Annotated in this window: 44 protein-coding genes; 21 read left to right on the plus strand and 23 right to left on the minus strand. The window is 41.9% G+C overall.

Annotation, left to right across the window (positions count from 1 at the left end):
• Both I8748_RS03570 and I8748_RS03575 read right to left on the minus strand, forming a co-directional pair.
• On the minus strand, positions 1–979 hold a 979-nt coding region (locus I8748_RS03570), incomplete at its 3' end, for a class I SAM-dependent methyltransferase (RefSeq protein WP_198123294.1).
• A gap of 651 nt (positions 980–1,630) precedes the next feature.
• Entirely contained in the window at positions 1,631–2,482 is an 852-nt protein-coding gene (locus tag I8748_RS03575) for a PD-(D/E)XK nuclease family protein (protein WP_198123295.1), read from the minus strand.
• Between the two features lie 96 nt (positions 2,483–2,578).
• Between I8748_RS03575 and I8748_RS03580 the strand changes: the two genes are divergently transcribed.
• From I8748_RS03580 to I8748_RS03595, 4 genes are all read left to right on the plus strand, one after another.
• Entirely contained in the window at positions 2,579–4,018 is a 1,440-nt protein-coding gene (locus tag I8748_RS03580; protein ID WP_198123296.1) for a phosphoglucomutase/phosphomannomutase family protein, read from the plus strand.
• A 73-nt stretch (positions 4,019–4,091) separates the two neighbouring features.
• Positions 4,092–4,370 (plus strand): LapA family protein, encoded by a 279-nt coding sequence (locus I8748_RS03585; protein ID WP_198123297.1) that lies wholly within the window; start codon positions 4,092–4,094, stop codon positions 4,368–4,370.
• Between the two features lie 97 nt (positions 4,371–4,467).
• Positions 4,468–4,737, plus strand: a complete 270-nt coding sequence (locus tag I8748_RS03590; RefSeq protein ID WP_198123298.1) for a BrnT family toxin — start codon at positions 4,468–4,470, stop codon at positions 4,735–4,737.
• On the plus strand, positions 4,737–4,994 hold the full coding sequence (locus I8748_RS03595; RefSeq protein WP_198123299.1) for a BrnA antitoxin family protein: 258 nt from the start codon (positions 4,737–4,739) through the stop codon (positions 4,992–4,994). The genes I8748_RS03590 and I8748_RS03595 overlap by 1 nt, the downstream gene beginning before the upstream one ends.
• A 46-nt stretch (positions 4,995–5,040) precedes the next feature.
• On the opposite strand, the gene I8748_RS03600 is transcribed toward I8748_RS03595, so the two are convergent.
• On the minus strand, positions 5,041–5,283 hold the full coding sequence (locus tag I8748_RS03600) for a CopG family ribbon-helix-helix protein (protein WP_198123300.1): 243 nt from the start codon (positions 5,281–5,283) through the stop codon (positions 5,041–5,043).
• 170 nt (positions 5,284–5,453) lie between these two features.
• Between I8748_RS03600 and I8748_RS03605 the strand changes: the two genes are divergently transcribed.
• The 4 genes from I8748_RS03605 to I8748_RS03620 all read left to right on the plus strand — a co-directional run bounded on the left by I8748_RS03605 (position 5,454) and on the right by I8748_RS03620 (position 7,098).
• Entirely contained in the window at positions 5,454–6,119 is a 666-nt protein-coding gene (locus I8748_RS03605) for a hypothetical protein (protein WP_198123301.1), read from the plus strand.
• A 40-nt stretch (positions 6,120–6,159) separates the two neighbouring features.
• On the plus strand, positions 6,160–6,360 hold the full coding sequence (locus tag I8748_RS03610) for a type II toxin-antitoxin system HicB family antitoxin (protein ID WP_198123302.1): 201 nt from the start codon (positions 6,160–6,162) through the stop codon (positions 6,358–6,360).
• Positions 6,357–6,566, plus strand: coding sequence for a type II toxin-antitoxin system HicA family toxin (locus I8748_RS03615; RefSeq protein WP_198123303.1), 210 nt, complete (start codon positions 6,357–6,359; stop codon positions 6,564–6,566). Before I8748_RS03610 ends, I8748_RS03615 begins: the two co-directional genes overlap by 4 nt.
• A gap of 91 nt (positions 6,567–6,657) precedes the next feature.
• Positions 6,658–7,098, plus strand: coding sequence for a DUF29 domain-containing protein (locus I8748_RS03620; RefSeq protein WP_198123304.1), 441 nt, complete (start codon positions 6,658–6,660; stop codon positions 7,096–7,098).
• 43 nt (positions 7,099–7,141) lie between these two features.
• Here the strand turns inward: I8748_RS03620 and I8748_RS03625 are convergent, their stop codons facing one another.
• The 7 genes from I8748_RS03625 to I8748_RS03650 form a co-directional block, all read right to left on the minus strand.
• Positions 7,142–7,801: a hypothetical protein gene (locus I8748_RS03625; RefSeq protein ID WP_198123305.1), complete on the minus strand. Its 660-nt coding sequence runs from the start codon at positions 7,799–7,801 to the stop codon at positions 7,142–7,144.
• 419 nt (positions 7,802–8,220) lie between these two features.
• Positions 8,221–9,795 carry a photosynthetic/respiratory NAD(P)H-quinone oxidoreductase subunit D1 gene (gene ndhD1 / locus I8748_RS03630; protein WP_198123306.1) on the minus strand — a complete coding sequence of 525 codons (1,575 nt, stop codon included), beginning with the start codon at positions 9,793–9,795 and terminating at the stop codon, positions 8,221–8,223.
• A 692-nt stretch (positions 9,796–10,487) separates the two neighbouring features.
• Positions 10,488–10,637: a YgiT-type zinc finger protein gene (locus tag I8748_RS35980; protein WP_318781188.1), complete on the minus strand. Its 150-nt coding sequence runs from the start codon at positions 10,635–10,637 to the stop codon at positions 10,488–10,490.
• Between the two features lie 74 nt (positions 10,638–10,711).
• The gene (locus I8748_RS36215) at positions 10,712–10,909 is read right to left on the minus strand and encodes a DUF4258 domain-containing protein (RefSeq protein WP_404800266.1); all 198 of its coding nucleotides are present in this window, start codon (positions 10,907–10,909) and stop codon (positions 10,712–10,714) included.
• Between the two features lie 119 nt (positions 10,910–11,028).
• Positions 11,029–13,107, minus strand: a complete 2,079-nt coding sequence (locus I8748_RS03640; RefSeq protein ID WP_198123307.1) for an NAD(P)H-quinone oxidoreductase subunit 5 — start codon at positions 13,105–13,107, stop codon at positions 11,029–11,031.
• A gap of 301 nt (positions 13,108–13,408) precedes the next feature.
• Positions 13,409–13,795, minus strand: a complete 387-nt coding sequence (locus I8748_RS03645) for a thioredoxin family protein (RefSeq protein ID WP_198123308.1) — start codon at positions 13,793–13,795, stop codon at positions 13,409–13,411.
• Between the two features lie 403 nt (positions 13,796–14,198).
• Positions 14,199–14,921: an NnrU family protein gene (locus tag I8748_RS03650; protein WP_198123309.1), complete on the minus strand. Its 723-nt coding sequence runs from the start codon at positions 14,919–14,921 to the stop codon at positions 14,199–14,201.
• A 207-nt stretch (positions 14,922–15,128) separates the two neighbouring features.
• Between I8748_RS03650 and I8748_RS03655 the strand changes: the two genes are divergently transcribed.
• The 4 genes from I8748_RS03655 to I8748_RS03670 all read left to right on the plus strand — a co-directional run bounded on the left by I8748_RS03655 (position 15,129) and on the right by I8748_RS03670 (position 20,453).
• Positions 15,129–16,142, plus strand: coding sequence for a LysR family transcriptional regulator (locus I8748_RS03655; protein ID WP_198123310.1), 1,014 nt, complete (start codon positions 15,129–15,131; stop codon positions 16,140–16,142).
• Between the two features lie 393 nt (positions 16,143–16,535).
• Complete coding sequence (locus I8748_RS03660; protein WP_198123311.1) at positions 16,536–17,903, plus strand: serine/threonine-protein kinase; 1,368 nt, start codon at positions 16,536–16,538, stop codon at positions 17,901–17,903.
• Between the two features lie 27 nt (positions 17,904–17,930).
• Complete coding sequence (locus I8748_RS03665; RefSeq protein ID WP_198123312.1) at positions 17,931–18,980, plus strand: PstS family phosphate ABC transporter substrate-binding protein; 1,050 nt, start codon at positions 17,931–17,933, stop codon at positions 18,978–18,980.
• Positions 18,981–19,052: 72 nt separating this feature from the next.
• Positions 19,053–20,453, plus strand: a complete 1,401-nt coding sequence (locus I8748_RS03670; RefSeq protein ID WP_198123313.1) for an ABC transporter substrate-binding protein — start codon at positions 19,053–19,055, stop codon at positions 20,451–20,453.
• Positions 20,454–21,130: 677 nt separating this feature from the next.
• Here the strand turns inward: I8748_RS03670 and I8748_RS03675 are convergent.
• A complete protein-coding gene (locus I8748_RS03675) occupies positions 21,131–21,889 on the minus strand; it encodes a Crp/Fnr family transcriptional regulator (protein WP_096557872.1) in 759 nt (252 codons plus the stop codon).
• A gap of 215 nt (positions 21,890–22,104) precedes the next feature.
• Between I8748_RS03675 and I8748_RS03680 the strand changes: the two genes are divergently transcribed.
• On the plus strand, positions 22,105–23,064 hold the full coding sequence (locus tag I8748_RS03680) for a DALR anticodon-binding domain-containing protein (RefSeq protein ID WP_198123314.1): 960 nt from the start codon (positions 22,105–22,107) through the stop codon (positions 23,062–23,064).
• A gap of 443 nt (positions 23,065–23,507) precedes the next feature.
• Here the strand turns inward: I8748_RS03680 and I8748_RS03685 are convergent, their stop codons facing one another.
• From I8748_RS03685 to I8748_RS03700, 4 genes are all read right to left on the minus strand, one after another.
• Positions 23,508–24,383, minus strand: a complete 876-nt coding sequence (locus I8748_RS03685; RefSeq protein WP_198123315.1) for a Cof-type HAD-IIB family hydrolase — start codon at positions 24,381–24,383, stop codon at positions 23,508–23,510.
• Positions 24,384–24,444: 61 nt separating this feature from the next.
• A complete protein-coding gene (locus I8748_RS03690) occupies positions 24,445–25,209 on the minus strand; it encodes an energy-coupling factor ABC transporter ATP-binding protein (protein ID WP_198123316.1) in 765 nt (254 codons plus the stop codon).
• Positions 25,210–25,223: 14 nt separating this feature from the next.
• Complete coding sequence (locus I8748_RS03695; RefSeq protein WP_198123317.1) at positions 25,224–25,877, minus strand: energy-coupling factor transporter transmembrane component T family protein; 654 nt, start codon at positions 25,875–25,877, stop codon at positions 25,224–25,226.
• Positions 25,870–26,793: an energy-coupling factor ABC transporter permease gene (locus I8748_RS03700; RefSeq protein WP_198123318.1), complete on the minus strand. Its 924-nt coding sequence runs from the start codon at positions 26,791–26,793 to the stop codon at positions 25,870–25,872. Before I8748_RS03700 ends, I8748_RS03695 begins: the two co-directional genes overlap by 8 nt.
• 354 nt (positions 26,794–27,147) lie before the next feature.
• Between I8748_RS03700 and I8748_RS03705 the strand changes: the two genes are divergently transcribed.
• Entirely contained in the window at positions 27,148–27,813 is a 666-nt protein-coding gene (locus I8748_RS03705) for a VOC family protein (RefSeq protein ID WP_214662406.1), read from the plus strand.
• 290 nt (positions 27,814–28,103) lie between these two features.
• Here I8748_RS03705 and I8748_RS03710 read toward each other — a convergent pair whose 3' ends face one another.
• Both I8748_RS03710 and I8748_RS03715 read right to left on the minus strand, forming a co-directional pair.
• The gene (locus I8748_RS03710; protein WP_198123319.1) at positions 28,104–29,270 is read right to left on the minus strand and encodes a hypothetical protein; all 1,167 of its coding nucleotides are present in this window, start codon (positions 29,268–29,270) and stop codon (positions 28,104–28,106) included.
• A gap of 417 nt (positions 29,271–29,687) precedes the next feature.
• On the minus strand, positions 29,688–29,879 hold the full coding sequence (locus tag I8748_RS03715) for a CbtB domain-containing protein (RefSeq protein WP_198123320.1): 192 nt from the start codon (positions 29,877–29,879) through the stop codon (positions 29,688–29,690).
• 800 nt (positions 29,880–30,679) lie between these two features.
• On the opposite strand from I8748_RS03715, the gene I8748_RS03720 reads away from it, so the two are divergent.
• The 4 genes from I8748_RS03720 (at position 30,680) to I8748_RS36220 (ending at position 40,630) form a co-directional block, all read left to right on the plus strand.
• Positions 30,680–31,690, plus strand: a complete 1,011-nt coding sequence (locus tag I8748_RS03720) for a multicopper oxidase domain-containing protein (RefSeq protein ID WP_198123321.1) — start codon at positions 30,680–30,682, stop codon at positions 31,688–31,690.
• Positions 31,691–32,582: 892 nt separating this feature from the next.
• A complete protein-coding gene (locus I8748_RS03725) occupies positions 32,583–32,822 on the plus strand; it encodes a hypothetical protein (protein ID WP_198123322.1) in 240 nt (79 codons plus the stop codon).
• An 856-nt stretch (positions 32,823–33,678) separates the two neighbouring features.
• Positions 33,679–35,118 (plus strand): NHLP bacteriocin system secretion protein, encoded by a 1,440-nt coding sequence (locus I8748_RS03730; protein ID WP_198123323.1) that lies wholly within the window; start codon positions 33,679–33,681, stop codon positions 35,116–35,118.
• Between the two features lie 202 nt (positions 35,119–35,320).
• Entirely contained in the window at positions 35,321–40,630 is a 5,310-nt protein-coding gene (locus I8748_RS36220; protein WP_198123339.1) for an NHLP family bacteriocin export ABC transporter peptidase/permease/ATPase subunit, read from the plus strand.
• Between the two features lie 58 nt (positions 40,631–40,688).
• Here I8748_RS36220 and I8748_RS03740 read toward each other — a convergent pair whose 3' ends face one another.
• Positions 40,689–40,946, minus strand: a complete 258-nt coding sequence (locus tag I8748_RS03740; protein WP_198123324.1) for a hypothetical protein — start codon at positions 40,944–40,946, stop codon at positions 40,689–40,691.
• A 320-nt stretch (positions 40,947–41,266) separates the two neighbouring features.
• Here I8748_RS03740 and I8748_RS03745 point away from each other — a divergent pair, with 320 nt between their 5' ends.
• The 3 genes from I8748_RS03745 to I8748_RS03755 all read left to right on the plus strand — a co-directional run bounded on the left by I8748_RS03745 (position 41,267) and on the right by I8748_RS03755 (position 44,166).
• Complete coding sequence (locus tag I8748_RS03745) at positions 41,267–42,310, plus strand: ComEA family DNA-binding protein (RefSeq protein WP_198123325.1); 1,044 nt, start codon at positions 41,267–41,269, stop codon at positions 42,308–42,310.
• A 139-nt stretch (positions 42,311–42,449) separates the two neighbouring features.
• Entirely contained in the window at positions 42,450–42,884 is a 435-nt protein-coding gene (locus tag I8748_RS03750) for a ferritin-like domain-containing protein (RefSeq protein WP_198123326.1), read from the plus strand.
• 313 nt (positions 42,885–43,197) lie between these two features.
• A complete protein-coding gene (locus I8748_RS03755) occupies positions 43,198–44,166 on the plus strand; it encodes an FTR1 family iron permease (protein WP_198123327.1) in 969 nt (322 codons plus the stop codon).
• Between the two features lie 301 nt (positions 44,167–44,467).
• On the opposite strand, the gene I8748_RS03760 is transcribed toward I8748_RS03755, so the two are convergent.
• From I8748_RS03760 to I8748_RS03780, 5 genes are all read right to left on the minus strand, one after another.
• Positions 44,468–45,280 (minus strand): hypothetical protein, encoded by an 813-nt coding sequence (locus I8748_RS03760; RefSeq protein ID WP_198123328.1) that lies wholly within the window; start codon positions 45,278–45,280, stop codon positions 44,468–44,470.
• Positions 45,281–45,332: 52 nt separating this feature from the next.
• Positions 45,333–46,508 carry a baeRF7 domain-containing protein gene (locus tag I8748_RS03765; protein ID WP_198123329.1) on the minus strand — a complete coding sequence of 392 codons (1,176 nt, stop codon included), beginning with the start codon at positions 46,506–46,508 and terminating at the stop codon, positions 45,333–45,335.
• 352 nt (positions 46,509–46,860) lie between these two features.
• Entirely contained in the window at positions 46,861–47,526 is a 666-nt protein-coding gene (locus tag I8748_RS03770; protein ID WP_198123330.1) for a DUF1361 domain-containing protein, read from the minus strand.
• A gap of 480 nt (positions 47,527–48,006) precedes the next feature.
• On the minus strand, positions 48,007–49,170 hold the full coding sequence (locus I8748_RS03775) for a glycosyltransferase family 4 protein (protein ID WP_198123331.1): 1,164 nt from the start codon (positions 49,168–49,170) through the stop codon (positions 48,007–48,009).
• Between the two features lie 487 nt (positions 49,171–49,657).
• Positions 49,658–50,812 carry an NAD-dependent epimerase/dehydratase family protein gene (locus I8748_RS03780; RefSeq protein WP_198123332.1) on the minus strand — a complete coding sequence of 385 codons (1,155 nt, stop codon included), beginning with the start codon at positions 50,810–50,812 and terminating at the stop codon, positions 49,658–49,660.
• Between the last annotated feature and the right edge of the window lie 163 nt (positions 50,813–50,975).

The following is a 50,975-nucleotide window of genomic DNA, read 5'->3' on the forward strand; positions in this document are numbered from 1 at the left end:
CTACCAAATTATCAGTTGTGTAATGCCTGTAGTAAGGTTCATGGTAAATTGCCTGGAAATTATGGAATATCGGAGCCATTTCAGGACAATCATTTAGCTGAAGTGAGTCACAAATAATTAGAACTCCACCTGGTTTTATCACCCTGAAGCATTGTTCAATAACTGTTGGACGCACATTTGCTGGTAACTCATGGAACAGGAAAACAGAAGTTACAGCATGAAAATAATTGTCTAAATAAGGCAACTCCTCAGCGTTAGCTTGTAAAAGTTGTGGCAATTCTCCAGGAATTTGAGATAGTAGCTCATTTGCCTTACGTAAATAAGCTGGCGATAAATCAGTACCGTATAATGATGCCTGGGGTAGGGCTGCACGAATCATCCTGAGAGTACGCCCAGTTCCACAAGCTACATCTAAAATACGAATCTGTCGTGGAATAACAAACTCAAAAGTTTTTAATCCTCGTTTCAGTGGAGAAAGAACACGCCGTCGCATTGCATCAGCTGAGCCACCAAAGAGCAACTCTACTTGTAAGTCATATAAATTAGCAGACAAATCGCTCAAATAGCCATTGGACTGATGATGAAAGTTCTGTAAGTAGTAGCTTGGATAACCATCAGTCTCTATTTCCGACGAAAAATTTTGATATTTATTGAGTTGAATTCGCTCCCATATTTGAGGTATATCGAGCCATACCTGTGGATAAAAACGGAAAAAGTCTTCCCAAGGGTTATCAAATAGTAATTCTTTTGGATACACACCTTTTTCTGTATCCTGCCAGTCTATTTCCAGTAGATGATTGAGTCTTTCTTGTACTTTGAGTTTGAGCAATAACTCTTGGGAAACAGGTTTAATTCTCTGTCTAAGCCTTGGAACCAATAGATCCCTTAACTTTGTAGTTAAGGCTTGGTGAGTGAAACTAAAAAAACTTTTGCCCTGCTGAAAGGTTTGGTAGGTCAGCTTAGTCAAAGTGTCAGACATAAGAAAATATTCAAATTTATTATTTTTAGTTAAGTTTTTAATATTTTAGTAATAAATTATAAAAGTGTCTATAAATACTTTTAACTAAATAATATTTCTAGGTAGTATCATAAATTGCCTAAACTTTCCGAGTTAACCGATAGCTGTTAGTGGACACCAGTTTCTTCAACTGAGGAAAGCCGATGATAGCAATACTTCAGCAATAACCGACGAAAAGAAGCATCGGGTATTATACCAATTCGTAATTGTAGAGACGATTCGGCGAATCGTCTCTACTCAGATATGGTCTGGGTTTTGGGGTTTGAATGTGTTGCTGGATTTTAGAGAATTGGTATTAGAAGATAAGCTGTTCCAAATTTGCATATCTAATTGTGTTGCCTGATGCTGCCATCAGTTATCAGTCATCAGTCATGGGTCAACGACTTTGAAAACTGATTATGCAATTTAAATTCGCTTTAACTTGTCTTGAAGCTTATACGCAAGCCGCTATTAGTACGCTAATAATTTCTTGCCTACGTAGACTCAATCAAAATCAAGAGTTCCATCCAAACCCAAGGCAGGTTTTCCCTGCGTAGTAGCAACTTCTGGTTATTCAAGCAAGTAATAAATTAGGCTTGCCCAATTCATAGTCACTCGTAGCCAGACCAAATACTAAGCATTAGTTCTTAAGCTAGGCATAGGGTGTGATTGAGATGAATGATGGGAAAATTCACAGATAGATTGAAATGGGCAAAAACGGCAGTGAGTTCCAGGATTTGCCGGAAAAATTTCGCTGAAATTACTACTTTTTTCCTGATATTGTTGCAAATCGTGCTGATGCTTGTGAGCAACATTCGCCAACTCAATTTTTAAAGATTCTAATTCGTTATTGTTGATGCTAATTAAATCTGATTTTTTACTCAGTTCTAGGTTATAAAATGAGGCGACAGCTTCACGTCCTGGGTACAAATAACGGGCAGCTAGCAAATATACTAATGCCTGTCGTCGGTCAAAAGCAGATTTACCGGTTTTAAAATCTAGTATGTGTAAAGTGCGATCGCTCTCAATAAAAACACAGTCCATCGCCGCATACAAGCGGAAGTGATAATCTTCATGGTCAATTAAAATCGGTTTGGGAAAGCCTTCATCACCAGGGGTTAGTTGAATGATTTGTTTACCCAACAACAACGGCGTCGCATGATATCTTTTCAAAATTTGCAGCACGCGCTGTTGCACTTGGTCAGTGGAGTGACTTAATTTCAGTAGCTGGGCGACTTTTTCTACGCCGTCTGCTCTGTGTAACAAATGTCTATTATGATGAAACTCATAAACCCCTTTTTGGGCAAGTATCCCAATCCGCTGGGGTGCAGTGGCCTTGGCTAGTAGTGCTTTGACTTGTGGTTCATGTTGACGCGCTTTGATAAACCCCCGTCTCATCTGGCAATGCCAGCGTTCTTGCCCTAAAGCTGGGGCAATTAAAGACCAAAGGTGATAACTGGCAAAAGGTCGATCAGGGGTTAACATTGCTCAACAGCAGTGAGAAAAAACACGGTAGGGATACTTGCGGCTACGCACGCTTTGCGGGAAGCTTCCTATTAGTATTTGGAGAAAGTGGCAAAAATGAGCGCAAGTAGCAATTCCAGTAAGATAAAGTTTGGTACTGACGGATGGAGAGGGATTATTGCTGATGATTTTACTTTCCCCAATGTGAGGAAAGTAACAAGAGCGATCGCAAGTTACCTCGAAACAGCCTACTCTAAGGACAGACCTGTTCTTATTGCCTACGATACTCGCTTTTTAGCTGACCAGTTTGCCCGTACAGCAGCTCAAGTCTTGGCTGACTTGGGTTGGACGGTCAAAATTACTGATCGTGATTGCCCCACACCAGTAATTGCCTACAACGCCCGTCACTTAAATTCCGCTGGGGCATTGATGTTTACTGCTAGCCATAATCCAGCACCTTACTGTGGGATTAAATATATCCCTGATTATGCTGGCCCTGCCACTCCAGAGATTACTGATACTATTGTGGCAAATATTGAAAGTGCATCGGATGAGCTGCCCAGTAGCAACCCTTCAGGTGCAATTTCTACTTTCGATCCCAAACCTGACTATCTACAATTTATCTATACTTTGCTAGATGTGGAACGGATTAGAAGCGCTCAACTCAAAGTTAAGTATGATGCGCTATATTCCACCTCCCGTGGATATTTAGATGAAGTTTTGCAACATAGTGGTACTCAATTAGAAAGTTTCCACACTTGGCGGGATGTGTTATTTGGTGGAGGGATGCCAGAACCCAAAGGCGAACAACTTGTAGGGTTAGTAGAAGCAGTCCGCCGCGATCAAGCAGATTTAGGTTTGGCAACAGATGGAGACAGCGATCGCTTTGGCATTGTTGATGAACAAGGCAATGTCCTCACTCCAAACACCGTGTTATTAGTACTAGCACGACATTTAATAAAAAATAAAGGCAAAAGTGGCGCAATTGTCCGGACGGTGGCTACAACCCACTTACTGGATAATTTGGCGGCTAAGTACGGTCTGCCAATTTATGAGACAGCAGTGGGCTTTAAATATATCGGGGAAAAAATGCGCGAAACTACCGTGCTGATTGGTGGAGAAGAATCAGGCGGTTTAAGTGTAATTGGACATATTCCCGAAAAAGATGGTGTTTTAGCTGACATGCTCGTGGCAGAAGCGATCGCTTACGAAGGTAAACCCCTAAGTCAACTTGTCAATGAAGCGATCGCTGAAGCTGATGGGCCGCTTTACAACAAGCGTCTGGACTTACACCTGACTGAATCTCACAAAACTGCTGTCATCGACTCCTATACCAAAAATCCACCCACAGAGGTAGCAGGGATTAAAGTCAAAGAAGTCGGGCGTAAAGACGGCATTAAGCTGTATTTAGAAGAGGGTAGCTGGGTGTTGTTGCGTCCTTCCGGTACAGAACCCTTGGTACGCGTCTATCTGGAAACCAACTCTCCGGAAAAACTTACCCAAGTTGCTCAAGAGATGGAAAGTTCCATTGCTAAGCTAGAGGCTGTGGCAGTTTAATCAATTGGGAGTTATGAGTTAAGAATTGTAAATTTATAATTCTTAACTCATAATTACTAACTTTTATGAAGATATGAGAACCTTAGCTCCTTTTTTCACATCCCTAGTTGTGGCTATTTGGGTAGTGGCGATCGCGATTATTTCAGTTCAAAATGCCACGCCAGTATCGTTAAAATTCTTAACATTTGAATCGGTTAAAATACCAGCAGGTTTAGTGCTGGCTTTTTGTGCTGCTATTGGGTTTATTAGCGTGGGAATATTACAACCCCTGTGGGGTCTTGGTGATTCTTCGCAGCGTAATTCTAGATATGAAGACGATGCGGAGTTTTTTGTTGATGACGAAGATTTTTGACAGTTCAAAAATATATAAAAGTACACTGTTATAGCCTTACACCAATTGAGTACTCGCAACCTGCTAGTATGCACAAATGTACATCTAATAGATTTAGATGGCATATCAGTGGGATAACGAAAAGGCAACAGCTAATCTTCACAAGCATGGTGTTGACTTTGCTGATGCAGTAAGCGTATTTTCTGACGATTTAGCAATTACCATCACAGATGAACGTTTTGATGAAGAAAGATTTATAACCATCGGGATGGATGCTTTCGGTCGAGTCCTAGTGGTTGTGTATACATGGCGCAATGATGAGATTCGATTGATTTCTGCCCGTACAGCTACGCGCTATGAACAAAACCAATACAGGAGGGATAGATAATGGAAGCTGAGTATGATTTTAGCGAGGGCAAGCGGGGAGCGATTGAACCGACACCAACAGGCAAAACTCGAATTACAATTCGCCTAGATGATGAAGTATTAGCATGGTTTCGTGACCAAGTTCACGCAGCAGGTGGGGGAAATTACCAAACTTTAATTAACGATGCCTTACGTGAATATATTCAGCAGCGTCGTGAACCGTTAGAAGAAATATTACGGCGAGTATTAAGAGAAGAACTTGAGCGTATTGGAAAATGATCTAGCTATAAACTTATTCCAAATTATAAAGGATACGAGGCAGTAATTAAGCTGCATTGATGAGTTTTACAAAAGTGGACTTTACTTCCGCATCACTTGCAAAATCAAAAGCATTCGCTTCAGCAATCCCTTTTTGAATTTCCTCTATTTGCCACTGGTGCATCTCTAAATAAGCGTCTATTGCCTCATTCAAAACGTAACTGCGATCGCGGTTTATTCCTGCTGCGATCGCTTCAAGTGCAGCTTTTTTATCGCTATCTATCCGAAAGGTAATGTTTTCTTTGCTCATCGTCCTTTCAAATTAGAACGTCTTACATGATATTACACTGCACTATTTTGCATTGCAACAAAGACATGATAATTAAAATTTTTAACTGATTCCGCGAAATTACCCATCCGCTTATGCAATAAGATACTTCATTATAGTAATACCAGTTAAATAATTTACATATCTAAACTATGTCTTTGAAGTTTGAAGACGAATATGTTCATACATTGAATAATTTAGCGTCTGCATTGCAGCGTTCATACGAACAAATAAAACGGACTAGTACATTCTCTAATGAGTTTGATTATTCCCAAGCGATCGCAAACCGTCTGCGTGCTTTTTATTGTTCTCAATCAGCAGTTAAGAAGTTTCTTGGCAAGCAGGTAGCTCAAGCTGGATCAGACTTCTTTGTAGAAACAATACTCTTCTTTCTAAAGTTGTATAATGACCTAGAAAATCTTGGTTTAGAAATCGCGGCAGAACGTCCTATTGAAAGAAAACGTAATGCTATGCGTCCTGATATTAGTATCTGGCGTGGTCATGAATTACTTGCAATTATTGAATGCAAAACACAACTTGGTTGGCATCGCCACAATTGGTATGAGCATTTTCAATATAGGGAAAATAAATTAAAAGAAGACTTCCCCAAAGCAGAGATATTCCTTGTAGTGATGACTAGTTGTAATTGGGGTGGTTTTGATAATAATTCAAGAGTTGGTGAACGGCTATTTTGTTTACTAAATGATAAATGGCCAACAGAGGATTATCTGACGTTAGATACTCGTATTGAACAACTTTTTGAAAAGATAAAGGAAACTGCCTGTACAAAGGTTAACGACAAAAATATATCACCTTAGCGCTAAAATATGAGGCACAGTCTTGTGGAGATGATTGGTAATGAAAATTAAAGCTGTTATCTGGCAAGAAGACGGTGTATGGTGTGGTTCTGTACCTGCTTTACCAGGATGTCACACTTGGGGAGAAAGCTACGAACATCTGTTAGAGATGTTACAAGATGCAATTCAGGGTTGGTTGGAAGTTGCTAGCGAACGAGAAGAACTCGAACCTGACAAACAGGTTGTTGAGCTATCCCTATGAAAGCAGTTTCGGGTAAAGCATTGTGTAAAATTTTAGAACGGCAAGGTTGGAATTTAAAACGAATTACTGGCAGTCATCACATTTACGCTAAAAAAGGTGTTGATGCAATCCTTTCAATTCCAGTTCATAGTAATCGGGATTTACCGATTGGGACTTTGAAAAGCATTATCAAAGATGCTGGACTTACCGAAGAAGATTTAGACTAACGAGCAATGTTTGGTAAATGCGATCGCATTTCTCACAAACGAAAACCTTCATAGCAGGCAACTGAGCAAGGATTTTACTATTTCAACCGTCATGAGCGCAAGTTATAAAACAGATTTTAATTTGTGGATTGAACATACAGCCGAACTATTACGGGAACATCGCTGGCTAGAAATCGATGTAGAAAATTTGATTGAAGAGGTTCAAGACTTGGGTAAAAGTGAAAGGCGAGCAATTGTTAGTCAATTAACTCGCCTGCTGTTGCATCTGCTCAAGTGGCAATATCAACCTCAGCGTCGTTCAGATAGCTGGCTAGATTCTATCACTGACGCTCGTACCCAAATTGATTTAACAATTAAAGATAGTCCCAGTCTCAAGAATTATCCCATAGAACAACTTGAGGAAAGCTATCAAAGAGCGCGTCATCAAGCCGCCAAACAAACACAGCTAGAAATTTCTGTGTTTCCAGAAGATTGTGCCTATTCTTTAGAGTTAGTTTTGGATGAAGACTGGCTACCATCAGCTAGCGAGTGAGTTTTGGATGGAAGCGATCGCTCTAACGATACACTAATAAAAACTAGCTTTGGGTAAGTTGTAATTTTAAATAATCAATAAAGTCCAGAAGTTCTGTATCAGTAAGTTGCAAACGCGATTTCTTACCGTACCTTTGCTGTAAATATTCCCTACCCTGGTCTGGACTCCAATTTAATTGTGATAAATATGTGTCAGTTTGAGCTATGAAAACTTCACGAGGTTCAGCCGTTTTTGTATTGTTAATTTTTCGGCTGACTTTTTGACCTAAAACTTGCCAATCAATTTCCTTATGTCCGTCCCAACTAACACCTATAGAGCGATAGGTGACTGGATTATAAATTGTACAAAATATAATTGTTTTATCACCTGGACTGACAGCTATAGTGAGTGGATGGCACAATTGTTCAGCAGTCAAAGCATCAAGTGAAAGCAACAGACTTTTAGAAAAGTAAGACTCACTACCTGAGCGGATAACATAAGGTTTGTCTGCCAAGATATGCAAGTCAGTTTTTTCTGCTTCTCCATGTGAAGTTTCTACTTTTTTATTAACTTCTATCCCTGTTATTACCCCAGTTAAAGCTCTATCATAAATTGGAATTTGTTTTTTATCGTCAGATAACATATACCAGCAGTGGTCTGATTCTTTACTCACGAAAACATATTGAGGTTTGGGGATGGCTCCGAATCCTAATTTCACTTCCATATCTGCTGTAAATATTTTTGTGAATGATTTTTTGACGAACAGCTTTTGCAAGCAATTAATTACTTTATAGATATAGTTCCCTATCCAGCAAGCTAATTAACATGCAAGCATCAACAATTGCAATATCCAAGGAAATACTGATTTTTTGGGTAGAATCAAAGTGAGTGGTAGAGGAATTTGATTTTACAAAAATATTGTCAAATACCATACACCTAATTCAGTATAGACACTTGTGAAATAGATTTGGATAATTATCTCACGCAGAGACGCAGAGGAGGACACTTGCGTGGGCGGGTTTCCCGACTTGAGCAAAGTGTCCGTCGCGCAGAGAGGAGAGATTAAGAGAAATTTTTATTAAAAAAAGGGTAGGTATGAAACCCACCCTCAAAGTAATGTGAATTAAAACTCGTGATTGCTATCTATTTACCAATTGCTGGCGCATTTAAAGAAACTTCTGGTGTTTCTTTATGCTGTGCCAATGTCGGTACGGAGTCGCGTAACCTTGCTGTCAATTGTACAGTTGTAGAGTCGTACATTTGAGTTAGCAATTTGGGATAGAAACCAATACCAATAATTGGTACTAGTAAGCAAGCAATGATAAAGACTTCGCGGGGTTCAGCATCTATCAGTGCTTGGTGAGAAACCAATTCTTCGTTTTCTTGTCCGTAGAAAATTTCTCGCAACATTGATAGCAGATAAATCGGAGTTAAAATTACTCCCACTGCCATCAAAAAGACGACGATAACTTTGAATGTAGGGCTATAAGCATCGCTGGTAGCAAAGCCGACAAACACCATTAATTCTGCTACGAAACCACTCATACCTGGCAATGCTAAAGAAGCCATTGAACAAGCGGTGAACATGGCGAAAATCTTCCGCATTCTCTTACCGACACCGCCCATTTCATCCAACATCAGGGTGTGTGTCCGGTCATAAGTCGCGCCGACGAGGAAGAACAAACTCGCCCCAATTAACCCGTGGGAAACCATTTGTAAAACTGCGCCACTCAATCCTAAATCGGTGAATGAGGCAATACCAATGGTGACAAAGCCCATGTGAGAAATTGAAGAGTAGGCAATTTTCCGCTTGAGGTTGCGCTGGGCAAAGGATGTCAGGGCTGCGTAGATAATATTAACTACCCCCAAGATTACCAACACTGGCGCAAAATAAGCGTGGGCATCGGGTAGCATTTGAGCATTCATCCGAATCAAGGCATAACCACCCATTTTTAGCAGAATACCTGCCAGTAACATGTGTACTGGGGCTGTAGCTTCACCGTGGGCATCTGGTAGCCAAGTATGCAAGGGAATGATGGGCAACTTGACAGCGTAGGCAATCAAGAAACCAGCATAAAGTAACAGCTGAAAATTCAGGGCGTAGTCTTTGAGACCGAGCGATCGCATGTCAAATGTTACTGTATCGCCATAAAAGGCCATTGTCAAAGCGCCGACCAAAATAAACAGCGAACCGCCAGCTGTGTACAAAATAAATTTGGTTGCTGCGTATTGCCGCTTTTTACCGCCCCAAATCGCTAGCAGCAGGTAAACCGGAATTAATTCCAATTCCCACACTAGGAAAAACAGCAGCATATCCTGAACGGCGAACACGGCTATCTGACCGCCGTACATCGCCAACAGCAAAAAGTAAAATAGCCTGGGCTTGAGTGTCACAGGCCAAGCTGCTAGGGTCGCTAGGGTAGTGATGAAACCTGTCAAAATAATTAAGGGCATTGACAAGCCATCTGCCCCTACCGACCATTTCAAATCAAGTTGCGGTATCCAAGGGTAACTCTCTACCAGTTGCAAATCGGGATTGGAGAAATCGTACCCAGTATAAAAAGCGTAAACAATCAGTGCAAAATCTATCAATCCCACAACTAAGGCATACCAGCGCACTGTTTTGCCATCTTTATCTGGGATGATAGGAATCAGTAGTGACGCGGCTATCGGGAACAAGATAATCGTCGTCAGCCACGGGAAATTAGCTGTATTCATCGCAATTCGTCTGCAATCAGAATCATGTTTGGCAAAAAGTCACTAGTTATTAACTAGCAGCTTTTTGGGGATTTGGTCTTCCTCGTTAGGTTGATTTAATTAAATCGACAATCCCCGATTTTTCTTATGGGAGTCTATTTTGACACTTGGAGATGCGGAATGTGGGTTAGGATACTCCCAGTAAAATCAGAAATTTACCCAATAGAAGCCGCTAAACTAGAGTTTTAGGGATGCGATCGCGTAACCCAACCCAGAGATCGCTAAAAATACACGATGCTGTTTGGTGGTTGTCCTCAAAAGCATCACAGGAGAAACAACCCTATGATAATCGCAGAAATTGAAAATTAGATTCGTTATGTAACCAACGCAGGCGGAGAAACAACAGATGTACTCGTCCCTGTTGAACTTTGGCGACAGCTTATCAATTCTATAAATTCCGATAACGCTAGTGGTTTAGCTTGGATTGATGAACAAGAACCTAAAGCACAAATATTAGCCGATCTGCAAGAATCTGTGCGACAAGCAGCAGATGGAGAAAATTTCCCAGTCTCAGAACTTTGGGATAATATCAAAGCCTAGATTATAGCAGAAGTTCGATTTACACTCTCCTTGAAACGCCGTCTCAAAACTCTGACTAAACAATGTCTGTATCATCAGCTTCATGAATGGTGACAGAGACGCGAATAAGAAAATTAAGCTGCATATCTAATAATTTCTAATTCTGCTCCATTATTAATAGCTAACTCTGCTTTTTCTAAAACCTGTTCGGTAACTGCTTCACTTAAATAATATTCACCGCAATTCTCACAAATTTCTGCTGGAACTTTTTTTAAGACAATAATACATTCATCTCTTTCTCATGTCACAGTTACTAAACCTGGTTTAGTTTCTCCATGCTTACAAATTACACATTTCATCATTTTTTTCTCCTAGTTTTAAAACCATCTAACCAAATATTAGCATCAGGAATATAAGCTGTGACTACATATCCTGTATCTGTAGCTTCATCGTAGAAAAATACAACATGAATTGGTTTACCTTCTATAAAATATAATTTTGGATAACTGGGGTAGGGTGGATCATTAGGATTTTCTTCTATCTTTTTATTAGGTATATGTAGCTTGTATTAAAAAATATTGTTATCTTTTCAGGCGCAACTCTCAATTACTCTCTGCGCCACTGTGTGAGGTAAAAAATAATGTAGGGGCGGACATTCGCCCACCCCTATTTAAATCAGGTAACACCAAAAACAATCACTAAACCCAATACAGCCCCAAATATAATTAAGGCATAGAATTGAGCGCGACCGTTTTCGAGGTATTTCAGACCTTCACCACTGACGAGGGTGAAAAAGCCTGTGAGGTTAACTGCACCATCGACAACACGGAAGTCAACTTCCATGACTTGTCTAGCTACGCGACGTAAGCCAAGGACAAAGACGCGATGGTAAATGTCATCAAAGTACCACTTGTTGAGGGATAGTTCGTAGAGTGGTTTGATTTTAGCAGCGATCGCAGCCGGGTCAATCTTGCCCCACAAGTACATCAGCGAAGCCAATGTAATCCCAATCAAGGAAATACCAACTGAAGCACCCGCCATCACATAAAATTCTGTCGGGTTAAACTCGGCGACTTTTTCTACTACTTCGGTGGGAGGATAAATGAACTCCTCGAAGTAATTGATGTAGGGTGTGCCTACCAAACCAATGAAAATCGAAGGCACTGCTAAAACTGCCAACGGTAGGGTCATTGTCCACGGTGATTCGTGGGGAGTATCGCTGTGATGACCGTGGTCATCATGGTGACCACCAGTGGCCGCCAATTCACCGTGTTTCATTGCCCCAGGCCCAAAAGCTGGTGTCGGTTCTTCTGACTCTAACTCCAGAACAATTGTGGCTGCTTTCTTGAGTTTGTCCTTGATTTTCTCGTCAGTACCCCGGAATTTGCCTTCAAATGTCATAAAATACATTCTGAACATGTAGAAAGCAGTAATTCCGGCTGTCACCCAGCCAATTAACCACAGCAGTGGGTTAGCCTCAAAAGCCTTGCCGAGAATTTCATCTTTTGACCAGAAACCAGCAAAAGGTGGGATACCAGAAATTGCTAAGCAACCAATCAAAAAGGTAATTGCTGTGATGGGCATGTACTTCCGTAGTTTGCCCATTAACCGCATATCCTGCGCCAAGGCGGGGTCGTGACCGACAACGCCTTCCATACCGTGAATTACCGAACCAGAACCCAAGAATAGCATCGCCTTGAAATAGGCGTGGGTCATCAGGTGGAATAGTCCAGCACTGTAGGAACCGATTCCCATGGCCATCACCATGTAACCCAACTGGGAGATGGTGGAGTAAGCTAAGCCTTTTTTGATGTCGTTTTGGGTAATGGCAATGCTTGCGCCCAAAAACGCCGTAAATGCCCCAGTAAAGGCAATGACATTCATTGCGGCTGGGACATGTTCAAAAACGGGGTACATGCGGGCAATCAGGAAAACACCAGCCGCCACCATTGTTGCTGCGTGAATTAAGGCAGAAATGGGGGTGGGGCCTTCCATCGCGTCAGGTAGCCAGACGTGTAGAGGGAATTGGGCTGATTTGGCAACTGGGCCTAAGAAAACTAAAATCGCAAACAGAACAGCGAGAAAATTGCTCACTGTACCCGATTCTACGAGTTGAGCGAGGCGATCGCCCATCACTCCAAAATCAAAGCTTCCTGTTGCCCAATAAAGCCCCAGAATGCCCAGCAACAGACCAAAGTCGCCCACACGGTTGGTGACAAATGCTTTTTGGGCTGCATCGGCTGCTGACTTGCGATCGTACCAAAAGCCGACCAGCAAGTAGGAACACATCCCCACCAGTTCCCAGAATATATAAATCTGTACTAGGTTGGGGCTGACCACCAGACCCAACATTGAAGATCCAAATAAGCTGAGATAGGCGTAAAACCTCACGTATCCTGGATCGTGCGCCATGTAGCCATCGGTATAAACCATGACTAGGAAAGCTACAGTTGTCACAATCACCAGCATTAGGGCTGTCAGATGGTCAATGGTGTAGCCCATACTCAGGTGAAAATTTCCTGCTGCTGCCCATTCTAGGGTGCGGATATAAGGCGCGTGCCCTTGAATTTGACTCCACAGCAAGGCAAACGACAGCCCCATCGCTGCTCCCATCAAGGAGATAATAACCACAGCGTTCAGCTGCCGCAGGCGGTTTGTCACCTGATTTAACGAGATTAATCCTAGACCGACCAGCATTGCCCCTAAAAGGGGCAACACCGGAATCAGCCAGGCGTATTCATAGATTACTTCCATCACTGACGCGTACTTTTAGAATACTTGACTAAGTTAGGACAATGCTAAAGACGTTTTCCGCCGTCGGCAACTGTCCAGGTCGGAACTGTTAATAATTGTGACACACACCCTTTAGGATAAAATACCCCACTCAATCGTACTTGAGTGGGGTAATTAAGCATGGTTTTAGATTTGGGGATTAGGGAATAGGGAATAGGGAATGGTTACTTGGGACTAGGACTAAGAAAATTTTTTTCATCTCTAGTTTCCAATCCCTAAATTTTTAATTTTTAATTTTTAACTTTTAATTCCCAATTCCCAATCACGCTGAGCGGCATTCTAAGTCTGCTGTCTTTGGTGTAGAGTATATTTTAGAACGATTACCATAAGTAAGTTTAATTTCTTCTAAAGCTAGACGTAAGTCATCTCTACCTCGAAAACCTTCTAAGCGATGCCGGACAATTCCATTTTCCACCAAGATCAAAGTCGGCAGCGACTTTAACTTATAAGTGGTAGAAAGTTTGAAATTTTCATCAGCGTTAACCCCGACTAATTTAATTTGCTCACCACATTGAGCTTTAAATTGCAATAACAGAGGGTGGATTATGCGGCATAAACCACACCAAGGTGCTTCAAAATTTACTAAAACAGGAACTGGAGATTCTAAAACTTCTTGTGTAAATGTCCGCTCACTAACCGACAACACCATGACGCCTCTAAAATTATAGGGTTTTAATATCAAACTAGCTATCAGTAAGAGAAATCAGCAAGCCAGGCAATGCCTATAGTACCTCTTCGGGCAAAGACGATTACGCAACTATTGCAAAATTGATTTTGGTTCTGACTAAAAAGCCAGTGCGACTTTCACAGTAGCTTGATGATTTTTTGAACTCCTGTCTGCCCCATTGCTTTTGAGGGAATTTAGACTGCTGTGCTACTTACTCTCTTGCAAAGGCAATTGTTCAGCGCCATACCACTATAAAATAATCAACTGACTGAGCGCACCCCCACTAACAGCTGTTTCAATTCATCCTACATTGATTCGGTAGCAATTGATAAGTCAAAATTTTAGATGGTTAGTATTTTCTGATGATAGTGGGGATCGCGCCAAATTACCATCTTATCCTACTAGTTGCCATAAGCAACAGGGGATGCGACCACCAAAGCAAAGCTACAAAAATAGCGACTCCCAAGTAAGCAGGTCGGATGAATTCCTGCCATTTGATAGATTGACGACCGTCAATAATTGCTCGAAAGGGAATTATTGAAGTGCGCTGTTTGACAATTTCAAAAGCTTCTCCATAACGGTAGCTCAAGCGGCGATCGCCATGCCAAACCCCAAACAAGTGGTGTAACACCAAGCCAATGGAGGTGACAAGGGTAAAGCTAGTACCCAACCAAAGAGTATGAGCAACACACCAAATTATTTGTCCTACCATCTGGGGATGGCGGGTAATGCGAATTATTCCTGTTTCATACAGATGCACTTGGGGCTTTTGAATAGCAGCAATTTCTAGTAGATTGAAGGTGGCAGGATACAAAAACAAAAATGAAATCGCTGACAAAACCCAAACCAGGGCTTCCACCCCAGGTACATCTTGCACCTGCCAAAGTTGCAAACCATCATAACGATGATTAAAAAAGTAAACAATCAGTATTACAGCCAACGGTAAACTGACTAATGCAAAAACAATGCGATAAAGCCTTGGCCCTATGTACTTTTCTGCCCAAGGACGGAGGGCAGCTCCCCCACTGTGAGCCAGCGCGAAAGCTAATTGTAACCCTAACATGACAAAATGACTGGGAGTCAACCAAGGATTAAGCATCGTATACATTAGATGAAGTAATTTGAAGAAAAGTTAATTCAGTACAACCAATACCACAAAGTATTCAACAGGAGACTTTAGTCAAGCTGTTATGGTACTGTCTTTTTCGAGTAAAGCCTCCAAGTTTAAAATGCAACAAATCGTGCCCAGCTGGGAAGCTGTGAAACATGATTTGTTGCCAAAGCTGCTCCTTTCAAAGTTTGTGGGTTGAGCCTTATGTCTGACCTTCCTTTCACTTTAGATCAGTTACGTATTCTGAAAGCGATCGCCGTAGAAGGGAGCTTCAAGCGCGCCGCTGATAGCCTTTACGTCTCCCAACCTGCCGTGAGCTTGCAAGTTCAAAATCTCGAACGGCAGCTGGATGTCCCCTTATTTGACCGTGGAGGACGCCGCGCCCAATTAACCGAAGCAGGGCATCTACTCTTAAGCTACGGTGAAAAAATCCTCAGTTTGTGTCAGGAAACCTGCCGCGCCATCGAGGATTTACAAAATCTCCAAGGAGGTACTTTGATTGTCGGTGCTTCTCAAACTACTGGTACTTATCTTTTGCCCAAAATGATCGGCTTGTTTCGGCAAAAATATCCAGATGTAGCAGTGCAATTGCACGTCCACTCCACTCGACGCACGGCTTGGAGCGTAGCCAATGGACAAGTTGATCTGGCAATTATCGGTGGTGAAATTCCAGGTGAACTGACGGAATCTTTAGAAATTCTTCCTTATGCGGAAGATGAATTGGCGTTGATTTTACCAGTTTTTCATCCCCTTGCCAAACTTGAAACAATCCAAAAAGAAGACCTATATAAGCTACAATTTATTGCCCTAGATTCCCAATCGACTATCCGTAAAGTAATTGACCAAGTGCTAGCACGTTGTGACATTGACACCAGGCGCTTTAAATTTGAAATGGAACTCAATTCCATAGAAGCAATCAAAAATGCCGTGCAATCTGGTTTAGGGGCTGCCTTTGTCTCAACTAGTGCGATCGTTAAAGAATTACAAATGGGTGTATTGCACTGCACCCCTATTGAAGGCGTTGTCGTCAAGCGCACACTGTGGTTGATTTTTAATCCTCATCGCTACAGATCCAAAGCAGCAGAAGCATTTAGTCAAGAAATTTTGCCCCAGTTTTCTAACCCGGAATGGAATCACGACGTGTTAAAATTATCGCAAAAAAAGCTAATAGTGAATACCTTGGATGGAGCAACCCCAAACTCTTCTGACGACGCTTAAGATTGGTCAGGAGTTAAGAGTCAAGAGTTAGTAGTCATTAGTCAGTAGTTAGTGGTCATTAAAAAAAACAACTGACAATTACCCTTTGGGTTCGGCAGTTCGTCATGGGAAAAACCTTTTGAACGGCTGCCTCAACAGTTGTTCATGGGCAGCCACCGCAGTGGCTTTGCTTTGTGTTGATTGCGTTAGTAAAACGTTAGCGACCTCGTAGCGTCACCCTTGAACCTAAAGAAGGGTCTCTCACCTTGCCCCTTATCCCCAAAGGGGGCCCTAAGCCCCCTCATTGCAGGAAGTAGCGTGAGACTTCAAGACCGGATTGCCTCACTGCGCTGGCTCACAACTGACAAATGACAAAGGACAACTGACAACTGACAACTGACCAAGGACAAAACAATGGAAGTTTACTGCACTCGTCCACACTGCCCACGTCCACAAAATTATTTTGCGGATTTAGATGATATTACAACGCTGAAAACAACACAGCAAAAATACTGCACTACTTGTGGAATGCCACTGCTGCTAGATGGTCGATACGTAACAAGCAAGTTGCTGGGAAGGGGTGGCTTTGGAGCAGCCTTTTTAGCAGCCGATCGCCGTATTCCCGGAATGCGGCCATGTGTAGTTAAGCAGTTTCAACCTGCGGGAAATTTAAACTCAACTCAGTTGCAACTAGCGCAACAATTGTTTGAAAGAGAAGCAGAAGTTTTAGCACAAATAGGTGATGAACACGAGCAAATCCCTAACTTATTTGCTTTTTTTCCCGTGATAGTTCCTAGCTTGCAAGCAGGTCAGCAAGACCAGTTTTTTTATCTGGTGCAAGAATATATTGATGGGCAAAACCTAGAGGAAGAATTACATCAAAAGGGAAAATTTTCTGAGCAGCAAGTCTTAGAAGTGCTGCAAGAAATTTTGAAAGTACTTAAGTTTGTCCATGATAAAGGTATCATCCACAGAGATATCAAACCCTCCAATATCATGCGTCGTAGGGATGGCAAACTGTTTTTACTAGATTTTGGTGCAGTTAAACAGGTAACCAATGCTCCTGCGGGCGGAGCTGGTTCTTCCACTGGTATTTATTCTATGGGTTTTGCGCCGCCTGAACAGATGGCTGGCAATCAAGTCTTCCCTTCAACAGATTTATATGCTTTAGCTGTAACTATTATTACCTTGCTTACAGGGCAAGAAGCCAAAACTTTATTTGATGTTTATAGTAACCAATGGCAATGGCGAACTAAAGTAACTGTCAACCCCCGTTTGGCTGATATTTTAGATAAAATGCTTCTGCCCGCTGCCAATCAACGCTTTCAGTCAGCTGATGAGGTGCTTGCAGCCCTCTCGCAGCAGTTGATACCAGCAACAGTCTTAACAAAACCACCACGACAGTCAAAACCACAACCAATACAACCTCAAAGTGCTTTTTCCACCTGGGAATTGTTAGGTGGAGCAGCATTTAGTGGGTTTGAAGGTGCATTAATAGCGATTGCCCTCTTGAGTTTACTCAAGTCACCAATAATTACTTTGGGTCTTGCATCTGTGATTCTAGGCTTACTGATTTTTGCCCAAACTAAGCGGTGGATTGAAAAGTTTGATTTATTAATTATTCCAGGCATTACTTTTGCTATTGTTTTTTTTGTCCCTTTTTTACAAGGAAGTCTTGGCATTCAGCAAATATTTATTCTAGCGGTGGCTGCTGGATTAGTAGCGATTGCATTTACATCACTATTTCGTCTTATTTATAAATTAATATCTCTAATTCTTTAAAAAAACTTTTGGTACTTACAGCTACCTATGTCTAAAAATAACGAAGCGTTTAACCTTTTGTTAGCCGTTATCGTCACTAGCGCCTTAATCTTTGGTGGCTTATGGTTATTGATGGAACGGTGGGCACAATTAATCAACACTGGACAAGGCCAGTCGGAAAATCGTAATCAAAATAATTCCATTAATTTTGCTAATCAGCAGTTCGGTTGTAATGTGGAAAACCTCCCAAAAGGCAGATTCAACTATGGTGGTAGCACCACCTGGGCACCCATTCGTAGAGATGTAGATTCAGTACTGCAAAACCTTTGCCCTCAATTTATTTTGCGCTACACTCAACCCCCATCTGGTAAACCAGGATCTACCACTGGGATTCGGATGTTGATAGACAATCAACTAGCTTTTTTTCAATCTTCTCGTTCCATCAAAGCTGAAGAAAATGCACAAGCTCAACAAAAAGGATTTAGTCTCAAAGAGATTCCAGTGGCAATTGATGGAATTGCGATCGCAGTCAATTTAAACTTGAATATCTCTGGTTTAACCATTAGCCAACTGAAAAATATTTATACTGGCAATATTACTAACTGGCGAGAGGTGGGTGGGCCAAATTTACCCATCACCCCTATCTCCCGCAACCCAGAAGCTGGAGGTACAGTGGAATTCTTTCTCGAAAATGTTTTGGAGGGAGCCAGCTTTGGGTCTAACGTGACTTATATCAGTACTACAACTGAAGCGCTACAAAAACTCGCTGCGAGTCCTGGTGGAATTTACTACGCTTCTGCTCCAGAGATTGTACCTCAGTGTACTATTAAGCCTCTGCCAGTAGGACGCATCACTGGGCAATTAGTCGCTCCCTACCGAGAACCTTATATACCTCCGTCCCTGTGTCCGGCTCAGCGTAACCAATTGAATGTTCAAGCGTTTCGTAGTGGAGACTACCCAATCACCCGCAATTTATTTGTAATTATCAAACAGAATGCTCAAACCGACCAGCAAGCAGGTGAAACCTATGCAAGTTGGTTGTTAACATTGCAAGGTCAAGAACTGCTCGAAAAAGCCGGATTTGTCAGAATCAAGTAAACCGATCGCTGCGGTTGAATTTAGGGGATTATTTAAATAATAGATATAAATTACCTGATAAAAAATTAATTCATGTCACAAAAGAATGAAACTGCTGTTTTCGCCTTAGCTTTACTGCTGACAGTTGGGATAGTTGGCGGTGGTGCGTGGTGGTTTATCAATCAAAATTCTGGACGCAAGATTAATACCATCACTCCTAATCAGAAAAATGATAATAATTTATCAATCCAAGAACGGATTAGTTTTGGAGAAAAAACTTTAATCCCAAGTGATATCACTTCCCAGAAAAAACAGGGTATCCAGGCGATCGCAAATCAAGATTACACCAAAGCGATCGCTAGTTTGTCCAACTCTTTAAACCTCAAGCGTAATGATCCAGAGGCACTAGTATACCTGAATAATGCTCGCATTGGTTCTGCTAAGAACTATACCATTGTTGCGTCTTTACCAGTAGGTGCAGACCCCAATGAGGCTTTGGAAGTTTTACGTGGTATCGCCCAAGCTCAAAATGAAGTTAATACTTCTGGAGGAATTAAGGGAGTACCTTTGAGGGTGGGAATAGCAAACGATGATGATAATCCAGCTATCGCCAAACAAATTGCTTCTAGCTTAGTTAAAAATCAGCAAGTATTAGGTGTTGTGGGGCCTATTACCAGCGATGTTACCTTAGCCGCAGGCGAAATCTATAATGCTGGACAACTTGTAACCATTTCCCCCACTAGCACTTCTGTGAAAATTTCTAACTTTAGTCGCTACGTTTTTCGCACTGTACCCAGTGATTTCATGGCGGCTAGAAGGTTAGCTAACTACATGGTAAAAACTTTACAGAAGAAAAATGCAGTAGTATTTTTCAATTCCCAAAGCAACTATAGTCAATCTTTAAAGTCTGAATTTGCTTCATCTGTTTCTTTGGAGGGTGGACAAGTATCAAGCGAATTTGATTTGTCGAAACCAGATTTTAGTGCGGCTAAAAGTATAGAACAAGCTACCAAGCAAGGTGCAGAAGTATTAATGTTAGCAGCGAACACTGATACTTTGGATAAAGCATTGCAAGTAGTTCAGGCTAACCAGAAACGATTAGCGCTGTTAGCAGGCGATGATGTTTACACAGTCAAAACTTTAGAAGTTGGCTCCGAGCAAGCTGTAAATATGATATTGGCAGTTCCTTGGCATATAAAAGGCAATTCTCAATCAGATTTTCCCCAGAAGTCTGAGCAGTTGTGGGGTGGTGATGTCAGCTGGCGAACCGCGTTGGCCTACGATGCTACCAAGGCTCTGACTACTGCATTAGAACGCAATCCTACGCGTTCTGGAATACAACAAGTGCTTTCCTCATCTGATTTTTCTGCTAATGGTGCTGCTGGTACAATTCGGTTTTTACCATCAGGCGATCGCAATGCCCCAGTTCAACTTGTGAAAATAGTTCCTGGTAATCGTTCTGGAACTAGGTTCGACTTTGAACCAGTGCCATGATTAGCACTTATAGTCGTAGTCACATAGGTTAGTTAGGACAGTGTTGATTGCTTAAGGGCTTGTAGGTAGTGGGTTTCTACTCAGCACTCAGCACTTTGCTACAGTAGCCGACTTGAACTTAAATATATTATTTATTGTTTCCACCTCTAATCAATCATGATAGGGTGGAAATTTTTGTTCAAAACATCTTGGATGGTCAACCTTTCAGTTTTTTGGTGGAGTTTTTTCCACGACCACCCAAGCCTGATCAAAATTGGCACTATAGTGCTTTGGCTGTTTCAATATGCTTTGGCTCTAGAATTGTTGACTCAATGTTCAGTGTTGCCCTTGACGGTGGGGTGGACGCAAGGGCGATAAATTGCTTCCTACCAAGAGCCATTTGTACTCCCTTCTAAATGTTCTGGTAAACGCCACAAATTGAACACTGAGACTTTTAAATCCAGAAATTTCCCGATTCACACAATCTGTTTGTGGTGGTCAAACAGATTGGTCAGACCTAGCAGCAAGCAGGAGTTGCTGACACCAACTTACTGCTAATTGGATCGGGGGTAGGAACTAATGACTAAGGCTGAATTGTCAAAGTTTGCTGACAGCTACTACTGCTGGCAAGTGTAGCGGCAGTTCCCACCGTAGATGCCTGTAAGACTCGGCTGCTTCTCTTAAAGATTTGAACTGCTTTAGCTGGCTCGATTAATCGACTCTGCTGGCAAGCAAATGAGATTATCACCTTGGGTGAGGATTAAGCCACGTTGACGCAACTTGCCCATCAAGCGGGTGACGGTGACACGAGTCGAACCAATCGCACTACCAATTTGGGCATGGGTGAGGGGGAAAGGTAGACAATAGCCACGAATTACATCGGGGTCAGTTTCACTCATTGCTGGCTCTCCATATTCCTCAATCAACAATGTGAGAAATCCTAAGAGGCGGTCAATTGTGCGCCGTTGTCCCAAGGCACTCAGCCATAGCAGTTTACGCTGATGCTGATACCTAAAGGCATCCATAACTTCGCGGCGGAAGTGAGGCCAGTTGTCTAAGTCATGCCAGTACATCCACAACACTGCTGTTTGGTCAACATGGGCGTATGCCTGGAGCGTGAATGGTGACTGGGCAACAATTTCAAACGGTTGTCCCGCTCCTACAAAACCTAAGAAAGCTTCTTCTGGGGTTCTGTTAATTCGTCGAGACGTTAGCTGACTGGCAGTAGCGCTAACCTGAGCGGTTCCTACCATGCGGATTGCACCCCTTTGCACCAAATAGAGCAATCCAGGTCTAGCTGGAATGCGTTCATCTTTGCTAAAGGTGCGGCAACGGTAGTGTTCTTGAGCCCAATCAAGAATTCGTTGCCAAGTTAAAAAAGGCCGTGATGCCTCAGAAAAAGAAGATGGAGATTGCATAGGTAACAAAGAGCGTTCGGCTGAAAACAAAGACGTCATAAAAAGTGCAAGGAGTGTCTTTGTGTTGGCAGTTTAGGCATAACGCCTAACAGCGCTAGCCACCCAAAGAGTGGAAAGCATTTTGCACTCCACATCTTTGTTATACTTCTTACTGTACAATGATGGTAGTAAAATTTACCCCCTATTTATACAATATTCATTAAATTTTATGCTACTCTCATTTTTCTTTATTTAGATTTATCTTATATCTAAAGATGGATGACAGAACATCCGGAAAAAATCATAAGGAATTATTTATTTATAACTACGTGCAACTCAGCACACTAGTGAGTAAAGACACAGCATTGAAACAGCTATTATATAGGCTATTAACAAATGCACTAAGTATTTATACTAGTAAAGATAAAATTCCTTTCACGGAATACAAAAAGTTGCATCTATCTAAAGGAAGATACAAAGACAGAGTTCTGTACATCTCAGGTATGGCTCTTTGGCTATCAAAATCTCATAATCGAAATCCTATGGAGATAGCTAGTGCTATCGTCTCTCACTTCTTAGGAATTGGTGGCGACGTTTTTACTATCGAGATTGTTCCCCCAGGTTGGATTTATTTAGAATTAACTGATACTCTTTTGGCGGCTTGGTTGCAAAGTCTTGCTGTTGGAAGTTTAGAAGAAGTGGGGGAGATGAGGGAGATGAGGGAGATAGAGAGAAAAGAAATTTTAATTACAAATTCTAAATGTAAAGTTTTAAATACTGAGCGCTTATTCAAAATCCAATATGTTTATGCTCGCTGCTGTTCGTTATTGCGGCTGGCTCACCGAGAGGGACTGATTAAACTTAGAGAACCACTGCTAGATGTTAGCTCAGCTTTTGGGAGTGTAATCTTCACAGAGCAAATACCTTGGCTCGATTGTGATCAAAAACTTCGCTTGAATCACCCTAATGAGAGTTGCCTTATTACCAAGTTAGTGCAGGTGGTAGACGACTTGATGTCTCCAGATTTAAGTCGTTCATTTGATTGGGAAAAAGCAGGGATGAATTTGAGTCAAGCGTTTGAAAACTTCTGGAGCAAATGCCGTATTTGGGGTGAAGTAAAAATTTGCTCACCAGAACTTGCCCAAGCCAGACTAGGCCTGGTAATGGTTACTCAGTCTGTATTAAGATTTTTGCTGGTAGAAAAACTAGGTGTTGTTGCTCTCCAGGAGCTATAAGTTCTACTTAATCCTATTAAAGTAGGATGAAGGGTACGTTACTTCCTCATCTTCTTTATTTTTAGATGCTATCGAAGGGGGGTTCCCACGGCGATCCGCTCAAGTCGGGTTTCCCGACTTGAAGCACCTGGTGTTAGAAAGTAAGTTATTTCAAGGCTAGTAGCAATCAGTACTGTCCTAAACTATACTTCGACTGCTATATTTATCTTCGCAACTGAGTAGTTTGGATAAAACTAGACACTACGCTGAAATGATGGTGCCGTTAGTCACTAGGCTTATGAAGAAAAAATGAAAACTTTTATAATGTTCTATTGACTCATTTGATCACCTCGGTTATATTAGCAGGTGTGTGAGGAGCGAACCAGCAGGGGCACCGAGACGAAACACGGCCAGTCGTCGGTGCCCTTTCTGATTTCATATATTTCTGATTCCAGAGAGTGGTTTTACGATAGTAAAAATTTTTCGATCGCAGCTACGGCTCCATCTTCCTCGACGCTAGGAGCTACCCACTGAGCGATCGCTTGAACTTCTGCTGGTGCATCACCCATCGCTACACCAATGCCAGCATATTCTAACATTTCCACATCGTTGAAGTTATCACCAATTGTCATCACGTTGTTACTTTGTAAGCCTAGCAGCTCTTCAGCTAGATAACGCACGGCAGTTCCCTTGTTAACAAAGGGGTTAGTTGCTTCAAAGAAAGTGGCAATAGATGTTGTCAGATAAAGTTCGGCTGGTGTGTATTGGCTACGTAAATTCCCCAATAATTCGTTAATTACATCTGTGTCATCGCACAAAGCCAAAATCTTTGTTGGTTCATTAGTTAAGACTTGACGCAAATCACCTACAGCAATGGGGGTAATGCCAGAACGTTGTGCATAAATTTGGGTTTCTTCAGTGATTTCCCGCACATAAAGTTCATCATTGATGTAGAAGTGAACAGATAAAAGCGATCGCAATTCCGGCTGTTCAAAATAGTCTAGTAGCTGGTGTGCATGTTCACGAGAAACAACCAAATGCCGATGCAGTTTTTGGCTGGCTGGGTCTTGAATCCAGGCTCCTTGGTAAGCCATTAATGGTAACACAGAGCCAATTTCTTGATGAAAGCGTAAAGCCGAGCGATACATACGACCAGTAGCGATCGCTACTTGAATACCTTGGGCTTGGACTTGGGCGATCGCTTGCTTTACAGGTTCGCTCAAAGTATTAGATTTTCCCGAAATCGTACCATCTATGTCTAGAACTAATAATTTAATGTCTTTTGTAGCTATGGATTGATTAACAGTAGATGCCAAGTCAGTAGCAGAGGCTGCGTCCATAAACTTCCTGTAATTCGTAATTAACACGCACACAACAAGGCTTGATACAGGCGGTTTTTACTTACCAATCTACTGGTAAACCTAACTGGTCTAGGGTTTCTCCATCTTTTAATAGTGGCTGAATATCGCTATCTATTTGAATACGACCACCAGACAGTACCAAAGCACGTTGAGTTACTTTCCCCAACCAGTGTAATTCATGGGAGGCAATTAACATGACTTGCACCGGTAGCTTTAACAGCACTTGCGCTAAGTGACGCCGCCATGCAGGATCAAGCCCATTAGTCGGCTCATCTAAAATAAGTATTGCAGGTTCCAGAGCCAAAATAGCTGCTAGGGCAGCAAGGCGTCTTTGTCCACCAGAAAGTTCATGTGCAGAACGATTGGCGTAAGCTTCTAAACCAAAATCAGCCAATAACTGCCGTGCTTGATCAATGGCTATTGCTGGTGGTACACCATAATTACGCGGCCCAAAGGTGACATCTTCCAAGATGGTGGGCATAAATAGTTGGTCGTTAGCATCTTGAAAGCTAAAGCCGATACAACGACGCACTTGGGACAAAGTTTTTGGTTCTAGAGAGATACCATTAATCCAAATTTTTCCTGAAAGCGGTTGTTTTAAACCGATGAGGTTCTCTAACAAGGTGCTTTTACCGGAACCAGTCGGCCCCATTAACGCCACGCGATCGCCTGCTTGCAATGTAAAAGAAATATCCTGCAATACTGGTTCTTGTTGGGAATAGGCATACACCAAGTTTTGTACCTCCACTACAGCGGCGTGGGGGTTACGGGTTGGAGGTTGGGGGTTAAAAGTTAAAGATTTCAAAATTTCCAACTGTGTTAGATTCTGTATGAAGTTAAAGTCAAACCAGCAGCGATCGCACAAGCTGCTAGCACTGCAAAACGCTGTTTTGGTCGCAATGGCGGATCTATCGGTAAATGTCCGTTATAGCCACGAGTGATCATTGCGGCGTAGACTCTTTCCGCCCTGTCCAAACTGCGGAGATACAAAGTACCAATCATGGCAGCGCTAGCATAACGCAGCCATCCAGCTGCACCATTTAAACCTCGTAATTGAGCGCTACGCTGCATACGTGTGACTTCTGTCAGTAAAATTTCTAGGTATTGCCCAGCCAACAATAAATTTTCCTTAAAAGCTGCTGGTACAGGTAAACTTTTGAGGGCGATGCCGAAACTGTGGGGAGTTAATGTTAACAAAAAACTATTCATCACGATTAGACATACCAAGGAACGCACTAGCAAAAAACTAGCTCGTTCCCATCCCAAGGGTAACGCTAGCAATGATAGAAAAATCAATTCAGTACCTAATAATCCTCCTAAGTGGGGAATGGGGACACGCAATAACCATACCCAGATGAGCGCGATCGCACCATAAACTGCTAGGCAAGACCAGGCATGGTGCTTTAATAAGGCTGCTCCCACTACAATCACTAGAGAAAGCTGTAAACGTAACGGCAAAGGAATTTTAAGCATTGTTCGGTTTCACCACCTTGGCAATCCCAAAGGCAACAGCAAAGCAAACTGCTGCTCCTATCAGTCCAGCAATACTTGTGCCAATTTGCCCCAAACCCTCGATGCCGTAGTTGGCTAAGGGTGTTGGCACAATTACCCGCACTTTTTCACCTAAGTGAATAAAACCTAAGTTTTCAGCAACTTTTTCTAAGCCGTCGGGCCATGCTGAGGCAAACAGTGATAGCACACCTGCAATCAAGAAAATACTGACAACAGGCACTAACCACCCTTTAAACTGCTGCTGTTCCCCTGGTAATAAATCTGGTCGTGCTGTGGCTAAGTAAGTTAGCACACCTCCAGTAATTAAGCCTTCACCAATGCCAATCAGAATATGAACACCCGTCATTGATGGCAAAGCTATGGCTAAGGATGCCGTTCCAGAAAGGGCTAATTCAATGGCACAAGCAATGGCTGCTACCACTACACTAACAGCACTGGCAATGCCCGCAGCTAGGGGTAAGCGACGTTTTGAACCACCGAATAGCCGTTGCAAGGTTTGAGTTAATACCCAACCTACCCAAACACCAATAACTGCCATATTCAAAATATTGACTCCCAAGGCTGTGATGCCACCATCGGCAAATAATACAGCTTGGATGATTAAAACTGTGGCGATAGATAACGTCCCTGCCCAAGGACTATCTAAGATCACAGCCGCTAAGGTTCCCCCTAACAAGTGACCGCTGGTGCCTCCTGCCACAGGAAAATTGATCATCTGGGCAGCAAAAATAAAAGCAGTGGTTAACCCCAAAATAGGGGCACGACGGATACCAAAAGCTGCTTGCGATCGCCCAGTGGCAATAAACAGCGCTGCCACACTCACCAACCCGGTAGCTGCTGCCACTGGTGGAGAAACAAATCCATCAGGAATATGCATTATGTCCCCTGTATCGAATGTGTTGATTCACACAATTTCAAGATTTTAACTACGACATTAAACTAATACAAAACAGAATTTTTCCCCTTTTTTCAATGCCCTATTGGGGGATTTTACAGTGTACCTTAGGTAAGATTTACAATAAAATCTGCGTTAAATATTATACTTTTTTTCTAAATTGTAAATTTATGATAAATTACATTTTTAATGTTCACTTAAAACTCTGATAATGAGTAAATAATATATATTTGTAAAGTTTTATTTTTTCATTCAATTTTAATAATTGATTTTTGATAAATAAAGATGTAGATATGATCATTAAACTTTATTCTGATCACATTTAATTAGATATAAATGGAAATAGATCATATTTTTGTTTGTGTTGAACTGCAAGTGCCAGAAGCTGAATTTCTCAAAGATTTTGGACTGACAGAAGGTATCCGTCGCATTCATCAAGGTCAAGGTACTGCCAACGTTTGCTTTTTCTTTCACAATGTTTATCTGGAGTTACTTTGGCTTAATGACAGCAATGAAATTCAATCTCCTGTTGTTAGTTCTACAGGTTTGTGGCAGCGTTGCCGTTGGCAAGAGACAAAAGCTTGTCCTTTCGGTATTGCATTACGAAGAGTCACACCTAATTTATTAGAAATACCATTCTCTACCTGGAATTACTATGCGCCTTATCTGCCATCAAATGCCTTCATTCCAATACTAGCCAACAGTGAAAATTTGTCTGAACCTTTGATTTTTATTTCACCCTCCAGCCAAAAACCTGCAAATTACCCCTTGGAAAAACAACGCCCATTAACTCATCAAGCGGGATTTCTGGAAATTACAGCGTTGCGAGTCTTCTTACCTGGAGATAAAAATTTTTCTTTGGAAGTAACAAAATTAAGCGAAATTGGAATCATAGAATTTTCACATGGTAATTCTTATCATTTAGAGATAGAGTTTGATAGTGGCAAGGAAGGTAGATTACACAATTTTCATCTGACACTACCAATTTCATTTCAATGGTAATATAGCGGTTCTGATTTTGTTGCAATACATTCGGAACCCCACCCCGCATTTGCTTTTTGCAAACGCTCCCCTCCCCGCTTGCGGGGAGGGGTTGGGGGTGGGGTTGCGTACCTCATATAACTGAGAAATGCTATATTCATTTAAAATTAAAGGGTAAAGGTTTTTCATTTTTACCTTTACCCTGATTAATATATTATTGTTTTTCACAACATATTTGTACCTAGGCAACAGAGGCGATCGCTTGCCTGAAAATGGTCAATTTCTGCTCAATATTATAAAAACTAATATTGCTAATTTGCTCTTGAAAGTGGTGTACGTCGTTGCTGTATTAGCAATCCAACCCCCATCCCAATACCGACAATGGCTGTAAAGTAAAATAAACCAATCAATCGAATATAAATCGGCGGTGCAATTCCCTCAACTTCAACAGACTGTGCCACTTTTATAGGTGAAAATTGACGGCTAGATCCAGAGGTAGGAGTTGCTTCTACCTCAATTTTGTGGGGAGAACCATCAAAAAATTGTTCCAGCCATGTTAGCTTACCTTCTTGGTCAGGAACTCCTTTATAGGTAAAAACTGTTAAATTATGTTCTAGAGCGATCGCTTTTACTTGCAACACTACATCGTTGATAGGCTTTCCTGTCGCAGCATCCTTCACTTGTACAGCTAAATTCGCCAGTTTTCCCACAGTCGCATTTTTATCTCCGTCAATACGGACTTCTAAATCTTGAGATTTTTGCACTGATGGTGCAATAGCTTCAGTATTGCTTGAGTGTCCACTACCATGAGCCTCTGCGACTTCTGCACTAATGTTGATAAACAATAGTGTTATGATCGCTATCGCTGTCAATGTACTTAACAACAAGCGCACAGACTGCGGTGCAATTTCTCCTTGTTGGAGTTCTTCTTGTCCGCCGATAATCCAACCACCCAACAATCCAACTGATAGTAAAATAGCTGCAATGACAGCAAAATACTTATATTTAACTGGATTTTCTCGGACTTTCAGATTCAAGGTTTGTTCATAGGGAGCAAAAGCATTGGCTACCAAAGGCGACACATTCACCTGTAGTTGGTAATTACCGCGAATGGGTAATATCTGCTGGAATTCTAGCTTACCATCAGGTGCGATCGCATCCATTTGCAGTAATTTTGTTCCCTCAACAATGGGGAAATCTGTAGTTAACCAAGGATTAGATGGTGGTGTCAGAATTGTTAGGTGGATTAAAGCATTTTTTAACGGTTTATTCTCACCATCAACAGCTTGTAGTGTCAGAGTAACGGGAGATTCCGGTTTTTCTGCTTCTGCTTCAAAGGGAAGAATACGTTCTAAAGGTGGGTTGGTGGAGAGTTGTACTTTGGGTACGGGAGTTTGAGAAACTCCTACCAAAGAATAAAGAATTGACAACGCTATGCAAACAGCGCTGATAACTCCAAACAGTTGATACTTTTTCATGAAACCTGAATGTAAGTGGGGCAACTCAGTAACTTTTGCAACTGAGACTAATTCTGTATGAAGATGCGGCTAATTATCTTAGACTTTCACAAGAAATTAACAACCAATCACAAAAAGCGTTAAGAAATTGAAGATTCAAACGATTTAGAGCAGCCTTCGTAAGAAACAGTATGATAACTTGACAGTCTTAGCCTTTCTTTACTTGATCGCAAATAAATGACGCGCCAATAATTAGTTATAAATCAGACATGGCTTGAAATAGAATTAAGTAATATAAAGATGTTTTTTCCATCTCTACATTACTTAAAATTCTTTCCCAGCAAAAATGTTGGCGCGGAGTCTGCGCTATATTAGCTTCATAACTTTGTCACATGTCTGAACACAGCCGAATGCACTAACAAATCTTGAAATAGTCATTTAGTGACAAGCAACGCCTAAAGTGTGGTGACGCAGTGAGTGTGCTGTGTTATGAGCTGCTGGATAGGTAGAGAACAAGGCAGTCCAGATAACTAACGAAGATAGCAACATATAAAGTGTTACCTGCACAGGCTTGGACAGAGTAATACTTGCAGTCTTCTGCAATGCTGCACTATTAGAAAAATTAGCCATTGATGACCTCCCATAATTAATTTGGGTAATTAGTTAATCAAGGGGCATTATCGCACTTGATTGCAAAAAAGATATCCGATAAACTTTGGATTTGACAACGGTGTATAAAATGTATTGGATAGTTCGGTTTTGCTAAAAATTATAGAATAAAAAATTTTTTGATACTGGGCGAAATACTTAATGTTAGGCGATTTTGACCTATCAGTGTTAGCATAATTATTTTTTCAAGCATTTCTGTTGCCATCAATATACAGTCGTAAGCTACACACACTTTACTATCACTTGACCTTCAATTTCTCCAAATGCAGAAATCTACACATAAAGTCCATATAAATAACAAAAGAATGACACATAGTTTTGAATGATAGCATTTTGAATGCTGAACACAATGATAAAAAACTCTATCCACAAGGGAATAGGGCATGGGGCATGGGAAGAAGTTACCTCTGTTTCCTATCCTTGTTCCTGCCTTCAAAGGTCTTGGTAAAGGCTCTTGCGAATTTCAATAGCATATCTGATGACATTTATTGCAAATTTTTTTGATTTAGGTAATGCTTAGTCAAGTAATAGGTCTGGGTAAAGGAGGCATGGTAATAGAAGAAGTCATACTGTAGTTTCCTTACTCATACGCTTTTTTGCTCAGGAAGCTTCTAGATTATAACTTTCATCCTCTGCCTTGTTTTGGAAAATAGCTCAACGTAAGTCAACAAGTTTATTGACAATAATTATTGATTGAGATAGGATGCGAAGTAATTGGGAATTTATTGCAATTTTTTAAACTGTAAAACGTTGATAATGCGATGCCAAAGCAATTGATTTTGGGGCAAGAAAAACTTTGGAACCGTCGTCAACTGCTGAGATTGGGTTTAGCAGGTATGGGCGTCACTGGGGCGGTGGCGCTTTGGCAAACTCTGAATGTACAAAGTAAGTCAACTGTCAGAATACCACCCATGGATATGGAAGCACCTTCAGGTGCTGCGAATCCCATGCAGGTGCTACGGAATTTTGATTATGGAACAGTGAAGAAAGAAAATGGACGCACCATCCGAGAATTTCAGTTAACTGCTGGTACTTCGGTGATTCAACTAAATAGTGCTGTTTCTTACAACATTTGGGATTTAAACGGGCGTATACCAGGGCCAACGCTACGGGCAAAACAGGGCGATCGCGTCCGAGTACTCTTTCTTAACCAAGCGGGACATTCCCACTCTTTGCATTTTCATGGTATTCATCCCGCAGAAATGGATGGTGTTCGCCCAGTTGGCAATGGTAAAGCAACAATTTATGAATTTGATGCTGAACCTTACGGTGTTCACCTATATCACTGTCATATTGAACCAGTCACCCGTCACATTGCTAAGGGACTGTATGGGATGTTCATCATCGATCCACCTACACCACGTCCTGCGGCTGATGAAATAGTGCTAATAATGGCTGGATATGACGTGAATGAGGATAGCCATAATGAGTATTACGCCTTCAACGGTTTGCCTCATCACTACATGCATCACCCGATCCAGATTTACCAAAATCAGTTAATTCGGCTGTATGTGCTTAACATCATCGAATACGATACAGCAGTAACGTTTCATCTCCATGCCAACTTCTTTGATGTGTATCGCACAGGTATGACGATGACGTCTAGCGAGAAAACTGACGTAATTACGATGGGTATAGCAGAACGGCACATTTTGGAATTCGCCTTCCGCTATCCAGGTAAGTATATGTTTCATCCCCATCAGGATGCGATCGCTGAGAACGGGTGCATGGGCCAATTTGAAGTCGTCGCTAACAATAAAGCTAAAACTTAAATACTTGTTGTCGAGTCGTTCTGAAGTTACCCCCCTAATACCATTTCACGAAAATTCTGATAAATATAGATTTTTTGTAGGGTAGCACAGCTAGCTGTACTACCCTACAAACGTATTAATTCCCTCAGCTTCAGCCAAAACGGGGTTGTTCTTTAGGAACTGATTGCTAGCTAATACCAATTTGAAAAAAGAATGCAACAGATATCTTCTAGGGGCGTACATCTGTACGCCCCTATAGTTAATCCATGTGTCGCAAAGATTATTTAAATCGGTATCAGTAAACTCTCTATGACATCTTTACAGAAACTTTATATTGATTTGATATTAACACGTATTGTCATACTGGTGCAAATAGTGTAGTCAGTGACTTCAAAAAAGCTTTAAACCTACTTTTAGAGATTATCCATCAATCACTTAGCCATAACCTTGTTTGTCGATTTCTGCTTGTTTTACAGCCTATAGCTAGTTATTAGCTGCGTTAATATTAATAGACTATGTAAATAATTTTAATTTTATTTCCCACTTTTCTTACTTTTCCTACTTTTTAAAATTATCAAAAGCCTGCTTTTACCAATTTTCTTACTTATATTTTTATTGGTAAATCCCGTTTTTTTACCAGGAAGATTTACTGAATTTTTACTATTTCTTTAAATAAATCTATCGTGCGAAATAGTAATGTAATAACAGGGTGAATATTCAAGACATAACCAATCACGTCAGATACATTCAGTTTGACAGCTGTTCTATGAATGCAAAAGTGTATTCTCAAACCTGTGAATACTCTTAATTAGAGGTGGCTGAAAACTTGTAATATCTGCAAATTTTGGTTCAATATCAGGATAAATTCACTAGTTTGCACTTTCTTGAGAATTTTACAATTTTAGGAGTTTTTATGTCTCATCACACTTTTGAGCTAGAGAACATTGCAGCTATGACAGAGTTGAATGATGAAGAAATCACGAACCTAGTAGGAGGATCTGGTTATGTCTATGATGGTGACTTGATAGATTTAGATGACTTGGTAGATTTAAATTTAGATACAGGTGACATTCTCAGCAATAATGATGTAGATGTACTGACTATCAATCCCATTGTAGGGTTATTGGGTACTCTCCTCGGTAACAAAACCTAAGTTTTGAGAAATATGGTATTGGGTTATAATGCCAATTTTTTCAATCATTATTTCTAGAATTGTTCAAAGCTAACAATAGCACTATTGATCGAAAAAGTTAGACAGTAAAACCCAATATCAATAACATATGAGAAATAGAGTTTTTGTGTTCTAAAAAAACTCTATTTCTCAAAAAAACCAGAGTGTAGAAGTTTTAAAATTTCAAAATTATAGTTAAATAAAAGTGTTTTTCCGAAATGATGTGCAGTTATATTACTACACCTTTTTATTCATATAGTTAAATAAAAGTGTTTTTCCGAAATGATGTGCAGTTATATTACTACACCTTTTTATTCATACAGTGAATAGTTAGGATAAAAACTGAGCAACATCTACAAAAAAATAAAATTTACAAAGCTAGTACATACGCACACTCTACGAATTCTTGGCGTTCTTAGCGTCTTACTGAGTCCAGTTTCCGTCTAGGCTTATGGATCCATTGGGAACTGGTGTTCGCGTTAGCGCAAGCGTTGCGCGAGTCTTCTACCCTTGGGGAGACGCTACGCTTTCCGAGCGTCAGCGTATCCGTTCGCGAAGCGTCTCAGACAGGAGAAGGATTCACCCAAAGGGCGGTTCGATAAATTAGGCTTAAGCTCAATTTTTGCGTAAGTCCTAAAAGATTTATTTCTGCATATATTGACCTCTTATTTCATGAAAGGTTAATGTATGTGTATGAATATCAGTAATATCAAGCAAGCAAATTATCTCATCGCATACATTTTATTAATACTCCAATTGACAAAATTGCAGCAACAAAATTTTCTTATCTCAAAACTGGGTGTTGTTTTCACTCCCATCAAAATTGGGATGGTGTTCGGTGGTTAGGCAAAAAAGTGAGCTGTTCCGCAAAGAAGCTTTAGAACGTGCTTCTTCGCCAGAAGAATTAGATCAAATCATGCAGGTAGTCAATCCTCAAAATTGGCTACCTTTAGTTGCTGTTGGTTCGTTGGTAGCAGCGGGGCTGAGTTGGAGTATTTTAGGACGAATCCCCATTACAGTGACGGGTCAAGGAATAATAGTCTATGCCAGCACAGTTACCTCGTTCCAATCACCGATCGCAGGTAAGTTGCGAACAATCAACGTGCGTGTTGGCGACTCAGTGAAAAGAGGTGATGTGCTGGCGACGCTAGACCAAAGCGAACTCCTCAAACAGCTACAATTAGTACGCGCTAAATTAGAGCAACTACAAGTACAGGATCGTGATGCTAACTCGTTGCAACAGCAGCGACAGAACGTAGACAAACAGGCGATTGAACAGCAACGCCAAACTTTGCAGCAAAGTCTGCAAGCAGTACAAAAGCTCACACCGATTTTAAAAGAAAAAGGGCTGGATTCCATTGGGCGCGATCGCATCAACCAAAAACAACGCCTGCAAGCACTCCAGCAACTTTTACCCACTTTCAAACAGAGATTAGACAACCGCGAGCAATTATTGAGGCTAGGAGCAATTTCTGGTGATACAGTCTTACAGGCACAGCAAGACTACTTAAATGCTGTGACACAAATTAATGAAGCCGAATCACAGCTAAAACAATTGGATGTCAAAGAAGCAGATGCTCAACGCCAATATCTAGAGAACCTCAACTCAATTAGAGATTTGCAAACGCAGTTAAAACAACTAGACAGCAAACAAGCAACAGCTGCACAACAAGACTTAGAAACTGCAAATAACCGTAAAAAAGAAATTCAGGAAGTCCAACGCAATATTGCTCAATTGGCATTGCAATTGTCAACCAACAGCCTGATTAAAAGCAGTTACACCGGACGTATTTTAGAAATTTCCGCAAATCCGGGACAGGTTGTTCTCCAGGGTACACCTATAGGAGCGATCGCTGCACAAAAACCATCAGCCCAACCAGTCAGCATCACATTTTTTACCGTTGGCGATGGTAAGAAAATTCAACCAGGAATGAAGTTACAAATCACGCCCACCACAGTGCAACGAGAACGTTTTGGTGGCATCATTGGTACTGTTACAGATGTCTCAGCTTTTCCCGTAACCAAAGAAGCTGCATTAAGCGTAGTGGGCAATTCCGAATTCGTGCAAGGCTTGATGTCACAAGGGCCACAGATTCAAGTTACTGCACGACTACAACCAGATGCTTCCACCTTCAGCCGTTACAAATGGTCTTCCTCCCAAGGGCCACAGTTGCCAGTAACTTCTGGAACTACAACCACCGTACAAGTCACCGTGGAAGAACGCGCCCCCATTAGCTTTATCATCCCGCTTTTGAGATCATGGAGTGGTATTTCCTGATACTCAGGGGTGAGGGAGTTGAGGGAGATGAGGGAGATGAGGGAGATGAGGGAGTGGGAGAGTAAAAATTTTGAACCTTTGAAAGTGGAACTTGAGCCTTTGAGGCTAAAGCTTCTATTTATAAGCCTTACTCATCCTCCTCATCCCCCCTCATCTCCCTAATTTCTAAATATTTTTATGAACGTAACTCAGTATAAATATGATGTTGTGGCGAAATCTGCACAGTCTATTGGGGCACAAAGGCAAGCGATGCCGTACTCCCACACTACTGCAAATGGAAATAGTAGAATGTGGTGCTGCTGCTTTGGGAATTATTCTAGGTTACTACAATCGCATCGTGCCACTTACAGAACTCCGGCAAGCGTGCGGCGTATCCCGTGATGGGGTTAGCGCCTTGAACATCCTAAAAGCCGCCAGAAACTACGGACTTACCGCCAAGAGTTTTAAGACCAACTTAGCTGCACTGTCACAGATCAAATGTCCCTTCATTGTATTTTGGAATTTTAATCATTTCTTGGTAGTAGAAGGATTTGGCAAACAGCGAGTTTATCTCAATGATCCCGCAAGCGGAAGACGCACCGTCTCTTTAGAAGAATTCAGCGGTGCTTACACTGGTGTGGTACTAGTTCTAGAACCTGGGACAGAGTTCCAGCCAGGAGGACGCAAACCCAGCACTATCTTAGCTTTATGGTCAAGGCTACGAGGCTCTGTTGGTGCATTGATTTACTGTGTGCTGGCAGGATTTTTGTTAGTAATTCCTGGTCTAGCCATACCTGCATTCTCACAAGTATTTGTAGACAACATATTAATTCAACGTCGGGATGAATGGCTGCGTCCGCTAATTTTAGGGATGATTTTCACCGCCGTACTCAATGGATTTTTAACACTGCTACAGTTGCAGTTTTTGCGCCAGTTGAAAATCAAACTGTCTGTAGGCATGAAAAGTAAGTTTCTGTGGCATATTTTACGCCTACCCGTCAGTTTTTACGACCAGCGATTTGCTGGGGAAATCAGTAGCCGTGTACAACTCAACGATAGTATAGCCAACCTACTTTCCGGTAAATTAGCTACCACAGCGATCGCAGCAGTTTCAGTATTATTTTATGTAATGGTGATGCTGCAATATGATGTAGTGCTGACCTCAATTGCGATCGCTTTTGTCGCCATCAACCTCACTGCTTTACAGTGGGTAAGAGGGCAGCGCGTAAATGCTAACACCAAACAGATTCAAGAATATGGCAAAGTCAGCGGCGTAGCAATTTCTGGTCTTCAGAGCATGGAGACATTAAAAGCATCAGGGTTAGAGTCAGATTTCTTTTCTCGTTGGGCGGGTTACTATGCCAAAGCCATCAATACACGCCAAGAATTAGAGCAAAGCAACCAAACACTAGGAATTTTACCAAGCTTTTTGTCTGCGATCGCTTCCATGCTCATCTTAGCTGTGGGTGGGTTGCGAGTCATGGATGGAGCTATGAGCATCGGGATGTTAGTAGCCTTTCAAGGGATGATGCAAAGATTCCTCCAGCCAGTAACTAATCTCGTCAACCTGGGAAGTGAGTTACAAGAGATGGAAGGAAATCTCAACCGTCTCGATGATGTTTTGCGTAATCCTATTGATCCGCAGTTGGAGATGGGGAGATGGGGAGATGGGGAGATGGGGAGATGGGGAGCAGGGGAGCAGGGGAGCAGGGGAGCAGGGGAAGTAAGAAATTACAAATTTATCTCCTCATCCCCCTCATCCCCCTCATCCCCCTCATCCCTTCATCTCCACCTCCCGCCCAAACTCCAGGGGTATGTGGAATTACGCAATGTGACGTTTGGCTATAGCCGCGTTGCGCCGCCGCTGATTGAAAACTTTAATCTCTCGCTCAAGCCTGGACAGCGAGTTGCTTTAGTGGGTGGAAGTGGTTCTGGTAAGTCTACCATTGCTAAACTTTTGTGTGGGCTTTATGAACCTTGGGAGGGGGAAATTTGCTTTGACGGTAAACCCAGAGAGGAAATTCCTCGCCAGGTACTAGCCAATTCGATCTCTGCTGTAGAACAAGATATTTTGTTGTTTGGTGGTAGCGTCAGAGACAATTTGACACTTTGGGATACTACAATACCAGAAAGCCATCTCGTCCGAGCTTGTCAAGATGCAGCCCTCCACGATGTTATTCTATCACTACCAGGTGGCTATAATGCTGACCTCTTGGAAGGTGCAACCAATTTGAGTGGTGGTCAACGACAGCGGTTAGAAATTGCCCGTGCTTTGGTGAATAATCCTACCATCGTCATCATGGATGAAGCCACCAGTGCCTTAGACCCTGAAACAGAAAAAACTGTCACTCGTAATTTGCGCCTGCGCGGTTGTAGCTGCATCATCGTAGCCCATCGACTCTCAACTATCCGAGATTGTGATGAAATTATTGTCTTGGATCGCGGCAAGATAGCCCAACGGGGGACTCATGAAGAATTACGGCAAGTTGAGGGGCCGTATTTGCAATTGATACGCAGTGAGGAGGCGGGGGAGCAGCAAAGCAGGGGAGCAGAGGAGCAGGGGAGATGCAAAGATGAGGGGGATGAGGGAGTAAAGTCGGTATCTTCTTTATCTTTGTTCAATTTTCCAGGTGAATGCTATAGTTTGAAGTCCAATGAGTCGCTACTGCTAGATGACCTGCAGACAATTTGGCTGGTCAAATCGGGTCAGTTGGGGCTATTTGCGATCGCACTCAATGATGGTGTTCCCCAAACAAGTCGCCGCTACTTATTCACTACCACAGCGGGACAAGCTATGTTTGCCACTGCGCCAAGTCTCAAAGGCAAGCAGCATCAAATTTTAGCAATGTCCCTTGAAGATACAGAACTTGTCAAAGTATCCAGAGCAGACTTTAGCCGGTTGTTTGCTCATAGTGAAGTTGCGCCACACATAGAAAACTGGATTTGTCAACTAAGTACAGCACTTGCTGGCATCACTACACCAACGACAGCAAAATTACCTTTAGGAATCCGCCACTTTTCTTTAGCCAAAGACCAAATTTTCCAGCCGCATCAAGGCGATATATTGTGGGTGCAAATCTCCCAAGGGCGTGCTAAATGGATGGGGTTTGCGGAATTTTCCTTAACTTCTGCTTGTGGGATGTTGCCTTTGGCTGCAAATATGTGGTTTCAGGCAGATGACACAGTGGAGGTGAAAATTGCCAACACGTCAGAAATCGAAAATATAGATTCGCTGTTGAATGGTTTGTCTCAACTACAAACTTATTTCCTCAACTGCATAGATTTGCTGCAACGTCAAGAGATAAATGCAGAATTTTTGAGATTTCAGGCAAGGGAACGACTTGAACGTCAGGTGATGCGAGAGACTTTAACAGAACTAGCATCGGTATTGCCAAAACCCAAGCTAAATAGTAGTTCAGGATTCAGTACAAGTCTTTATTCCGGTCATCCTGATGAAACTTTACTTATGGCTGCGGGTGCTGTGGGTAAAGCGTTGGGGGTTGAAATTCGTCCTCCCGCTGCATCAGAAGATACCAAGCGAGTCAGAGATCCTGTGGAAGCGATCACTCGTGCTTCACGTATCCGTGTGCGGCGCATTCAGTTGCGAAATAACTGGTGGCAAAAGGATGGCGGCCCGATGTTGGCATACACGGTTGAGGGTAAGCTACCTGTGGCACTATTACCAATATCTCATACTCGCTACGAACTTTACGCTCCCCAAAAACAGATTCGCATTCCTGTAGACGCCCGCATTGCAGAAGCGCTGGCGACTACCGCCTACGCATTTTATCGCCCTTTACCCAATAAACAACTCAAAACATTAGATTTACTCAAGTTTGCAGTCCAAGGACATTACAAAGAACTGATTGTAATTTTGTTGACTGGAATTACCGTCAGTTTGTTAGGAATGCTCACACCTCAAGCCACAGGAATCCTCATCGACAAAGCTATCCCAGACGCTAATCGGGGGTTACTCAGTCAAATTGCCTTTGGTTTAGTAGCTGCTGCCTTTGGAGCAATGCTGTTTCAACTCGCCCAAGGGTTAGCTACCATCAGGCTGGAAACTTTTGCTGATTCCTCCACCCAAGCAGCCATTTGGGATCGATTGTTAAATTTGAAACCTAGCTTTTTTCGCTCTTTCTCAGTTGGTGACTTGAATTCTAGAGTCACAGCTATTAGTCAAATCCGCCAGAAACTTGGGAATACAGTCTTAAAAACAATCTTCTCCAGTTTGTTCTCTCTACTCAATTTAGGATTATTATTCTCCTACAGTGTTTCCTTAGCTTTGGTTGCTTGTCTAGTGGCACTAGTAAATATTGCTGTCACTATCATCTCTGGTATTTTGATTGTCCGTAAAGTTCGCCCCCTACTAGAACGAGAAGGACAAATCTTTGGTGTGATGGTGCAGTTGATTAACGGAGTTTCTAAACTGCGAGTCGCCAAAGCTGAAGCCCGCGCCTTTGCCTACTGGGGTAAACAGTACACCCATCAATTGAAACTGATGTTGAGTACCCAAAGTATTGAAGACAGCGTTGCAGTCATCAATCAGGTATTACCTGTGTTAACAACTGCTGCGTTGTTCTGGTTTGCTACTAGCTTAATTGCACAGCCTCAAACTCTGGGAGGAACTGGTTTATCAACTGGTACTTTTTTAGCGTTCAACGTTGCTTTTGGCACTTTCATTAACGGGGCAACCAGTTTGAGCAGTACAGTTGTGGAAGTTTTACAAGTTTTACCCTTGTGGCAACGGGCGCAACCAATTCTGCAAGCTGAACTAGAAGTAAATTCTGCTCAAGCAGATCCAGGTAAGCTATCAGGTAGATTACTTATAGACCACATCAGTTTTCGCTACCGTGATGATGGCCCCTTAACGCTAGATAATGTCAGTATCCATGCCCAACCAGGAGAATTTATTGCCATTGTCGGGCCTTCTGGTAGCGGTAAATCAACTTTATTAAGATTGCTTTTGGGGTTTGAATTACCCAAATCCGGCAGAATTTACTACGACGGACAAGACTTAGCAACGTTGGATGTTCATGCTGTGCGTCGTCAATTGGGTGTGGTACTGCAAAATAGTCGGCTGATGTCAGCTTCTATTTTTGAGAACATTGCCAGCGGTGCAGCCTTGACGATGGAGGAAGCTTGGCAAGCAGCCCAGATGGCAGGTTTAGCAGATGATATTGCCGCCATGCCAATGGGGATGCATACAGTTGTCAGTGAGGGAGGTAGTAATCTTTCCGGTGGACAAAGACAGCGGTTATTAATTGCCAGGGCGTTGGTGTTGAAACCCAGGATTTTGCTTTTTGATGAGGCGACTAGTGCTTTAGATAATAGAACCCAGGCAATTGTTAGTCACAGCTTACAACAGATGAAGGTGACTAGGGTAGCGATCGCTCATCGACTCAGTACCATCCAAAATGCTGATCGAATTTACGTACTCGAAGGTGGCAAAGTAGTACAGCAAGGTAGTTTCTCTGAACTGGCAAATCAACCAGGGCTATTTGCACAGTTGATGAGGGGACAATTGCTCTAAAAACAAGGGCTTGGTTAATTATGGACTCAAACCTAGAAGCAAATCATATTCTATTTGATTAATTAGTCATGTAAACTTCAGCTTCCCGTTCCAGATGCTCAATTTCTCTTTTCCACCGTTCAAGCTTGTTTTTTCGTTCTTGCAATTCATCTATGAAGTGCAATAGTCGATATAGAATACAACCGTGCAGGATATGCTTGCTGGTGATGATATAAGCTGAGAATTGAGCAATTAAGTTGAATAGTAACGTACACGATGCTCGATTAGTTGCAGCAATGCTGATGCATGGTTTAACGCACATCCTTACATTTAACATTAGTGATTTTACCCGTTACTCAGAAATCATTGCCGTTAATCCAACTGCGATATTACCTTAACTTGAGTTCGGGATAAGCTCAAACCCTCATTACGCCGTTGCATTATTCTGGTATCTGTCAACGTCCTTAGGCCGTTTCAGCCATTCAAACTTAAATAAAGCTCCTTAACCCTAACTGACGTTACCTTAAATTACGCCTAGTTGATAAAAAGTGTCATTATATGCGACAGTAAAATCTATAACTTAGCGTCAAAACCAAACGCAGACAGTAGTTTGAAATGTTGCGATTACCACCTTTTTCAGTATTCCTAGGCACAAAAATGATAAAATTTCGCTATATCTGTTTAACTGTTGCAACTGCGGCAATAATATCCTTGAGTGCCTGTAACAGCACACCAACCACAGAAAATCCCTCCGCACCAGCTGCTAACTCAAATCCCCAAGTCACAGAAGCAGCAAGTCATAACAGTAATAGTGGTCACGGTGGCAAAGCGAAAATTAACATTAATACTGCTATCTTGTCACAGTTGGATAAGTTTGAAGCTCAGCTAGGTGTTCCGGCTTTATCCAACAAAATTCAGGCGAATCGTCCCTACGGCAAACCAGAAGATTTAGTTACCAAAAAAGTCATTTCACAGGAACAGTTCGACCAAATTAAAGATACAGTTACTACCCAGGAAGTAGTACTCACAGGTGAGGCTAAAGATGTTGACTACATGACTAAACTAGGTTTAATGAAGGGGCATCTTCTAGTAGCAAAAGAACTGCTGGATCAAAATCAGCCAAAACAAGCAGAACCTCACATTGGGCATCCTGTTGAGGAAATTTATGTTGATGTAGAAGACCAACTGAATGAACGTAAAGTCAAAGAATTTAAGACAACTTTGGTAAGTTTGCAAGATTTAGTCAAATCTAATCCCAAAGATGCCAAAGTCAAGACTAATTTTACCTCTTCAGTGCAATCAGTTGATAATGCGATCGCAGTTTTGCCAGAAGCTCAACGCTCAAAACCCGGATTTGTGCTACAGGTGATTAACGGTTTGCTAGATGCAGCTAACTCAGAATATGGTGCTGCGATCGCAGATGGTAAAGTATCAGCAGCCATTGAATATCAAGACTCCCGTGGCTTTGTTGTCTACGCTGATGACTTATATAAAGGCATTAAGAGCCAAGTAGCTCAACAAGATCCCGAAGCACACAAAGCTATTGAAACCAGTATGGCTGAACTGCTCAAGGTTTGGCCCTCTGCTATTCCCCCAGCTAAACCAGTTAAAACACCTGCTGAAGTTACTAAACTCATAAAAACCATTGAGGAAAACTCTCAAAAAGCAATTGATAAATCTAGCACTCAAGCCCAAAAATAACAATTTGAACTTAATGGGAAGTAAAGACTAGGAAGTTTAAAATTAGGAAATAATTAGGAGTTATGAGTTATGAATTCTTGACTTTTAATTTCTAACTCCTAATTCATAACGCTCCATTCGTGATTTGAGTTGACAACTGATGCAAGAGCTTGACCAGAAAAAGACCGTTGACCTATTGAACGCCATCATGGAATTTGAACTAGCTGGAGTAGTACGCTACACACACTATTCCTTAATGGTAACTGGCCCTAATCGTATTCCGATTGTAGCTTTTTTCAAGGCGCAGGCGAGTGAGTCCTTACTCCATGCCCAACAAGTAGGAGAAATTCTTACAGGTTTAGATGGTCATCCTTCTTTGAAAATTGCACCAATGGAAGAAACTTACCAGCACACAGTCAAGGATATCCTGGCAGAAAGCTTATCCCATGAAAAGAAAGCGTTGGATTTGTACAAAAGTTTATTAGATACTGTCAGTAATGCCAGCATCTATCTAGAAGAATTCGCCCGTGGCATGATTGGTACTGAAGAGATGCATAATCTTGAATTGAAAAAGATGTTACGCGATTTTAGCTAATAGTCATTAGTCATTAGTCAACAGTCAATAGTCAATAATAGGACTTACGCGCATTGTCATATTTTTTTCGTGTGGATTGTCAATGGTCAAAAGGAGCCAGTCGTGTGGGCGCCCACGCGGCTGCCTCCCCGTTGTAGCAAGTGGCGTGGAAACCCCCAAGATCGAACTGACTCACCATTGACTCTTGACTATTGACTCCCATCGCAGAAAATATATGTGCCAGTTGCGTAAGTCCTGAATAATTTAGACTTTCCACTGTTGACTGATGATTTTGAACTATTGACTTTGGACTATTGACTTTGGACTATTAACAATGGACTTTAGTACTGCCTTACCTACTTTTTTTATTACACTCCGAGAAGGAGTAGAAGCTGCCCTGGTTGTGGGCATTGTGCTGGCTTTGTTGAAAAAAGCCAAACAATCTCGACTCAATGTTTGGGTATATGCTGGTGTCGGCGTTGGCATTATTGTCAGTGCTTTAATAGGAATATTATTCAGTTGGGGAACTCAAGCACTAAGCAAAGCTTATCCGCAATACGCGGGAGTAATTGAGCCAACGCTGGAAGGTACATTTAGTGTACTGGCGATCGCTATGCTCAGCTGGATGCTAATCTGGATGACTAAACAAGCCAGATTTATGAAAGCACAAGTTGAAGGAGCTGTCACCAGCGCCTTAACACAAAATGGCAATGCTGGATGGGGTATTTTTAGCTTAATTTTTATTGCCGTCCTGCGCGAAGGTTTTGAAACCGTTCTGTTTATTACTGGTAGTTTTCAACAAGGCTTTATCCCTGCGATCGGCGCTCTTGGCGGTGTTATCACAGCAGTAGCAATAGGTGTGCTTTTATTTAAATGGGGTATCAAAATCAACATCCGTCAATTTTTCCAAGTGATGGGAGTTTTATTGGTGTTGATTGTAGCTGGGTTAGTAGTAACAGCTTTGCAACGTTTTGACGAAGCAGTTGCTAGTGTTGCTCTCAGCAGTCGCGCCTCAGAAAGCCTTTGTTTCTACTACGAACGCTTCACCAAAATCCACTCTTGCATTTTAGGCCCAATGGTTTGGAATACTTCTAAAGTATTGCCTGATCATGAATTCCCTGGCATTGTTCTGAAAACTTTGTTTGGCTACAGAGAAAATCTTTATCTTGTGCAAGCAATTGGATATGTAATCTTTTTACTCACCATTGGAGGATTATATTTCCGCAGTCTGGATAGTGGTTCTTCTCAAGATGCTAAAAAGATCCCAGCAACTCCAAAAACAATTAGAACTGCCAAAGATTAAAAGTAATAATTTTGACCTCTTCCTCCCAACTTCCATCTCCTGAAAGGCAAGGGAGGAGCAACGAAAAAACAATAGTTTTACTCCCCTCTCCTCGTAGGAGCTACCGTGTACACACAAGTCGTATTACTCCCCTTAATCCCCCCTTATCAAGGGGGGAAACCGGAAAATCTGGTTCCCTCCCCTTTATAAGGGGGGTAAAACCTAGATTTCTAAACAAATTTAGACTTGTGTGTACACCGTAGCCTCGTAGGAGAGGGGCCGGGGGAGAGGTCAAAACAGCACTTGTTGAACTCAAGTGAATTTATTTTATGTATCCAGTTTCGCCCAAAAACTTGCGTAAATCGGCAAAATATTGATTGCGATCGCTTTTTTTATAAGCCTGTTGTACTCGTTTCCAACCATCCTGTCCTTGACCTAATAAATATTTATCTGCCAAGTAGGCTGCTAAAAACCCCTTACCATCATCTCCCTGTTGCCGCGCTTCGGTGTAAGTTTGCCATAACTCTGAGGCATGATTGGCGATTAACTTAGGATAGCGGCGAGTAACATCAATCATTTTTCCTTGATGATATTGCCAAATTTGTAGAGGATAGCCAGAAGCAGCATAAGCTGTAAAAGCGTAGGCAAAGCGATCGTCTTGGCTATCAAATTCTGGCAGTCCGTCCTTGTCTAAATCTTTGAGTCGATAGCCACCATTACCCCATTCATGGCGAGTCTGAATATATTGCTTAGATTTACTGTTGTACTGGTAAATTAAAGAATAAGTACAACAATGAGCGCCACCTGTAAAGAAATCGGCAATTACTTCTGGTTCTTTGTTGCCATCCAAGTCTAGTACTGGTAATTTATTGTCTGTAAACTCCCCAATAGGTCGGTCATATTCACTCTCTTGGGGCAGCTTTTTATCCAAAATAGTTTGACCCGCCCGGACAATTCGCAACCGCACATTTTTGTACTGGTATTCCTCTGGTTTTTCATAAGATATTTGCGCCCGGACATTGCCAGATTGTCCAGCGATGGTTTCTGCCCTACCAGGCTGGGACAAGACAGCAGTTATGCTCAAAATAGCTAGACCTATTAAAGATTGATTAATTAGGGTGCGAATAGTCTTCATTATTTAGTGTTGTATATAGCTCGTTCAACTGTATACAACACTACAAAAATGGTCAATATCGGAAAATTGCTGCTGCTGGTGCGTCATTAGGCATTTGTTCTGGCTCAACAGTGTAGACATTGCCACCGTTTAGAATAGTATGAATAGCAGCAAAATCTAACATATCTGCATCATCAGGTTCTGGTTCTGGATGCAAATCTACAGCCATATTATCGGGGTCAAATTCACCCCAGATTTGCTTCCCTAGTGGTACAAATAAAGAATCGACTCTTTGATAATAAGCAGCTGGAATGATTTCTTTAAGATCACTAGAAGCTTTACCAGTACCTTCGCCAGCAAGTTGTTGAAAAAGCTCAATTGCATCTTTTTCTGGCTTATGAAACAGAGGTTCAACGATTTGCCAGGCTTCTGTGTGCAATTCTTCTGGCTGGAAAAGTTCTGGTCTTTTGGTAATACCTTCCTCGTGCAAATAAGGATAACTATTTGCCTCACGGTAAATTGGATGCAGATATTCAACACCTGCCAAAATTAAAGGTGCTGTTTGCTCTTGCAGTTTCTCATGCAATGCGGCATCAACTGCATAAAAGTATTGTAGGATAACTTCTTGGTGCTGATCTCTGTCTGGGCTTCCTTGACCGTGAAATGCACCTGGCTGTGAGCGTGTAAAAGGATTTGTATTGCTACCTTTGGATGTGGCAATGCGAAATTGACCTTCTTTAGCGGTTTCGTCGTATTGAAGAGCTTCATCAATGCTTCTAGGCATATTCTCTACTTCTACCTCATTCAGACCAGCCCGTGTACCCTCAAAAAATTTCGCATCCTTTTGGCTAAGGGCGAGAACGTAGAATTTGCCATCATTATTGATTAAATGTAGCAGCGGCTTGAGATGGAAGCGATCGCTCACAACCACCAATTCTTGCAATTCTATTGGTAGACGGTAATAGCGAAACACTTTTGGAGAAATAAAGATTGCTAAGCTGTGGTCTTGATGTTCCCAGAAATCACTGGTGTCAAGTTCCCTAGCTGGCTGAAGAAGATTTTCCGCTTCAGTCTGGCTAATTCCAATTGCATCCAAACGTTCTTCAGCTTCACGGATTAAATTTTTAAAACGAATTGGGTTTTGTCGAATCTCTGGCCCTGCTTTTTGCATAGGCATATACAAAGAGATACAGTGATTTTGAGGTTGTTCAATTAAAGTTTTTAGTTCATCAATAGACAATAGTGTCATATTATGTAACTCCTATCCCTTTCAATTAAAGCTGAACAATCTATATTCATTTCAATACCTAAAATTCCAAAATACATCTTTCTTTTGATAAAAAATTACCCGCCAGGTACACCATTCTTTAGATGGATATACAGGCGGGCATAGACATAGATTTCTTTCAATTCAAACAGTTATCAATTCCAAAATAACTTATGAAATTTGTTAACTGCTAACCATCATCAGGAATGAGTACGTTGTTAAGACACTGCATTGCGCGGGTTTTCAAGGCACTCAACTACCATGTTTTGCTGATTTGAACAAGTGCTGTTGCGCTGAAGCAATTAGCGTTCATCAGTCAACAATTATCACTCAGCTATCCCACATTTCGAGTATTAGTTTTTTGTGACTTAATTTCCATTCCCTTATTTAGTGGTTTCACAAAACCCAAAGTTACCCGTTTCATAATCCAGTGCAAAGCCATTAGTACTACAAAAGTAATGCCGATGATTATCACAGGCTGTTTACCTAAAAGCTCTTCTACACCTTTGGTCAATAAAGCATCTGGTTGAGTAATGAAATCCCAACTATTGAAACGTAAAAAACGACCCCAATAAATACCAATGGCACAAAGGGCATGAGTAATCAACTCAACCCCTAAAATCCACTGACTTTTACCAATACGGTGTAAGTAGTAACCAAGATTAATTAAAGAGATTACATAAGCTTCTAATCCAGCTAAAATTACCAGAATGTAAAGGGGAATTAGTATCAAAGTAATCATCCACACAGATTGAATTGTGCGGATATCATCTATCAAATGAATTATATCAGTCAATAAATAAGGTGCATTTGGTAAAAAAGCATAGAAAACTAGAAATCCTAGCCACCAAACCCAAGACCAACTCCGTCTGGTGCGAAATAGCCAAACACTCAAGGCTAAAGGTATAAAAGCTAGAAATAGATTCCAAGTCATCCAGCTTTTATTAATACTCAAGACGTGCAAAACTCTGGCTATTAATTCAATCAATTCTTCTTTCATAAATGCTTACTGGCAAGACGTGTGATTGATGTGGATTCGTTCTGTAGTCTTAACTTTAGTGATTGTTTGACATTGCTGTCAAAATCTAGCAAGTTTTTTTGTGTGTTCTATGCTGGACTGTAAAAATGGCTAATGCTTAATTCTTCACTTAACCAGCTTAAAGACCTAGTATAACCAGAAAAACTTCAAAGACATATCTGTCACAGAAAGGAAGTTCTTATCAGCGAGGAAAGCAGCTGCTAAGAACTTCCAGAAGAATTTACATATTTTAGGAGTCGCCCTTGTTATAGGCATAAGAGTAACTACTATCTGCCTGAGTTCAATTCCAGAATAATTTCCAGAATAATTTGGTAACTTTCTGTAAAGACTTCCCAAACCCTTATCATATCGAGCTTTTTTCTTGCAAGTGTTTTTTGGAAGCGTTTAACAGTCGGCGTCAACCACTACTTTTCCCACTCCCTACTCCCTACTCCCTACTCCCTACTTTCTGTGTGTCGTCAATTGTTTGGAAAAAATTACCTTTTGATAGTAATCTTGTAGCTGGCTTGTAGCAGCTGCCCATCCCCAACTTTCTGCTTCCCTGCGGGCATTTTGACGAATCATGTCTCGTTCTTGTTTTTGCTCTAAAAGGCGAACTGTAGCAGCGATGGCTCCGCCAACACCTTCGGTGAACGCATCTTGAATATCTGCTGTCGGCTCAAAAAGGTATCCATTTACACCTTCTGTCACAATATCAGGAATTCCGCCAGAACGGGCTGCTACCACTGGACAACCAGCTGCCATCGCTTCTAGCAGTACTAAGCCTAATGTCTCTGTGCGGGAAGGGAAAATAAAAGCATCAGCGCTAGCAAAGGCAGAACCTAACTCTTGCCCTATGAGATAGCCTACAAAATTGGTGTTTGTGCCAGCAAAGTGTTTTTCTAGGGCTTGGCGATGTGGCCCATCTCCCACCAGTGCCAATCGCGCTTGAGGAATTGCCTCTAAAATTGGTTTGATGCGCTCAATTTCTTTTTCAGCGGAAAGACGCCCAACATACAAAAGCAAGGGGCTTTCTGGGTGATTCTGAGAGAGACGCGATCGCATCTCCATACTAGCTAAATCAGGGTGAAAGAATTCTGTATCCACTCCCCGCTGCCATACTTGCACCCGTTCAATGCCGTGTGCAGTCAATTCCTCCATCATTGCTGTGGAGGTACATAAATTCAATACTGCTTGATTATGTCCGGCTTTCAGCAATTCCCAGAGAAGCCCTTCCAGCATTCCCAAACCGTAATGTTGGAGATATTGGGGTAAATGCGTATGATAAGAGGCTACTAGGGGAATGTTGAGAATCTTACTATAAAAAATTCCAGACAAACCTAAAACTGCTGGATTGACAACATGAATAATATCCGGCTGAAATTCTTCGAGAGCATAACCAATGCTGGGGCGGGGTAGCGCCATTTTTAACTCTGGATACAATGGAAGGGGAAAGCCAGACACACCATAAACTTTAGCTCCTTTGTGTTCAGTGATACCACCATCTGGGGCAATTACTAACACCTGATTTCCATTGCGCTGTAGATGGTCAACGGTGTGGCGTAAGCGTGTCACAATGCCGTCAACCTTGGGCAAAAAGGTTTCGGTGAATAGGGCTATTCTCATAAAAAACTATTCAGTAGAGGCAGATAATCTCAGCTTTTTTTGCGTTTCGCTATCAATCACAGAGTAAACTGTCTCCCGTGGCGTAATCAATTCTCTACAGCCAGAATTAATGTTTTGTCGCTGGTTTTGTACAAAATCCGAAATGAAAATAGGGAGTGGGGAGTGGGGAGTAGGGAGTAGAGAGTAAGTCAGTAGAGGGAGAAATAACTTATACCCAATTCCCCTTCGGGTGACGCTCCTGCGTCGAAGATCGCTCTTGAGATCGCCAGTCGCTCATGGGGAGCCACTCCGTTGCGGGGGTTCCCCCCGTTGAAGGAAGTGGCGTGGAAACCCCCAAGACCGCGCTGGCTCACCAATTCCCAATTGCCCATTCCCAATTTCCTATTTCCAATTCCCCATGCCCGACCCTGATGAGTGTATTTATTTTCGTCCAGCTAATGACTTGAATTAAATAAGGTTCTGTCACCAGCTGCACGCAGATTTGCTCCTAGGGTCTATGCCAAGAGACTTTAGGCAAAATTTGCTTTTTATCAACTCGTTTTTGATACTTGATGGCAAAGTTCAACAGCGAATCGAGTAGAGAATCAGAGAGATAGTGGGGTTGTAAACCTAAATCCAGCAGTTTGGTGTTTTTCGCGTTGAAGTAATGTTCTTCTTTCTCCACTCTGGGGTTATCTAGGTTATTAATTTCTACGTTCAATCCCATTGCGTTCCCGGCTTTTTTCACCATCAATGCCAAGTCACCAACGCTGAATTGTTCGGTAAATTGGTTAAATACACGGAATTCGCCAGGTTGGGCTGGGTTAGCGATCGCTAATTCTACACATCGCACTGTATCTCGGATATCCAAAAATCCGCGAGTTTGTCCTCCTTTACCGTAGACGGTTAAGGGGTGAGCGATCGCAGCTTGAATACAGAAGCGGTTGAGTGCTGTGCCAAAGATGCCATCGTAATCCAGGCGGTTAATTAACAGTTCGTCCATTCCCGTTTCTTCGGTTAAGACGCCGTAAACTACACCTTGGTTTAAGTCAGTAGCCCGTAAACCCCAAATCCGACAGGCAAAATGGATATTGTGGCTATCGTGGACTTTACTTAAGTGATACATTGAACCGGGCTGTTTGGGATAAGGCAGGGTATCTTTACGCCCATTGTGTTCAATTGTGATGTACCCTTCTTCGATGTCAATATTGGGTGTACCGTATTCACCCATTGTTCCCAGTTTCACCATATGGCAATCTGGAAAGTCCTCCCGCATCGCATACAGCAAGTTCAAGGTGCCGACGACGTTATTCACCTGAGTTAAAACTGCATGTTCGCGGTCAATCATGGAAAATGGAGCTGAACGTTGTTCACCAAAATGCACTAGGGCGTTTGGCTCAAATTGGTGTAACGTTTTTTTGAGAAACTCGTAATTAGTAATGTCGCCGACGAATAGATCAATCGATTTACCCGTCAAATCTTGCCAGCGTTGGAGGCGTTGCTGAATTGGTGCGATCGGAGTCAGAGTTTCGATACCCAGTTCATTATCCCAGTGTCGTCGCACCAAACTATCTAAAATTCCAACGTCATAACCTCGATTGGAAAGGTAAAGTGCAGTTGCCCAACCGCAATACCCATCGCCACCAATAACCAGGACTTTCATTTTCACTAGTGTTTACTCGCTGATAGCTAAATCTATCAGGTTTGTGTACTCTCTCAACCATCAAAAGAGAGAGAGTCGTGAAACAAGGTTGTCAGTTGTCAGTGGTCAGTGGTCAGTTGTCAGTGGTTATTCTCCCCTGCTCCCCTGCTCCCCTGCTCCCCTG

Source organism: Amazonocrinis nigriterrae CENA67, assembly GCF_016056305.1.
GTDB lineage: Bacteria > Cyanobacteriota > Cyanobacteriia > Cyanobacteriales > Nostocaceae > Amazonocrinis > Amazonocrinis nigriterrae.

Excerpts from the sequence above, each read along its gene's own strand:
- I8748_RS03715 (WP_198123320.1), bottom strand. The coding sequence starts at position 29,879 with ATGGCTAATTTTTCTAATAGTGCAGCATTGCAGAAGACTGCAAGTATT.
- I8748_RS03615 (WP_198123303.1), top strand. The coding sequence starts at position 6,357 with ATGAAAGCAGTTTCGGGTAAAGCATTGTGTAAAATTTTAGAACGGCAA.
- I8748_RS03725 (WP_198123322.1), top strand. The coding sequence starts at position 32,583 with ATGTCTCATCACACTTTTGAGCTAGAGAACATTGCAGCTATGACAGAG.
- I8748_RS03580 (WP_198123296.1), top strand. The coding sequence starts at position 2,579 with ATGAGCGCAAGTAGCAATTCCAGTAAGATAAAGTTTGGTACTGACGGA.
- I8748_RS03780 (WP_198123332.1), bottom strand. The coding sequence starts at position 50,812 with ATGAAAGTCCTGGTTATTGGTGGCGATGGGTATTGCGGTTGGGCAACT.
- I8748_RS03680 (WP_198123314.1), top strand. The coding sequence starts at position 22,105 with ATGGATGACAGAACATCCGGAAAAAATCATAAGGAATTATTTATTTAT.
- I8748_RS03650 (WP_198123309.1), bottom strand. The coding sequence starts at position 14,921 with ATGTATACGATGCTTAATCCTTGGTTGACTCCCAGTCATTTTGTCATG.
- I8748_RS03660 (WP_198123311.1), top strand. The coding sequence starts at position 16,536 with ATGGAAGTTTACTGCACTCGTCCACACTGCCCACGTCCACAAAATTAT.
- I8748_RS03610 (WP_198123302.1), top strand. The coding sequence starts at position 6,160 with ATGAAAATTAAAGCTGTTATCTGGCAAGAAGACGGTGTATGGTGTGGT.
- I8748_RS03605 (WP_198123301.1), top strand. The coding sequence starts at position 5,454 with ATGTCTTTGAAGTTTGAAGACGAATATGTTCATACATTGAATAATTTA.
- I8748_RS03645 (WP_198123308.1), bottom strand. The coding sequence starts at position 13,795 with ATGGTGTTGTCGGTTAGTGAGCGGACATTTACACAAGAAGTTTTAGAA.
- I8748_RS03765 (WP_198123329.1), bottom strand. The coding sequence starts at position 46,508 with ATGACACTATTGTCTATTGATGAACTAAAAACTTTAATTGAACAACCT.
- I8748_RS03575 (WP_198123295.1), bottom strand. The coding sequence starts at position 2,482 with ATGTTAACCCCTGATCGACCTTTTGCCAGTTATCACCTTTGGTCTTTA.
- I8748_RS03685 (WP_198123315.1), bottom strand. The coding sequence starts at position 24,383 with ATGGACGCAGCCTCTGCTACTGACTTGGCATCTACTGTTAATCAATCC.
- I8748_RS03750 (WP_198123326.1), top strand. The coding sequence starts at position 42,450 with ATGCAAGAGCTTGACCAGAAAAAGACCGTTGACCTATTGAACGCCATC.
- I8748_RS03770 (WP_198123330.1), bottom strand. The coding sequence starts at position 47,526 with ATGAAAGAAGAATTGATTGAATTAATAGCCAGAGTTTTGCACGTCTTG.
- I8748_RS03700 (WP_198123318.1), bottom strand. The coding sequence starts at position 26,793 with ATGCATATTCCTGATGGATTTGTTTCTCCACCAGTGGCAGCAGCTACC.
- I8748_RS03705 (WP_214662406.1), top strand. The coding sequence starts at position 27,148 with ATGGAAATAGATCATATTTTTGTTTGTGTTGAACTGCAAGTGCCAGAA.
- I8748_RS03740 (WP_198123324.1), bottom strand. The coding sequence starts at position 40,946 with ATGTTAAATGTAAGGATGTGCGTTAAACCATGCATCAGCATTGCTGCA.
- I8748_RS03620 (WP_198123304.1), top strand. The coding sequence starts at position 6,658 with ATGAGCGCAAGTTATAAAACAGATTTTAATTTGTGGATTGAACATACA.
- I8748_RS03755 (WP_198123327.1), top strand. The coding sequence starts at position 43,198 with ATGGACTTTAGTACTGCCTTACCTACTTTTTTTATTACACTCCGAGAA.
- I8748_RS03595 (WP_198123299.1), top strand. The coding sequence starts at position 4,737 with ATGGAAGCTGAGTATGATTTTAGCGAGGGCAAGCGGGGAGCGATTGAA.
- I8748_RS03745 (WP_198123325.1), top strand. The coding sequence starts at position 41,267 with ATGATAAAATTTCGCTATATCTGTTTAACTGTTGCAACTGCGGCAATA.
- I8748_RS03775 (WP_198123331.1), bottom strand. The coding sequence starts at position 49,170 with ATGAGAATAGCCCTATTCACCGAAACCTTTTTGCCCAAGGTTGACGGC.
- I8748_RS03665 (WP_198123312.1), top strand. The coding sequence starts at position 17,931 with ATGTCTAAAAATAACGAAGCGTTTAACCTTTTGTTAGCCGTTATCGTC.
- I8748_RS03640 (WP_198123307.1), bottom strand. The coding sequence starts at position 13,107 with ATGGAAGTAATCTATGAATACGCCTGGCTGATTCCGGTGTTGCCCCTT.
- I8748_RS03590 (WP_198123298.1), top strand. The coding sequence starts at position 4,468 with ATGGCATATCAGTGGGATAACGAAAAGGCAACAGCTAATCTTCACAAG.
- I8748_RS36220 (WP_198123339.1), top strand. The coding sequence starts at position 35,321 with ATGTTGTGGCGAAATCTGCACAGTCTATTGGGGCACAAAGGCAAGCGA.
- I8748_RS03675 (WP_096557872.1), bottom strand. The coding sequence starts at position 21,889 with ATGACGTCTTTGTTTTCAGCCGAACGCTCTTTGTTACCTATGCAATCT.
- I8748_RS03695 (WP_198123317.1), bottom strand. The coding sequence starts at position 25,877 with ATGCTTAAAATTCCTTTGCCGTTACGTTTACAGCTTTCTCTAGTGATT.
- I8748_RS03760 (WP_198123328.1), bottom strand. The coding sequence starts at position 45,280 with ATGAAGACTATTCGCACCCTAATTAATCAATCTTTAATAGGTCTAGCT.
- I8748_RS03710 (WP_198123319.1), bottom strand. The coding sequence starts at position 29,270 with ATGAAAAAGTATCAACTGTTTGGAGTTATCAGCGCTGTTTGCATAGCG.
- I8748_RS03720 (WP_198123321.1), top strand. The coding sequence starts at position 30,680 with ATGCCAAAGCAATTGATTTTGGGGCAAGAAAAACTTTGGAACCGTCGT.
- I8748_RS03600 (WP_198123300.1), bottom strand. The coding sequence starts at position 5,283 with ATGAGCAAAGAAAACATTACCTTTCGGATAGATAGCGATAAAAAAGCT.
- I8748_RS03585 (WP_198123297.1), top strand. The coding sequence starts at position 4,092 with ATGAGAACCTTAGCTCCTTTTTTCACATCCCTAGTTGTGGCTATTTGG.
- I8748_RS03625 (WP_198123305.1), bottom strand. The coding sequence starts at position 7,801 with ATGGAAGTGAAATTAGGATTCGGAGCCATCCCCAAACCTCAATATGTT.
- I8748_RS03670 (WP_198123313.1), top strand. The coding sequence starts at position 19,053 with ATGTCACAAAAGAATGAAACTGCTGTTTTCGCCTTAGCTTTACTGCTG.
- ndhD1 (WP_198123306.1), bottom strand. The coding sequence starts at position 9,795 with ATGAATACAGCTAATTTCCCGTGGCTGACGACGATTATCTTGTTCCCG.
- I8748_RS03655 (WP_198123310.1), top strand. The coding sequence starts at position 15,129 with ATGTCTGACCTTCCTTTCACTTTAGATCAGTTACGTATTCTGAAAGCG.